The 57671-nt window shown below is 36.9% G+C and carries 43 protein-coding genes (2 of these 43 cut by a window edge); 12 read left to right on the forward strand and 31 right to left on the reverse strand.

Translation table 11 applies throughout. The annotated features are described in order from the left end of the window. A protein-coding gene (locus tag AC13DP_RS07260) for an aromatic amino acid hydroxylase (RefSeq protein WP_483067480.1) crosses the window boundary here: on the forward strand, positions 1 to 668 show its end. It extends 1102 nt beyond the left edge of the window; 668 of the gene's 1770 nt are visible here — the last part of the coding sequence; the start codon falls outside the window, past its left edge; its stop codon occupies positions 666 to 668. A gap of 88 nt (positions 669 to 756) precedes the next feature. Here AC13DP_RS07260 and AC13DP_RS07265 read toward each other — a convergent pair whose 3' ends face one another. The 3 genes from AC13DP_RS07265 to alaS all read right to left on the reverse strand — a co-directional run bounded on the left by AC13DP_RS07265 (position 757) and on the right by alaS (position 5332). Next, on the reverse strand, positions 757 to 1371 hold the full coding sequence (locus tag AC13DP_RS07265; RefSeq protein WP_483067481.1) for a DUF4230 domain-containing protein: 615 nt from the start codon (positions 1369 to 1371) through the stop codon (positions 757 to 759). A 291-nt stretch (positions 1372 to 1662) separates the two neighbouring features. After that, positions 1663 to 2625 (reverse strand): GSCFA domain-containing protein, encoded by a 963-nt coding sequence (locus tag AC13DP_RS07270; RefSeq protein ID WP_483067482.1) that lies wholly within the window; start codon positions 2623 to 2625, stop codon positions 1663 to 1665. A 97-nt stretch (positions 2626 to 2722) separates the two neighbouring features. Next, positions 2723 to 5332: an alanine--tRNA ligase gene (alaS, locus tag AC13DP_RS07275; protein WP_483067483.1), complete on the reverse strand. Its 2610-nt coding sequence runs from the start codon at positions 5330 to 5332 to the stop codon at positions 2723 to 2725. A 130-nt stretch (positions 5333 to 5462) separates the two neighbouring features. Between alaS and AC13DP_RS07280 the strand changes: the two genes are divergently transcribed. The 5 genes from AC13DP_RS07280 to AC13DP_RS07300 are packed head-to-tail and all read left to right on the forward strand — an operon-like array spanning position 5463 to position 8639. After that, positions 5463 to 6440: a M23 family metallopeptidase gene (locus AC13DP_RS07280; RefSeq protein WP_272959192.1), complete on the forward strand. Its 978-nt coding sequence runs from the start codon at positions 5463 to 5465 to the stop codon at positions 6438 to 6440. After that, entirely contained in the window at positions 6440 to 6769 is a 330-nt protein-coding gene (locus tag AC13DP_RS07285; RefSeq protein WP_013070287.1) for a MerR family transcriptional regulator, read from the forward strand. Before AC13DP_RS07280 ends, AC13DP_RS07285 begins: the two co-directional genes overlap by 1 nt. Position 6770: 1 nt before the next feature. Next, on the forward strand, positions 6771 to 7370 hold the full coding sequence (locus AC13DP_RS07290; RefSeq protein ID WP_041578656.1) for a LemA family protein: 600 nt from the start codon (positions 6771 to 6773) through the stop codon (positions 7368 to 7370). Positions 7371 to 7391: 21 nt separating this feature from the next. Continuing rightward, positions 7392 to 7832: a TPM domain-containing protein gene (locus tag AC13DP_RS07295; RefSeq protein ID WP_013070285.1), complete on the forward strand. Its 441-nt coding sequence runs from the start codon at positions 7392 to 7394 to the stop codon at positions 7830 to 7832. Further along, the gene (locus AC13DP_RS07300) at positions 7833 to 8639 is read left to right on the forward strand and encodes a TPM domain-containing protein (RefSeq protein ID WP_272959191.1); all 807 of its coding nucleotides are present in this window, start codon (positions 7833 to 7835) and stop codon (positions 8637 to 8639) included. It abuts the gene before it with no gap. A 116-nt stretch (positions 8640 to 8755) separates the two neighbouring features. Here AC13DP_RS07300 and AC13DP_RS07305 read toward each other — a convergent pair whose 3' ends face one another. The 4 genes from AC13DP_RS07305 to era all read right to left on the reverse strand — a co-directional run bounded on the left by AC13DP_RS07305 (position 8756) and on the right by era (position 15326). Further along, positions 8756 to 11506 carry an outer membrane beta-barrel protein gene (locus tag AC13DP_RS07305; protein ID WP_483067484.1) on the reverse strand — a complete coding sequence of 917 codons (2751 nt, stop codon included), beginning with the start codon at positions 11504 to 11506 and terminating at the stop codon, positions 8756 to 8758. Positions 11507 to 11697: 191 nt separating this feature from the next. Further along, positions 11698 to 13002: a ribosome biogenesis GTPase Der gene (gene der, locus AC13DP_RS07310; RefSeq protein WP_013070282.1), complete on the reverse strand. Its 1305-nt coding sequence runs from the start codon at positions 13000 to 13002 to the stop codon at positions 11698 to 11700. Between the two features lie 77 nt (positions 13003 to 13079). Further along, the gene (locus AC13DP_RS07315; RefSeq protein WP_013070281.1) at positions 13080 to 14339 is read right to left on the reverse strand and encodes a cation:proton antiporter; all 1260 of its coding nucleotides are present in this window, start codon (positions 14337 to 14339) and stop codon (positions 13080 to 13082) included. 102 nt (positions 14340 to 14441) lie between these two features. Continuing rightward, positions 14442 to 15326, reverse strand: coding sequence for a GTPase Era (era, locus tag AC13DP_RS07320; RefSeq protein ID WP_013070280.1), 885 nt, complete (start codon positions 15324 to 15326; stop codon positions 14442 to 14444). Between the two features lie 266 nt (positions 15327 to 15592). Here era and AC13DP_RS07325 point away from each other — a divergent pair, with 266 nt between their 5' ends. After that, positions 15593 to 17134, forward strand: coding sequence for a SulP family inorganic anion transporter (locus tag AC13DP_RS07325; RefSeq protein ID WP_013070279.1), 1542 nt, complete (start codon positions 15593 to 15595; stop codon positions 17132 to 17134). Positions 17135 to 17302: 168 nt separating this feature from the next. Here AC13DP_RS07325 and AC13DP_RS07330 read toward each other — a convergent pair whose 3' ends face one another. Next, positions 17303 to 18814: a carboxypeptidase-like regulatory domain-containing protein gene (locus AC13DP_RS07330; protein ID WP_013070278.1), complete on the reverse strand. Its 1512-nt coding sequence runs from the start codon at positions 18812 to 18814 to the stop codon at positions 17303 to 17305. A 212-nt stretch (positions 18815 to 19026) separates the two neighbouring features. On the opposite strand from AC13DP_RS07330, the gene AC13DP_RS07335 reads away from it, so the two are divergent. Further along, entirely contained in the window at positions 19027 to 20460 is a 1434-nt protein-coding gene (locus AC13DP_RS07335; protein WP_228251921.1) for a TonB-dependent receptor, read from the forward strand. Between the two features lie 105 nt (positions 20461 to 20565). Here the strand turns inward: AC13DP_RS07335 and AC13DP_RS07340 are convergent, their stop codons facing one another. The 8 genes from AC13DP_RS07340 to AC13DP_RS07375 all read right to left on the reverse strand — a co-directional run bounded on the left by AC13DP_RS07340 (position 20566) and on the right by AC13DP_RS07375 (position 29072). Then, positions 20566 to 22515, reverse strand: coding sequence for a M1 family metallopeptidase (locus AC13DP_RS07340; protein ID WP_013070276.1), 1950 nt, complete (start codon positions 22513 to 22515; stop codon positions 20566 to 20568). A gap of 161 nt (positions 22516 to 22676) precedes the next feature. After that, positions 22677 to 23129, reverse strand: a complete 453-nt coding sequence (locus AC13DP_RS07345; protein ID WP_483067485.1) for an RNA methyltransferase — start codon at positions 23127 to 23129, stop codon at positions 22677 to 22679. Between the two features lie 99 nt (positions 23130 to 23228). After that, complete coding sequence (locus AC13DP_RS07350; RefSeq protein WP_013070274.1) at positions 23229 to 23669, reverse strand: MarR family winged helix-turn-helix transcriptional regulator; 441 nt, start codon at positions 23667 to 23669, stop codon at positions 23229 to 23231. Between the two features lie 6 nt (positions 23670 to 23675). Continuing rightward, positions 23676 to 24152 carry a glutathione peroxidase gene (locus AC13DP_RS07355; protein WP_013070273.1) on the reverse strand — a complete coding sequence of 159 codons (477 nt, stop codon included), beginning with the start codon at positions 24150 to 24152 and terminating at the stop codon, positions 23676 to 23678. Between the two features lie 213 nt (positions 24153 to 24365). Further along, complete coding sequence (locus AC13DP_RS07360) at positions 24366 to 25151, reverse strand: hypothetical protein (protein WP_013070271.1); 786 nt, start codon at positions 25149 to 25151, stop codon at positions 24366 to 24368. A gap of 7 nt (positions 25152 to 25158) precedes the next feature. Next, positions 25159 to 25899, reverse strand: coding sequence for an MIP/aquaporin family protein (locus AC13DP_RS07365; protein WP_013070270.1), 741 nt, complete (start codon positions 25897 to 25899; stop codon positions 25159 to 25161). An 11-nt stretch (positions 25900 to 25910) separates the two neighbouring features. Next, positions 25911 to 27404: a glycerol kinase GlpK gene (gene glpK / locus AC13DP_RS07370; protein ID WP_013070269.1), complete on the reverse strand. Its 1494-nt coding sequence runs from the start codon at positions 27402 to 27404 to the stop codon at positions 25911 to 25913. Positions 27405 to 27497: 93 nt separating this feature from the next. Then, on the reverse strand, positions 27498 to 29072 hold the full coding sequence (locus tag AC13DP_RS07375; protein WP_483067486.1) for a glycerol-3-phosphate dehydrogenase/oxidase: 1575 nt from the start codon (positions 29070 to 29072) through the stop codon (positions 27498 to 27500). 212 nt (positions 29073 to 29284) lie between these two features. On the opposite strand from AC13DP_RS07375, the gene AC13DP_RS07380 reads away from it, so the two are divergent. From AC13DP_RS07380 to AC13DP_RS07390, 3 genes are all read left to right on the forward strand, one after another. After that, on the forward strand, positions 29285 to 30037 hold the full coding sequence (locus AC13DP_RS07380; protein ID WP_483067487.1) for a DeoR/GlpR family DNA-binding transcription regulator: 753 nt from the start codon (positions 29285 to 29287) through the stop codon (positions 30035 to 30037). A 240-nt stretch (positions 30038 to 30277) separates the two neighbouring features. Next, entirely contained in the window at positions 30278 to 32185 is a 1908-nt protein-coding gene (glgB, locus tag AC13DP_RS07385) for a 1,4-alpha-glucan branching protein GlgB (protein WP_013070266.1), read from the forward strand. 36 nt (positions 32186 to 32221) lie between these two features. Beyond that, entirely contained in the window at positions 32222 to 34624 is a 2403-nt protein-coding gene (locus AC13DP_RS07390) for a glycoside hydrolase family 31 protein (protein ID WP_228251916.1), read from the forward strand. A gap of 229 nt (positions 34625 to 34853) precedes the next feature. Here the strand turns inward: AC13DP_RS07390 and AC13DP_RS07395 are convergent, their stop codons facing one another. After that, positions 34854 to 35210 carry a hypothetical protein gene (locus AC13DP_RS07395; RefSeq protein ID WP_272957223.1) on the reverse strand — a complete coding sequence of 119 codons (357 nt, stop codon included), beginning with the start codon at positions 35208 to 35210 and terminating at the stop codon, positions 34854 to 34856. Between the two features lie 171 nt (positions 35211 to 35381). On the opposite strand from AC13DP_RS07395, the gene AC13DP_RS07400 reads away from it, so the two are divergent. After that, positions 35382 to 36101 (forward strand): NUDIX hydrolase, encoded by a 720-nt coding sequence (locus tag AC13DP_RS07400; RefSeq protein ID WP_228251914.1) that lies wholly within the window; start codon positions 35382 to 35384, stop codon positions 36099 to 36101. Between the two features lie 27 nt (positions 36102 to 36128). Here the strand turns inward: AC13DP_RS07400 and AC13DP_RS07405 are convergent, their stop codons facing one another. From AC13DP_RS07405 to AC13DP_RS07470, 14 genes are all read right to left on the reverse strand, one after another. Further along, on the reverse strand, positions 36129 to 36659 hold the full coding sequence (locus tag AC13DP_RS07405) for a hypothetical protein (protein ID WP_347407066.1): 531 nt from the start codon (positions 36657 to 36659) through the stop codon (positions 36129 to 36131). Positions 36660 to 36670: 11 nt separating this feature from the next. Then, positions 36671 to 37276: a DUF4403 family protein gene (locus AC13DP_RS07410; RefSeq protein WP_347407065.1), complete on the reverse strand. Its 606-nt coding sequence runs from the start codon at positions 37274 to 37276 to the stop codon at positions 36671 to 36673. Between the two features lie 91 nt (positions 37277 to 37367). Then, on the reverse strand, positions 37368 to 38420 hold the full coding sequence (arsB, locus tag AC13DP_RS07415) for an ACR3 family arsenite efflux transporter (protein ID WP_347407064.1): 1053 nt from the start codon (positions 38418 to 38420) through the stop codon (positions 37368 to 37370). A 3-nt stretch (positions 38421 to 38423) separates the two neighbouring features. Continuing rightward, positions 38424 to 39044, reverse strand: a complete 621-nt coding sequence (locus AC13DP_RS07420) for a low molecular weight phosphatase family protein (protein ID WP_483067488.1) — start codon at positions 39042 to 39044, stop codon at positions 38424 to 38426. A 17-nt stretch (positions 39045 to 39061) separates the two neighbouring features. Continuing rightward, positions 39062 to 39547, reverse strand: a complete 486-nt coding sequence (locus AC13DP_RS07425) for a DUF6428 family protein (RefSeq protein WP_483067489.1) — start codon at positions 39545 to 39547, stop codon at positions 39062 to 39064. Positions 39548 to 39688: 141 nt separating this feature from the next. Continuing rightward, on the reverse strand, positions 39689 to 40474 hold the full coding sequence (locus AC13DP_RS07430; protein ID WP_013070258.1) for a M90 family metallopeptidase: 786 nt from the start codon (positions 40472 to 40474) through the stop codon (positions 39689 to 39691). 61 nt (positions 40475 to 40535) lie between these two features. After that, positions 40536 to 44606, reverse strand: a complete 4071-nt coding sequence (locus AC13DP_RS07435; protein WP_483067490.1) for a hybrid sensor histidine kinase/response regulator transcription factor — start codon at positions 44604 to 44606, stop codon at positions 40536 to 40538. A 272-nt stretch (positions 44607 to 44878) separates the two neighbouring features. Next, positions 44879 to 46039, reverse strand: coding sequence for an endo-1,4-beta-xylanase (locus AC13DP_RS07440; RefSeq protein WP_483067491.1), 1161 nt, complete (start codon positions 46037 to 46039; stop codon positions 44879 to 44881). A gap of 139 nt (positions 46040 to 46178) precedes the next feature. Further along, positions 46179 to 47873: an endo-1,4-beta-xylanase gene (locus AC13DP_RS07445; protein ID WP_483067492.1), complete on the reverse strand. Its 1695-nt coding sequence runs from the start codon at positions 47871 to 47873 to the stop codon at positions 46179 to 46181. Between the two features lie 25 nt (positions 47874 to 47898). Beyond that, positions 47899 to 48933, reverse strand: coding sequence for a DUF5627 domain-containing protein (locus AC13DP_RS07450; RefSeq protein WP_228251906.1), 1035 nt, complete (start codon positions 48931 to 48933; stop codon positions 47899 to 47901). Between the two features lie 28 nt (positions 48934 to 48961). Next, positions 48962 to 50704, reverse strand: coding sequence for a RagB/SusD family nutrient uptake outer membrane protein (locus tag AC13DP_RS07455; RefSeq protein WP_228251905.1), 1743 nt, complete (start codon positions 50702 to 50704; stop codon positions 48962 to 48964). 24 nt (positions 50705 to 50728) lie between these two features. Then, positions 50729 to 53773: a SusC/RagA family TonB-linked outer membrane protein gene (locus AC13DP_RS07460; RefSeq protein WP_483067493.1), complete on the reverse strand. Its 3045-nt coding sequence runs from the start codon at positions 53771 to 53773 to the stop codon at positions 50729 to 50731. A gap of 55 nt (positions 53774 to 53828) precedes the next feature. Continuing rightward, positions 53829 to 55721 carry a RagB/SusD family nutrient uptake outer membrane protein gene (locus AC13DP_RS07465; RefSeq protein WP_041578652.1) on the reverse strand — a complete coding sequence of 631 codons (1893 nt, stop codon included), beginning with the start codon at positions 55719 to 55721 and terminating at the stop codon, positions 53829 to 53831. 11 nt (positions 55722 to 55732) lie between these two features. Further along, positions 55733 to 57671, reverse strand: partial view of a SusC/RagA family TonB-linked outer membrane protein gene (locus AC13DP_RS07470; protein WP_347407055.1) — the 3' portion only. 1223 nt of this gene lie beyond the right edge of the window; the window shows 1939 of its 3162 coding nt (coding positions 1224-3162); its start codon lies off the right edge, out of view; the stop codon is at positions 55733 to 55735.

Consider the following 57671-nt stretch of genomic DNA (forward strand, 5'->3'; position numbering starts at 1 on the left):
CAGGTTTTGGATCTCCTATAGGAAAATTAAAAGGCATCAATCTAGCAATCGAAGATATGAGTCCGCGTGACTTAAAAGCATATAACATCTATGAGGGTGAATATACTGAACTAGAATTTGAAGGCGGTATCATTATAAATGGAGAAATTATTACCGGCACGCGCAATCCGCAAGGAAAAATTATTCTTATAAGCTTTAAAAACTGTAGCGTTAAATATTTCGATCAGGTGTTATTTCAACCGGAATGGGGACGTTACGATATGGCGGTAGGTAAAGAGATCGTTTCGGCTTTTGCCGGGCCGGCAGATCATCATTCTTTTAATTTGGTTACGCATAAAACAAGTTCGAAAACCATCAAAACCCAAAAAACTAAAAAAAGAAAAGAATTAGAAGATTTATATGAAGCAGTTCGCAATTTTAGGGAAGGTAAAAATACCAAATATAGTATTCAGGCGGTCTTTGATATTCTGAGAAAAGATCATCAGGAAGATTGGCTGTTAACCACTGAAATTTATGAGCTTGCTTTAGAACATGATCCTAAATTGGCCAAAATCAATAAGGAATATTTAGAAAAACTTCAGCAGAAAAGGCCCAAAATTGCTCATCTCATCGAAGACGGAATTTTAATGGCAGAAACGAAAAGAATCACCGAAACATCAAAACCCTGAAGTCCGTCTCACAAGCTTTTAAAAAGAAAGCTTTTCGCAAATTAGATGTATCCGGATAGGTATAGAGAATAAAAATCCTCAAGAAAGATTAAAGCTTAATATCGCTAAAATCATTTTGAGAGTTTACCGGCATGTCATTATATTCCAATGTCCATCCCATGCTATTGGTAAGAATATAGATTTTGGAAAGCTCACTAATTAAGCGGTTTTGTGCATTCGATTTAATACTGGATGCTTCTACTTTTTTCTTTATAGAAGCCGTAACTTTCTTTTTTATGGTATTATAATCTGACGCTTCAAATTGATTAAGGTAATCTTGTGTAACATCGTAATATTGAATGTCGGGATAAATATTAAGTTCTTCCTTTGGAATACTTTTAATGATAACCCGCTTATTTTCCTTGTCGATTTCAGTCTCTAACTTACTAAGATCATAACTTACCGTCACTTTCGCATTCACGACGATAAGCGCTTTTTTTCTTGCTGAAAAAACATCCAGATAAAACTTTTTAGAATCTTTATACGACCAAACCTGAGAAAAATTACCTTCAGTAACTACCAACTTCCCCACATTTTTGATCTGTTCCTGGATAAGCTGAGAATTTTGTGCTAATTGTTCGCGTTCACTTTGTCGATTTTCACAATATCGCACTCCAAAAACAGTTAACAAAACTACAGCAGCACCCAGCAGGAACCTTTTCATGTTATAAGGATTAAAAGTTGATTTTTAAAGATAAGGATTTAAAAATAGGAAAGTGTTATAAAAAACTTATGGACGGCCCCACCCGTCCATAAGATTAAAATTTCTAAAATCTACCCCAAACAAATTTTAGAAAAGAAAGTTTAATTAATCATTGTATTCATAAGGCGAATACTTCAATCAATAAATTAGAATTAATTTACACTGTGAATTTACAAATATTTTACAATATTCAAAATAATTATCATACTTTTTTAATGGTAACCAATTAGTAAGCCTTTTTAAATGATAAATTCAAAATTTTACAGAAGGGATTTTCACTTGTAATTTTTCAATTCTAAGACTTAACTTCTCAAGAAATTCGCGGTGTTGTGGGCTATCTTCATTAAATGGTCGATGCTCTAATCCTTTCTGGATGCTATTCACCTCTTTCATTATCGAGAAAACTTCAGGCGCTATCCAACTTTCTTTAAACCTTCCCCAAATATAATCTATGCCAATTTCTGAAAGATGAATCATATCCTTATCATAAAACCGATAATCTCTAAGCTCGTCCATTACAATTTCATAGCTGGGAAAATATTTTGTTTTTTTATCGAATTTCAACTTTAATTCTTTTCGGTATTCGTGTAAAGCCGTGATAAGATTTGCCTTACTTAACTGATTTTCTACAAAACCGTCTTTTAAATGTCGTACCGGCGAAACCGTAAAGATAATTTTAACGTCCTTATTAAGCTTCCAGATGATATTGCATATTTCAGCAAGACTTTTCTTAATCTCTTCTGAAGAAAAAATCTTTTTAGTAAAATTAGATTGCACGACTTTATGGCAATTCGCTACCAAACGCTCATCCTGATTTAAAATATATCCCCATGCCGTTCCCAATGTGATGATTACATGAGAACTTTCCTGCAAAAATGAACGCGTTGTCTCTAAGGAATTATTTAACCTACTAATCATTAATGCTCGATCTGGATGATTCATTTGCGAATGGACATCAAAACACGAATACAAGTCGTTTAATTGAAAAACATCCCGCTCGGAATATATATAATTTTCATCAATTCTCTGAAAGAGATTTCGTAGGGCAACAGGGTGAAAGATAATCCCAAAGGGATTTTGCAACGCATTAAACTTAAAATACTGCAGTTTATCCCCTATATTTTCCACAAAGCACGACCCAAAAAGTGCGATATTAGCATCGTAGTTGATTTTTGGGGATTGATTGCTAACCGGGACGATTGTTCTAAAATCCATAGCGAAGAAATAAAAAGGCGCATAGAACTATTTCTTCCATACACCCACATTTTCATAATAGAAAGATACTAAATTTATAACCTTCTCTAATAAATATTTATTCGATATATTTTTTAGCTTCCTTTAAAGCCTCTGGGATTCCTGCCGGATTTTTACCCCCTGCAGTCGCGAAGAATGGCTGGCCACCGCCACCTCCCTGGATATATTTACCCAGCTCACGAACTATGGTACCTGCATTTAAATCCTTAGTTTCTACCAGTTCTTTAGAGATATAGCAGGAAAGTAAAGCTTTTCCTTTTTGTTCGGTTCCAAAAAGAAGGAATAAATCATCGATTTCGCCTCCTAATTGAAAAGCCAAATCTTTGATTCCGCCAGCGTCTAAATCTACCTTTTTTGCTAAAAACTGAATTCCGTTAATTTCCTGAATTTCATTTTTGATCTCAGATTTCAGGTTTTTGGTTTTGTCTTTTAATAAAGCTTCTACCTGCTTTTTTAGATCAGCATTTTCGTCCTGTAATCCTGAAATTGCTTTTACCGGATCTTTGGCATTTTTCAACAAACCTTGCACTTCTTCTAAAAGTTCGGTTTGCTTCGTAAAATATTCTTTTACCGCATCACCGGTAATCGCTTCGATTCTGCGAATCCCTGAAGCAACTGCACTTTCCCCGGTAATTTTAAAATACCAGATATCGGCAGTGTTTTTAACATGTGTACCCCCACAAAGTTCCATGGATTCCCCAAAACGGATGGCACGCACGCTATCCCCATACTTTTCACCAAAAAGTGCAATAGCACCCTGATCTAAAGCATGCTGATAGGCAATATTTCGTTGTTCTTCTAATTGTAAACCTTCCTGAATCCTGTCATTTACAAACTGCTCTACTTTTTCTATTTCTTCAGAAGAAAGCTTACTAAAATGACTAAAATCGAATCGCATATAATTAGGCTGCACCATAGAACCCTTTTGCTCTACATGCGTTCCTAAAATATGCCGTAATGCCTGATGCAACAAATGCGTAGCCGTATGATTAGCCGCTGTTTTTGTTCGTGCTGAAGCGTCTACCACCGCAGTAAAGCTGCCAGAAATATTTTGTGGTAATTTCTTTGCAAAATGGATAATCTGGTTGCTTTCCTTTTTAGTATCGATAATACTAATTTTCTCTTCTCCAGATGTTAAATACCCCTTATCACCTACCTGTCCGCCACCTTCCGGATAAAAAGGAGTTTTAGTAAAAACGATCTGATAAAGTGTTCCTTGTTTTTTTGTTTTTACCTTACGGTATTTAGCAATTTTAACCTGGGTTTCTAATTGATCGTAACCTACAAAAGCATCTTCATCAACCTCATTAATTTCTTCCCAATCACCAGAGCTTACCTGTGTAGCTGCCCTGGAACGTTCTTTTTGCTTTTTAAGTTCAGCTTCAAATTCAGCAATATTTAGGCTATAGCCTTTTTCTTTTAAAATAAGCGCAGTTAGATCGATAGGAAAACCAAAAGTATCATATAGTTCAAATGCTTTTACGCCAGAAATCTCTTTATCTTTAGATTGGGTCACTATATTTTCTAACATCACCAATCCCTGCTCTAAAGTTCGAAGAAACGAAAGCTCTTCTTCTTTAATTACATTTTCGATAAGCTGCTGTTGTTTTACCAACTCTGGAAAAGCTTCTCCCATTTGAGACTTCGTACAATCTACTAATTTATAGATAAAAGGCTCTTTGGTATTTAAAAAAGTAAAACCATATCGTATAGCGCGACGTAAAATTCTACGAATTACGTAACCCGCACCCGTATTACTTGGTAATTGCCCATCTGCAATACTAAAGGCAACTGCCCGAACATGATCTGCAATTACCCGAATGGCAATATTGGTTTCTTCAGAGGTACCATAAGATGAGTTGGTAATTTTTTCAATTTCAGCAATAAGCGGTGTAAAAACATCGGTATCATAATTGGATTGTTTACCCTGCATTACCATACATAAACGTTCAAACCCCATTCCGGTATCAATATGCTTGGCCGGTAATTCTTCTAAGGAGCCATCTGCTTTACGGTTAAATTGCATAAAAACCAGATTCCAGATCTCTACTACCTGAGGATGATCTGCATTGACCAGTTCTTTTCCAGGCTTTTCCGCTTTTTCTTCGGGAGAACGGATGTCTACATGAATTTCTGAACAAGGCCCACAGGGTCCCTGATCACCCATTTCCCAAAAGTTATCTTTTTTATTTCCGTAGATAATTCGATCTTCAGGAACAATCTTTTTCCAAATTTCTAAAGCTTCGGTATCTAAACCTACGCCATCTTCCTCGCTCCCTTCAAAAACCGAAACATAAAGACTATCCTTATTGATTTTAAACTTGTGTGTCAATAATTCCCAGGCCCAGTTAATGGCCTCTTCTTTAAAATAGTCACCAAAACTCCAGTTTCCTAACATCTCAAACATCGTATGATGATAGGTGTCGTGCCCCACTTCTTCTAAATCATTATGTTTTCCACTAACGCGAAGACATTTTTGAGAATCGGTTACCCTGGTATTTTTGGGTACAGAATTCCCCAGAAAAAACTCTTTAAACTGCACCATTCCTGCATTAGTAAACATCAGGCTTGGATCGTCCTTAAGAACCATTGGCGCCGATGGTACAATGCTGTGTGATTTTCCTTGAAAAAATTCTAAAAAACTTTTACGAATTTCCTGAGATTTCATGTACTATATTTTCTTGTAAATATTATTAAATTATGCAGGCTATAAAACAATTGCTATCTTTGTTCGTTACCGTATAAACTTGCACGCTTTTTGTGCAATTACGGGAACAAAAATAGCATAAATTTAACTCATGTCGAAGGTTAAATATTATTACGATAGCGAGACGCTTTCTTACAAAAAAATCGAACGAAAAAAAGGTCGAAGATTTGGTATTGTATTGTTTAGCATCTTCGGAAGTTTTCTTGCCGGTTTCCTTTTACTGGTTGTTTATCTTAACATTCCACAGATCGAAACCCCCAAAGAAAAGGCTCTTAAACGAGAACTGCAAAATATGCAATTGCAATATGGCCTGCTCAATAAAAAAATGAACCAGATACAGAATGTACTGGGAAATATCGAAGATCGCGATAACAATATTTACCGCTTATATTTTGAAGCCAACCCCATCCCGGAAGAAACACGCAAAGCCGGATTTGGTGGGATAAACCGCTATAAAGACCTGGAAGGTTTTGACAATTCTAAATTGATTATTGAAACCAGTAAAAGAATGGATATTCTTACCAAACAATTGGTGGTACAGTCCAAATCTTTAGATGAAATTGCCGAACTAGCTAAAGAAAAAGAAGATCTTTTAGCGGCCATTCCGGCCATTCAGCCTGTAAAAAACGAAGACCTTACACGTATTGCCTCGGGTTATGGTTGGAGAACCGATCCCTTTACAAAAGTTCGAAAATTCCATTTTGGAATGGACTTTACCGCACCCAGAGGTACCCCGGTATATGCCAGCGGTGACGGGCAGGTCACCAGAGCTGATAATCACAGTACTGGTTATGGAAATCACATACGCATAGACCATGGTTACGGCTATGTAAGTCTTTATGCCCATTTATATAAGTACAACGTAAGAAAAGGACAAAAAGTAAAACGCGGTGATATTATTGGTTTTGTAGGAAGCACAGGCAGATCTGAAGCCCCCCATTTACACTATGAAATCTTTAAAGACGATGAGCATATAAATCCTATTAATTTTTATTACGGAAATCTTTCTCCGGAAGAATTTGACGAAGTGCTTAAAAAAGCACAACAAGAAAACCAATCTTTGGATTAATGCAAGTTGAACTGCCCGAAAAAAGATACTACAGCATTGGCGAAGTCGCCAAAGCCTTCAAGGTAAACACTTCTTTAATTAGATTTTGGGAGAAAGAATTTGATGTAATCAAACCGAAGAAAAACGCCAAAGGAAACCGTAAATTCACCCCAGAAGATATTAAAAATTTAGAGCTTATTTATCATCTGGTGAAAGAACGTGGTTTTACCCTGGAGGGTGCTAAGACCCATCTTAAAGAAGAAAAGCAAAAAACACTGAGCAATTTTGATATTGTTCGTAAATTAGAGAAAATAAAAACAAGCCTAATCAACATCAAAAATCAATTATAGAATGAAAAAGTGGTTAATCCCAGTTATAGTAATCGTAGTCCTAGGAATAATAGTTTATAGCATGACTGCCGGAGTAAACAATACCGGAGTAGAATTAGAAGAAAATGCAAAAGAAGCATGGTCTAATGTAGAAAGTTCCTATCAACGAAGAAATGATCTTATTGGCAACCTGGTACAAACGGTTCAGGGTGCAGCCGATTTTGAGCGTGGAACTTTGACAGATGTGATTGAGGCTCGTGCCAAAGCGACTTCCGTAAATGTTGATGCTTCTAATTTAAGTGCCTCTCAAATTCAACAATTTCAACAGGCACAAACAGGATTATCTTCAGCTTTATCCAAATTACTGGTAAGTGTTGAGCGTTATCCAGATATCAAGGCAAATCAAAATTTCTTACAATTACAGTCCCAAATTGAAGGAACCGAAAATAGAATTAATGTTGCCAGAGATCGTTATAACGCAGCAGTAACTGATTTTAACACTTATATTCGAAAATTTCCAAACAATATTTTTGCAGGGATGTTTGGCTTTGAGCGCATGGAGAGATATCAAGCCGATGCCGGTGCAGAACAGGCTCCTGATGTAGAATTCGATTTTAAATAAGCCACTTTCAAAATAACCAATATGAGCCGTAAAGACTTTTCTTTAAAGACTAAGGATGAAAATGAAATCGTAGAAGCCATAAGAACTGCTGAAAAAAGCACCTCTGGAGAAATTCGCGTTCATCTTGAAAAATCTTCAGGATCACAGGATATTTTTGAACGTGCCATGGAGGTTTTCCATCAATTAAAAATGGATAACACCAAAGAAGAAAACGGTGTCTTAATTTATGTGGCTATGGAAGATCGCAACTTTGTAATTTATGGCGATAAAGGCATCAACGATAAAGTAGAAGATGATTTCTGGGAAAGCACAAAGGATGTTATTCTAAATCATTTTAAAAAAGGAAACTTTAAACAGGGACTTGTCGACGGAATTTTAATGGCCGGTGAGCAGTTAAAAAGACATTTTCCCTGGCAGGAAGACGACGAGAACGAACTTTCAGATCAAATTTCAAAAGGATAAATGCTACAATTCAACAAAAAGATTAGCGGCTTAAGTCTATTATTATTACTTATTAGTTTTGTGGGATATGCCCAAAGGGATATTCCGCCAAAACCAAGTAAAGAAACAGCAGTTTACGACGGAGCGAATCTTTTAACTTCTTCGGAAGAACAACGCCTTACCCAAAAGCTAATTAATTACGCCGATACCACCTCTACCCAAATTGTAATTGCTACAATTAAATCGTTACAGGGAGAGTATGCAGGAACCTATGCAACGCACTGGGCTGAAGAATGGGGCATAGGAATGGACGGAAAGGACAATGGTCTTTTCATACTTGTTGCCGAAAAGGAACGTAAAATCCAGATACAAACTGGTTATGGTTTAGAGCCTTACATGACCGACGCCTATACTTATCAAATCATCAATAATATTATTTTACCTGAATTTAAAAAGGGTGATTACTATACTGGTTTAGATAATGGCACTACAGCAGTTTTTGAGGTTTTGGCCGGTACTTTTAAAGGCGTACCCCAACCACGTGGAGGTTCAGGAAATTCTGCCAAGCCTATTGCTATTTTTATTGTCGTTTTTATCATTATAATCATTTCACTTATTGGTAAAAGTCGCGGTGGCGGCAGGGGCGGTGGTCGTCGTGGTCGTAGCACCCTTATGGATGCCATTATTTTAAGTTCTCTTGGTCGTGGCAGCTTTGGCGGCGGCGGATTTGGAGGTAGCTCTGGCGGTGGTTTCGGCGGAGGCGGCGGATTTGGAGGCGGCTTCGGCGGTGGTGGATTTGGTGGTGGTGGAGCCGGTGGAAGCTGGTAATTTAGCACTACACATATCAACCAAATTTTATAAAAAACTATTAGTAAAAAATAACAACTAAAATGCCCAATCTTAGATCTAAGATTGGGCATTTTTTAATCCAATTATTTTATCGACTATCTTCCTGGCCGTGGTGGCGGTCTTCTACCTCCTCTTCCTCCAAAGCTTTGTCCACCAAAATTCTTTAGATTGTAGGTAAAACTTAACATCGCATACTGTGTAAGCACTAAATTATTAGTATCCTGGATATAATCATCACCAATTTGTCTTCTTGTATTGATCACCTGGTCTAAAACATCATAAACCTTCAATTTGATATTGGCTTTCTCCTCCCAAAACTGGTAACCTAAACTAGTGATCCATAAGATCGAGGTATTGTCAAATTCAGAAGAAACATTTCCAAATTTATTATAAGAAATATCATTTCCAAAAACTATATTCTTAGGCCAGTAGGTAGTTACTTCCAATCCGGCACGCTGATTGACAAATTCTTGCTCGTTAAGTGTACTTATGCTATAATGTGAATTATTATAATCAATACCAATACTTGGATTAAGCTCAATAATATCATCTATAGCATACGTAAGCATTACTGACGGACTAACACTTATATTTTCTGAATCGAACTGCACCCCATTCGAAAATCCTACATTCTTGTTATAATTTGCATTTAATGATAATCGATATCTAAACTCTTTGTTTTCGTTTTTCTTCTGTTTATTATAAAAAATACCAAGCGAAGCCGACATCACACCATCCACGTTAGTATAAGTGGTGGTTCTGGAAAGGTCTGTTGTATCTGTAATTGTTCTTGCTACAACACTCTTTTCCGTAAAATTCATATTGAAATAACTAAATATTCCGCTACGCTTAGAGAAATCGAAATTACGGTAACCAGCTCTAATATTATGGCTGTAAGAAGGCCTTAAGTTAGGATTACCCGTAATAATATTGTTAGGGTTGGTACGATCTACCACAGGTTGCAACTGCCTTAATGAAGGCACATTAGCATCTGTAGAGTAATCTATGGATAGACTTTTAGATCGTTCTACTTCATATCGCACTCGTGCTCTCACGTACAAATTATTAAATGTATTATTAAAAGATGTTTCAGATAGGAAATTATTGTTCTCTAAAGTTGTATTTAACAGCCCTATATTAGTATCTATTCTCCATACATCTCCTTCAAAATTAATTCCTGCGTTTGGCCTATGTTGCCTGCTTTTCACTTCAAAATCACTACTTAAGGTATCATTGATCACCGTATAATTTCCGTTATCATCAGCCTCGTAAACAAAACGCTGATTCTCGTCATGATTAGAAGAAAAGTTGTAAGAAAGATCTAAAAATAAATCTTCTGATAATACACTACGTTGGGATACTCCAAAAGAGTAATTCTCACTATTTGCATCTTCATCGATGTATTGATCCTGAATTCTGGCAATTTCTTCTCCGTCTCGATAATCGAAACTTTCTGAATAAAAATAATTATCATTTTCCTGAGTATCGTAAGCGTTACGGAACTCTAATTGAAGATAAGCTCCACGGGCTCCAAATCGCTTCACAAAATCGATATTATTACTAAAGCTATTACTAAAAATATCTTCAGATTCTGATGTTAATGAATTATTTACCAACTCCCCATCTTCGCTTAATCGTTCTGAGGAACTTCCTCTTTCAGAAAATCCTGTATTTGCTGTAAATCTTGGAGAAATGGAAAGTTGCGTTAGGGTATCGAATTCTATTTCGAACCTTGCATTTGCACGATGGTTATCGTTTACAAGATCACTAAAGCTCTCAGAATTAAGGAAGAATGTACGGTCTGGTAGAATATTTTGCCTTTGGATAGATGTTTCTTGCCTGGTATCATTTCTTCCGAAAAAATAGTCTCCATTAAGTTCATATTTATCATTCCACTCATTCGTATAATTTGCTCCGGCAGTTTCAGCTTTGGTAATACCACCACCTCCGCCTCCACCAAAAACAGAACGCGCTCCAGATCCTCCCATCATTCCGTAAACTTCATCAAAACTAAACCCAGAACTATTGATGTTGTTAGAACTTGCAAGAATACTAAGACGCATATCATCTTTAAAAATATTCCCGATACCACTAAGCTCATATCTACCATCTGTACCACCCCCGGCAGTCCCTCTGGCAAAATAGCCTTTATTCTTATCCTCTTTAAGGGTAATATTTATGGTTTTATTGTCTGGGTCTCCTGCTTTTCCGGTAAATTCTTCAGACCTGGTTTTTTGATTCGACACCTGAATTTTTTCTATGATCTCTTTGGGAAGATTTTTTGTCGCGATCTGCGGATCGTCACCAAAGAATTCTTTGCCATTCACCTTAATGCTCGATACCGGTTTCCCGTTAATTGTAATTGCACCATCTGAATTCACTTCTACTCCAGGAAGTTTCTCCAGTAATTCTTCCAGGTTTGCATTTTGCCTGGTTTTAAAACTATCAGCATTAAACTCTAAGGTATCTTTCTTTAAAGTTAAAGGTGGGCGGGCAGCAACAACCGTTACTTCCCCTAATTGATTATCCTGAAGTTCTAATTTAAGTTCCCCAACATTTTGAGTTCCTTCTTTAACTTCTACAACTTTTTTAAATGGTTTAAAACCGGCATATGATACCAACAGGTTTAATTGCTTTTCTTTAGAACTTCCTGAAAGTGTAAAGTTTCCTTTTGATTCTGAAATAGTATAAGTTACTAAAGTGCTATCCGAGGGCTTCTCTACATACACAGTTGCAGATTCAAGCGGATTCCCTTCTGGGTCCAAAACTTTCCCAGTCATTTCAAACTCCTGAGAAGAGCTTATCGCGGTAATAAAAAGAAACGCGATAAAAAGATAAAATTTCATTGATTGATGTTTTTTAAATTTTCGGTTAAAGTTTAGTCCAATTACTGTGGTGTGAGTTTGTAAAGATTTAGACTTTATAAACCGAAAAACGTTTAATAAAACATCAAAATATTTTAAAATTTAACTAAAAAAGGATTCTCAATGCTATTAAGACATTAAAAATCCTTCACTTATTTAAGAGTATATTATTTTTATTTTTTCCGAAAATAAACGGTGATCGGTACGCCCTTAAAATCAAATTCCTCCCTTAACTTGTTCTCTATAAATCGTTTATAAGGATCTTTAACATATTGCGGCAGATTACAGAAAAATGCAAATTGTGGCTGTGGTGTGGGCAATTGCGTACAAAATTTTACTTTTACATACTTCCCTTTAATTGCCGGTGGTGGATTATTTTCTATTATTGGAAGCATTACATCATTAAGTTCTCTGGTCTTAATTTTTTTGCTTCGGTTTTCGAAAACCTTAACAGCGGTTTCTATCGCTTTAAAAATTCGTTGTTTGTTTAAGACGGAAATAAAGATAACGGGCACATCTGTAAAAGGTTCGATTTCCCTTCGAATCATTTGCTCGTAAGATTTCATGGTATTGGTTTCTTTCTCTACCAAATCCCATTTATTAACCAAAATTACAATGCCCTTACGGTTACGTTGTGCAAGCCAAAAAATATTTTGAACCTGCCCATCAAAGCCCCGGGTAGCATCTAAAACCAATAAACATACATCGGCATTTTCAATAGCTCTTACAGATCGCATTACCGAATAAAACTCTAAATCTTCCTTTACTTTAGATTTTCTACGAATCCCGGCGGTATCTACCAGGTTAAATTCGAATCCAAATCGATTATATTTGGTATCTATAGAATCACGGGTTGTACCGGCAATATCAGTAACTATATAACGATCTTCGCCAATTAATGCATTTATAAAAGACGATTTTCCTGCATTTGGCCTTCCAACTACGGCAAATCGAGGTAATTCACTTTCTTCTTTATAAGTTTCTTCTGGTAAGGATTCGATAACAGCATCTAACAAATCTCCCGTTCCACTACCATTGGTACTGGCTATGGGAAAATATTCCCCTAAACCTAAAGCATAAAATTCTACGGCATTCTCCAGACGTTTATTGTTGTCTACCTTATTAACAGCCAAAAACACTGGTTTATTTACCTTGCGTAGCAAAATAGCAACATCTTCATCCATGGGTGTAATCCCAGACTCGACATCCACCATAAAAATAATTGCATCGGCCTCACCTATGGCCAATTCAACCTGCTTATCGATTTCAGCTTCGAATACATCATCACTACCAATAACATAACCGCCAGTATCGATTAATGAAAAATTACGACCATTCCAGTCTGATTTTCCATAATGTCGATCGCGGGTTACACCGCTCACCGAGTCTACAATCGCCTCACGACGTTGAATTAAACGATTAAAAAAGGTAGATTTCCCAACATTAGGCCTTCCTACAATAGCAACAATACCACTCATATCTAAAAATTATTGGCAAAGGTAGTATTTAACAACCGAACTTTAAACAATAAACTTTCAGGAATTTAAAAGTTGATTTATTCTACAGTCTGGGTATTCTGAGTTTTCTTGATAAGATTTCCAACCGTTAACCCCTGAACTAAAATGGAAAAAATAACGATTACATAAGTCATCACCAAAAACAAATCACGTTCCATATCCTGGGTAAGACCAAGACACAAGGCAATAGAGATCCCGCCACGTAATCCTCCCCAGGTCATTATAAGATTGGTTTTAGGCACAAATTGTAATCGATTTTTAAAAAACTCTATAGGCAATAATAAAGAAAGGTAACGGCAAATTAAAACAATAGGTATTGCCGTTAAGCCGGCAAAAATATATTCAAGATCAAAAGTGAGAACTAAAATTTCCATTCCTATCAATACAAATAATACGGTATTTAAAAGAATATCGATAAGCTCCCAGAATTTATCAACGTAGGTCTCGGTCATTTCAGACATAGTAGATTGCCTAACGGTATCATTCCCTACCAACAATCCGGCCGTGACCATTGCTAATGGTGCTGAAAAATGGAGTTTCTGGGCCAATGCAGTACCTACCATTACTGTTGCCAGTGTTATGATTACCTCTGTATCATAATCGTCTATAGAGCGCATTAAAAGGTAAGTTATATATCCTATAGCCAACCCCAAACTTATCCCTCCAATAACTTCGGCTCCAAAAAGTTCCATAATATGCAAAAAGCCAGTACTTTCTTCACTTCCGCCAGATGCTGCAATATTAAATATGGTTAAAAATACAACCACCCCAACGCCATCATTAAATAAAGATTCTCCTACTATTTTAGTTTCTAACTTTTTTGGTGCTCCGGCTTGCTTTAAAATCCCCAGTACCGCAATAGGATCTGTTGGAGAGATTAAAGCTCCAAATAATAGACAATGAATATAGCTTACCTGCAATCCGAATAATGGAATTATATAAAAAACGGCGGTGCCTACCAGAAAAGTAGAGGCCAAAACACCCAAAGTGGCAAAAACGATCACAGGCCAACGTTGCACCCTTAATTGCTCAAAATTTGTATGTAGCGCTCCTGCAAATAGCAAAAAACTTAACATCACATCTAAAAGAAGCGTTCTAAAATCTAGTTTGGTAATGATATATTCCTCTATATCCAATAAGGTATCGTCATAAAAACTAATTCCAAAAATGGCCAGGCTAAAAACAATGGTAATTAGCATTAAGCCAATGGTGGTTGGTAATTTTAAAAAACGAACATTAACGTAGCCAAACAATGCGGCCAGAAAAATGATAATCGTAAGAATAATAAAGGGGGTCATATTTTTGCTGAAGTATAGTTCAGTTTAAATATAAAAGAATATCCTAGGGAACGCCCTGATTTAGCGGGGTTTTAACGAAAGATTAAAAACGAGCAGGTTGGACTAGTCTTTAGAGTATCCAAAACGCTTTAGTTGCCTATCGTTGCTTCTCCAGTTTTTATTCACTTTTACATACAATTCTAAATGCACCTGTTTACCGAAGAATTTTTCCAAATCTGCACGCGCCTCTACTCCTACTCTTTTTAGAGCGTTCCCCTTATGCCCAATAATGATTCCTTTTTGGGTATCACGCTCTACCATTATAATACTGCGCATTCTTATAATTTTTTCTTCCTCAAAGAACTCTTCAGTATCTATTTCTACAGCATAAGGAATCTCCTTTTTGTAATGCAGCAGTATTTTTTCACGAATAATTTCATTTACAAAAAATCGCTCTGGCTTATCAGTAAGACTATCTTTTGGGTAGAAAGCCGGACTTTCTGGTAATAATTCCAAAATTCGGCTAAAAACTTCAGATACATTAAAGCCTTCCAGTGCAGATATAGGATAAATTTCTGCATTAGGCACTTTTTCTTTCCACAAACCTACCTGCTCTTCCAGTTGTTCCTGGTTAGATTTATCGATTTTATTCAGCAGTAATAACACGGGGATTTCAGCATGGACAATTTTTCGGAAAAAGGCCTCATCTTTTAATTCTCGCTCGCCAATTTCTACCATATACACCAGAATATCGGCGTCCTCAAAAGCAGATTTCACAAAATCCATCATCGATTCCTGCAGCTCGTAAGCAGGCTTAATAATTCCAGGCGTATCACTTAAAATCACCTGAAAATCTTCTCCGTTCACAATCCCTAAAATCCGATGTCTGGTCGTTTGCGCTTTTGAGGTGATAATCGACAAACGCTCTCCAACAAAAGCGTTCATTAAAGTTGATTTCCCTACGTTTGGATTCCCTATAATATTTACAAAACCTGCCTTATGTGCCATACTGATTTTTTTACAAAGGTATTTTATTTAATTACTGCATCCTAAAACCAAAGTATAAATTGAAAAAACAAAAGAATTATATTCTAAAATTGTAAATTTTGGATGCGAATCACATAATTCCCAGTGTTTTATATTACGATATAATTAAAATTTGAATGCTTTGAAGCCCTATCCTTTCTTATTAAATTTAATTCTATAATTTTGCGGCTTCCAAAATTTAATCCTAAGCGTTTAAATATCAGGATTAAGACACAAAAAAATTCATAATGAAACAAGTTTTCAATCTATTTGATTTCTCACAAAAAGTTAATTATAAAACCGAGATTTTGGCCGGATTAACCGTGGCAATGACAATGATCCCCGAGTCATTATCTTTTGCCATCCTGGCAGATTTCCCTCCTTTAGTAGGATTATATGCGGCTTTTATCATGGGACTTATCACCGCTATTTTTGGTGGACGCCCAGGATTGGTTTCTGGAGGTGCCGGTGCAACTGTAGTGGTTTTGATCGCTTTAATGAACTCACATGGCTTAGAATATGTTTTTGCGGCGGTAGCCATGGCAGGAATTATTCAAATTGGCGTTGGTGTTTTTAGACTTGGTAAATTTATAAGACTGGTACCGCAACCTGTAATGTTTGGTTTTGTAAATGGTCTTGCTGTTATCATCTTTTCTGCACAGCTAGAACAATTTAAAGTAATGGTAAACGGACAGGTTGAATGGTTAACCGGTAGCCCACTTTTAATTATGGTGGCATTAGTTGCTTTAACCATCGCTATTATCCTGATTTTCCCTAAAATCACTAAAGCAGTGCCACCATCTCTAGTAGCCATTATTGTGGTTTTTGCCATTGTTTATTTCTTTGGTATTGACACCAAGCAGGTTAAAGATATTGCTTCGGTTAGCGGAAGTTTACCCCCGTTCCATATCCCAGAGATTCCTTTTACTTTAGAAACGCTGAAAATTATTTTTCCATACGGACTCATCATGGCAGCGGTTGGTTTAACCGAAGGTTTACTTACCTTAAACCTTGTAGACGAAATTACCGGAACCCGAGGCCGTAGTAACAAAGAATGTGTAGCCCAGGGAACCGCTAATATTGCCAACGGATTTTTCTACGGAATGGGCGGTTGCCCTATGCTGGCACAAACCTTGGTTAATTTATCTTCTGGATCTCGCGCAAGACTTTCAGGAATTATTGCTGCAATAACTATCCTTGTTATTATCCTTGTTGGTGCCCCGGTCATCGAATTATTACCCATGGCGGCGCTAACCGGTGTAATGATCATGGTTGCTTTTGGGACTTTTGAATGGGCAAGTTTTAAAACGCTTAATAAGATGCCCAAGCACGATATCTTTGTAATGGTTGTGGTTACTTTGATCACGATTTTACTTCACAATTTAGCTCTTGCCGTACTTATTGGGGTTATTATTTCTGCATTGGTATTTGCATGGGATAACGCCAAAAGAATTAGAGCCCGTAAAAGAATAGATGAAAATGGTATAAAACATTATGAAATTTACGGCCCGCTTTTCTTTGGATCTACCACTGCTTTTAATGAAAAGTTTGATGTTTTAAATGATCCCGAAGAAGTAATTGTAGATTTCTCTGAAAGCCGAATTGCGGACATGTCTGGTATTGAAGCCGTAAATAAACTGACTAATCGTTATGCTAAACAGGGTAAGAAATTACATTTAAGGCACCTTAGTCAGGATTGCCGACGCTTACTGAACAACGCCGATGCCATTATCGAAGTTAACATTATAGAGGATCCCACATACCACGTGGTTACTGATAAGGTAAAATAGTCTACTCGTTACAATAAATAAGAAGGCTTAAAACTTATCGATTTTCGATGGTTTTAAGCCTTTTATTTATAGAAAAAAACCTCATGGCAGCTCCATTACGTTCTTATAAAATATTATTCATTTAGCGGCAGCTTCAAAATATTTAATCTAGATTATTGAGGAAAATTCCTATTCGGTTTCTTCTGAATCATCTAAAGAACTAAAAGATTTAATGGCCTGGTTGGGCTCCATGATATTGTAGCCATCCCAAAAATCAGGATTATATTTTTTAAATTTCTGATAATCAAAATTAGTATTGGTTTCTACTGCAACAAAGGCATCTTTGGTTAATTCTTCTTCATCATAAACAATCCATTGAAACTTCGAAACATTACTGGCAATAATATCCATTTCCAGGTCTAATTCTTTAAGCCGTTTATTCCATAACCAACTGCCTTTTTTAACCAGTAAGGTTAAAGGACGATCTACACCAAAAGTATTACCGGCACTTTTCTCGATGTATTTAGGGTTATACTTTCCTTTTTGATCTTTTTCGAAAATCATAATCCCATTATACACATCTTCTTTGTTACTCACCCCAAAGATCTTAAACTTCTTTAGTGGCTTTACATTCTCGTAATCCAGCCGATAAAGTCCAAAATCTTCAGTACTCACGTACATTTTTCCTTTAAAATCGGCGCGCCGTTTTGGTTGAAAATTGATCACGTAAGCAATATCATTTCCTATTTGTGTATATCCTGCGACATCGAATTCATATTTTCTGGATTTTTGAAAAATATCCAGTGTAATGTCTTCTTTCCAGAACATTCCCTTTAAATTCGAATTAATTCGGCTTTTAAGACCGTTAGCGATATTTTCGTATCGCTTTATACTATCCTGAGCTTTTTCCTCAGCTGTTTTCTCCTTAGGTCTAGGTGCTTCCAAATCTTCCAGAAATTCTTCGCTGTCCATTTTCACGCCCAAAATGCCAGATTTAATTTTCACATAGGTGTCCTGGCCAAGATTATCCCTGATTATTTGCTCCATTCGCTCCCCCAATTCTTCTACGCCTTGCTCGTTGGTAGGATTATAAAGATTAGCGATTTTGATGAGTTGAATTTTTTGTTCATCATAATTTCCATAAAAGTCACCAAGATATTCCATATAACTGTCTACGTACCGAGGGATTTGTTGTAGTGCGTTGTCTACAAATTTCTGGTCGATTTCAGGAATGGTACTTTCTTCAACTTCCATATCCAGCCGACTAATATTATTAAAAAACGAACTTCGATAAAAAAAGCGCTTCTTAGAAAAACTAAAATTATAATTAGAGTCTATCCTGGCGAGAACGCGTTCTAATATTTCTTCGCCGGTAAGGTTTTTATCAGAAAGAAAAACTTCAGATAATGCTATGGAAGAAGGTTTAATAAAGAGGGTGTCTTTTAATTCTGAAACAGTTAATTCGGTTTCCTCATAGCCCAATGAAGATACTTTAATTTTAGTTTCTGGCAAAGTTCCTTCGGGAAGTACAAAAACACCTTCGTCGTTAGTCACTACACCGTTGTTTTTACCATATTGAATAGTTGCAAAGGGAATAGTTTGTTTGGTTTGAGCATCGACCAGTACAGCAGAAGTTTGGAGTTGCTGTCCAAAAATACTGGACGAGATGAGCAAAAGTGCTTTAATAAGTAATGTTCGCATTTTGATGATGGTTAGATTAAGACTATCTAAAAGACGTTTTTAGCTACAAACTGTTACACGAATTTTAGTATTTTAATAGATGTTATAGATTGAGTTTAATTACTTAACGTAAAGCTATCAATAAATATTATAAAATATCTAACATTGCTTTAGTCCCCACTATTAAGAATAATCGTATTTTTAAGGCAAATGAATGACTAAAGGTACAATCTATGCCAATTAACGTTCAGGGTGATAAGGAGTTTGACAGTGTAACTTCTATTCAGAATAAAGCCCTTCGTATTAACCTTAATGAGAATATCTACGGCACTTTTGCTGAAATTGGAGCCGGGCAGGAAACGGTGAGAAACTTTTTTAGGGCTCCAAATCCTACCGGAACTATTGCTAAAACGATGAGTGCTTATGACAAGGATTTTAGCGATGCTATTTATGGAGCCGAGCCTGCAAAAAGATACGTAACTGAACCACGGCTAAAAGCCATGATGGCCTACGAGACCGGGCTAATAGAAAAACGAATTTCACGGCTTAAACATCCCAATAAACTCTTCTTTAGTTTTGCAAATACGGTTGCGACTATAGATTGGGCTAAAAAATATAAAGGGCATGGATGGATTGGGATTCGTTACCAGACTACTCCAAAAGAAGAATACAACGAGATTATAATGCATGTGCAGCTTCACGAAAACAAAGCGGCACAGCAGCAAATAAGTCTTGGGATTATGGGGGTAAACCTTATTTATGCCGCATATTATCATCACGACGATCCCAAAACTTTGCTAAAACATTTATATGATCATTTAAGTCCTGACAAAATTGAAATCGATACGATTAATTTTACCGGGCCTGCTTTTAAAGATGTAGATAACCGTTTAATGAGTTTACAACTGGTAAGAAACGGAATGACCAATGCGGTGATGTTTGCGCCATCTGGTAACAATGTGCTACCAGCAAATGTGTTATACAAAAAGAATATCCTTACCCTTCGCGGTAGTTTTAGACCGGTAACCAATGTAAACATTAGCATGTACGAAAAATCATTGCAAATGTTTATGGACGAGCATAAAGTGGAGCGAGCTGCTACTGAAGTTATTTTTGAAATGACCCTTTTCAACCTGAAAGCTGAGGGAGATGAAATCGATGAAAAAGACTTTTTAAATAGAGCAGATTTACTTTGTGCTTTAGGTCATACGGTAATGATCTCTAACTTTCAACAGTATTACAAAGTAGTAGATTATTTTGCCCAGTTTACTTCAGAACCAATAGGGCTTACTATGGGTGTTACTACATTAATCGATATTTTTGATGATAAATATTATAAAGAACTAAGTGGAGGAATTTTAGAAGCTTTCGGAATTTTATTTGCCAGAAACGTAAATATTTATCTTTACCCCGCTAAAGACGAAGAAACAGGAGAAATCCTTTCTACCAAAAACCTAAGGGTTAATAATAATACGCGTGGTTTATATAATTTCTTTAAACAAAACGATCGCATTATCGATATTACCGATTTTGAAGAACAATCTTTAAATATCAATTCCAGAAAAATTCATGAAATGATACACGAAGGGAAAAGCGGTTGGGAAAAAATGCTTCCTGAAACAGTAACCAAACTCATTAAAGAAAACCAGATGTTTAGGAAAAAATAATCTATTTCTTTTCTGAAAAAGAGCCTGAACATTAAATTTGCCAGTAATAGTACAAACATAAAAAATCCCGGTATTACCGGGATTTTTTATGTTTGTACTGAAAATCTAGTTTTGATAGAATGACTCTGCCGGCCAGCTATCATTAGAATAATCTACATCTGGTAAAATTTTATCAGGATCGATTTCTATGCTCTTTGGAGCTTTATCAGTTTCCACTAAATGACTCCAGCTATCACCACGTTGCCAGATTTCTACGGGAAGTGTTAACTCTTCTGTAGATCCATCCTGGTAAGTGATCTTCAATTTAACCGGCATTGGCACTTCTCCTTTATTCGCTAAATTGATAATAAATCCGCTTCCTTCTCTATTACCCTGCACGCCATCAATCGCCAGATCGATATTTCCCGTGCCGTAAAACCAGTTCCCAAAAAACCAGGATAAGTTCTCTCCACCTACATTTTCCATATGATTAAAGAAATCTTTGGGTTGAGGGTGCTTATATGCCCATGTTTTAATGTATGATTTAAAAGCATTATCAAACCTTTCGTGACCTAAAATATATTCCCTTAACATATATAATCCAACGGCTGGCTTATAGTAGGCTACCATCCCAAGGTTTCTAAGATTTGCAACATCTGGATACGTATCGATCCCCTCACGGGTTTCTGATTTAAACCAACCTGTCATATTTCTTGTTTTATTAAGGCTTGTGGGATACTCCCCAAACTCTTGCGTACTGTAATAGTTTATAAAAGTATTGAAACCTTCGTCCATCCATGCGTACCTTCTTTCGTTAGATCCAACGATCATTGGAAACCAGTTATGTCCAAATTCATGATCTGTAACTCCCCAAAGAGAGGCTCCTTTACTTTTCCAACTGCAAAAGTTAAGACCAGGATATTCCATTCCTCCAATTTCAGCAGCTACGTTAGTTGCTACCGGCCAGGGAAATTCAAACCACTTGTTTGAATAATTTTCGATAGAATGTTTGCTATATTCTGTAGATCTACCCCAGGCATCGGTACCCGCACTTTCTTTAGGATAAACAGATTGTGCTAAGATATCCTTCCCACTTGGCAAATCGATTTTTGCAGCATCCCAGATAAATGCTTTTGAAGAAGCAAAAGCAACATCATGCGAATTTTCCATTTTAAAACGCCAGGTAAGCGTACCTTCCTGTTTCGCTCTTAAAGAAGCATCTGTAATTTCATTTTCTCCAACGATAAACACAGTTTCATCACTTTTTCTGGCTTTATCCAGGCGATCTCTCATTTTAGAGGAAAGTACCTGACGTTCGTTTACTAATTCTCCAGAACCTACCACTATGTGATTCCACGGTGCTGTAATTTCATAATCAAAATCACCATACTCTAAATAGAATTCTCCGGCGCCAAGATATGGCTCCACATTCCAGCCTTCGATATCATCATAGACTGCCGGACGGGGATACCATTGTGCCATTGCGTAGATCGTACCGTCTTCTACATCTAATCTTCCCATACGATCCATTCCTTTTACCGGAATTTTGTATTTAAAATTCATCGAAATAGTTGCACTACCCCCATTCGCTTTAATTGGTTCTTCAAACCAAATCTGCATTCTGGTATCGTTAATGATATGTTTAGAAGAAGTACTTCTTCCAGTTTTAGCACTTAGATTAGAAATCTCGTATCCACCATCTACATCTCCGTTATATCGGTTACCACCAATTGGCGTGGTTAGATTACCTCGAGAGTTTTCTGTAAAACGGTTCTGTTCTAAATATAACCAAATAAAAGGTAATTCATCTGGACTATTATTGGTATACGACAGGGTAATTTCTCCACTTAAAGTATGTGCCTGATCATCTAAAGTTGCTTTAATTTTGTAATCGGCTTCATTTTGCCAATAATCTGGTCCTGGTACTCCAGAAGCCGACCGGTATCGATTACCGCTACGATCCATAAATTCATCAAAATCCTGCTGATTGCTCCCTACTACTTCCTGAGCCTGAGACAAAAAGCTAAAAGCTCCTGTGAAAGCTAAGGCCAGTACAGCCTTTGAAAAATATTTCATTTTTTAAATTTTTTATATAACTGCCGCTAATTTAAAGAAACTATTAAGAAAATTTTACTAAAACCTCAACTAAAATCAACAGGTAAATCGATTAACTTATTGATGCCAAAATTTGTTTTTTTGATGATCATCTTTCTATGGAATAAAAATTAGGAATTCAATTATTGTTTTGCGCTGCGATCGTACATGATAATGCTACCGGCTACAGAGACATTTAAACTTAAAGTAGATTTGAATTTTACCAAAAAATGTGACTTTTCAATGGCTTGTTTAGAGAGTCCATGATCTTCAGCTCCTAAAAGATATACACAACGGCGCGGATGCTTAAAAGTTTCCAAAGGCTCCGCTTTCTCGTTTAATTCAACGCCAACTAACATCGCACCTTTAGGTAAATGTGCATAGAAATCATCAAAAGTGTCATAGTGAAAATACGGCATGGCACCAACCGCTTTATGAGTATCACAAGCTTGCTTTGCATAGCGATTCCCTATGGTAAAAATAAAACTTGCACCCATATTTTGGGCAGAACGCCATAGTACTCCTAAATTTTCCGGAGTTTTCCCATTCTGAATTCCAATACCGAAAAAGCCCTGCTCTAAGTTATCCACTTTCATGGTCGCAAGGTATCATTTTACAATTAATCTTGAAATTCTAAAATATTTGGTCGCAAACCTTATAATTTCAATAATGATACTAAACGAAATTATCGAATATTACTTCTTCTTTTCGAAACGATTTAAAAAGTTTTTAATAAGTAACTGCATACTTCCAAGTTCTTCCACAGGAGTATTAAGTACTCTCGATAATGAGAAAGGAATCCTTTTGGCCCTTGTTTTTAACGCTTTTCCTGTTTTAGTAATGTGTATCTTAGTCTCTAATGCATCTGGGGTTTGCTCCTTGATACTAATAAAATCTTTTTGCTGAAGCGAATTCAAAATAGGCATAAGACTTTCCTTATTCAAATAAAGTTGTCGGCGAATTTGCCCAATATTAACTTCCCTATTTTCCCATAACGTCAACATTACAAGGTATTCTGGATAACTTAATTGAAGTTTTGCCAATACAGGTTGGTAAAGTCTTGATATAATTCGAGTTGAACCGTAAACAGGAAAGCAAAGTTGCTCGTTTAAGGTAAGAGTAGATTTAGCTGTCATTTTATGCTATTTTAAAAGTTGTTGGATATCCTTTTCTATTTTCTCTGGTGAAGTTGTTGGTGCGTACCTTTTGTATGGCTCTCCATTAGGACCGATTAGGAATTTAGTAAAATTCCACTTAATTCTTTTCCCAAGTGTCCCAGGTAATCGTTGCTTTAAATACTTAAATAAAGGATGTGTTTCCTTACCGTTTACATTAATCTTTTGGGTTAATGTAAAGGTTACTCCGTGATTAAGCTTACAGGTTTCTGCCATGGTATCGTTAGATTCTGGCTCCTGCCCTGCAAATTGATTACATGGGAAGCCAAGTACTACCAAACCATCGTCCTTATATTGCTGATGTAACTTTTCAAGCCCTTCAAATTGTGGTGCAAGACCACATTTTGTAGCGGTGTTCACCACCAAAACCGGTCGATTTTTAAACTCTTTTAAATCAAGAGTTTTTCCATTGGCAGTACTTACTTCGAAATCATAAATTTTCATAGCAAAAACTTTCCCATTTTTCTTTTTCGAAATCAAATTTCCTTAATTTCAGCAGTAAAATACAAGAATCCTCATAAAATAAATTTATGAGGATATTATGCTTTTCTTCAATCAAATTTCCGAAAAAAAATTGATTAAATGTGAAAGAATTCAAATTAAATATCATTTTTAAAATTCAACCTAAAAAACTAATATTCAAAACAATAACTCTCCCTAAAATAAATTAAAAGCTACCTGAATCGCTCCATAGTCCTGCACCGTATTCCAGCTCGCTGTAGCAGAAACGGGAAGCGTAAATTTATCGAATAAATTAAGTTGCCTGTTATAGATTACGCCTATATTGGTGACTCCTGCTTCGTCTCCATAAAAATGGGCATCTTGTGGTGCAAAAGACCAAGAACCTCCCACTAATCCAGATAATGACCAGTTAGTCTCATTAAATATCACATAGCTGGCTTCCACATAATTAGAATAAGCATTTCTTAATTGTCCATTATCATTAATAAAAGTATCCCTACCCTGAACAATTGTACTCCAGGATAATTTTAAGGGTACATTCTGAAATTGATAAGCAAGTATAACGTCGATAAAATGTGAAGTAGTACTTCGATCATAGTCAAAGATTTTAGCATCTGGGTAATCACTGTAATTATTAATATCCCAAATAGAGAGGGACCAACCTTTATGCATAAAACTCACATAATAATCAAATTCGGTATAATCACCGTTAAATCCTCTACCACCCCAAAGTCCAGCCTTAAAAAAACCATTTTTTGAAGTATAATTAATATCGGCTGCCGTCATTGGCGCATCGGTAACATGCAAACCTTTCCAAAGGTGCATATTTTTAAGCTGTAGATTGAAATGAAATAATTTTGTATCGTCTTCAACTTCAGCTTCATTACGTTCTTCAATAATATTCTCCTCACTTACCTGAGCCTGAGAAATATTGCCTGCCAGCATCATAGCCAGCAGGCCTAGATAATGTATATTTTTCATTGACTTTTTACTTTCCTAAGATTAAAAACAATACCGCAGCAATGGCAGCCCCTATAATTGGGCCTACCACGGGGATCCATGCATACCCCCAACCATTGTCTGTTTTCCCCTTTATTGGTAAAAGGGCATGTACTATTCTGGGACCAAGATCACGAGCCGGGTTTATAGCATATCCTGTGGTTCCTCCAAGAGAAAGTCCTATGCCCCATACAATAAAAGAAACGGGAATTGCTCCAATAGCCCCCAGACCTACTTTAGTTGTTGCTCCTGACTGAGTTTCAAAAGATGCATCCGCAAAATAGAACACAGCGATAATCAAAACGAATGTTCCCAAAATCTCACTTATAAGATTCCTGAAAGTATTGGGTATTGCTGGAGCGGTACAAAAAACCGCCCGTTTTGCACCACCGTCCTCGGTAGCATCAAAGTGACTCTTGTACATTTGATAGACCAAGAACGATCCTATCATGGCTCCAATAAATTCGCCGGCTATATATATGGGTACATCTGCCCACGGAAACAAGCCTCCAATGGCAAGGCCTATTGTTACTGCAGGATTTAAATGTGCCCCACTGTAAGGACCTGCTACAACAACTCCTGCAAAAACAGCTAATCCCCATGCTGTAGTGATCACAATCCAATCACTACCCTGACCAATAGTTTTATTCAAGTTGACATTCGCAACTACCCCTCCCCCTAAAAGAATGAGTAGTGCAGTTCCTAAAATCTCTGCTATGAATGGTGTCATTACTTTTTAGATTAAAGTTTTGTCCATTGTTCTAAAGCCTTTACCGCCTTGTACCATCCTTTGATACCATCTTTAACGTCATCTTGATTTTCTGTGGGCTGAAATTCTTTTTCTACTTTCCAGATTTCTTCAATTTCTTCCATACTATCCCAATATCCTACGGCCAGACCAGCAAGATATGCAGCTCCCAGTGCGGTAGTCTCTGTAATTTCAGGACGTACGGTCTCTGTATTCAAAACATCACTTTGAAATTGCATAAGCATATCATTTACAGATGCTCCGCCATCTACCCTAAGTTGTTTTATATCAATACCACTATCGGCCTGCATTGCTTTTAAAATATCCATGGTCTGGTATGCTATTGCCTCTAAAGAAGCTCTTGCGATGTGAGCATCTGTGGTACCCCTGGTGATACCGAACATGGTTCCTTGTGCTTTTTGGTTCCAATGTGGAGCACCCAATCCTGAAAATGCCGGAATAAAATAAACCCCCTCAGTAGAATCTACAGAAGCTGCTAAATTTTCAACATCTGATGATCTTTTAATAATCCCCAGTCCATCGCGCAACCATTGTACAACTGCACCGGCGATAAAAATAGATCCCTCTAAACAATATTCAGTTTTTCCATTAATTCTCCAGGCTACAGAAGTTAAAAGGTTATTTTCTGAAACTATCGGTTCTTCCCCTATATTCATTAACATAAAGCATCCGGTGCCATAGGTGTTTTTAACCATTCCTTTTTTAGTACACATCTGACCAAATAAAGCGGCCATCTGATCACCAGCTATTCCGGCAATAGGGATTTTTGAGGCAAAAACGGTGGTTTTGGTATGCCCGTAAACTTCGCTGGAATCTTTAACTTCTGGTAACATACTTTTTGGCACATCAAAAATTTCCAAAAGTTCGTCGTCCCATTCCATTGTATTAATATTAAAGAACAGTGTACGGCAAGCATTCGTAACATCGGTAACGTGTAATTCTCCTTTTGTAAAATTCCAGATTAGCCAGGTATCAATAGTTCCCATAATCAGGTCGCCAGCTTCTGCTTTTTCACGAGCTCCTTCCACATTGTCCAAAATCCATTTTACTTTGGTTCCAGAAAAGTAAGAATCGATTACCAGTCCCGTTTTTTTCTTAATTAGCTCGGCTTTACCATTTTCCTTTAATTCATCACAATACTCCGAGGTTCTTTTATCCTGCCATACAATAGCATTATACACAGGATCCCCAGTATTTTTATCCCAAACTACAACGGTTTCGCGTTGATTTGTAATACCAATTCCTGCAATATTTTTTCCATTCATCCCATGCTTTGTGGTGGCCTCTGCGGCTACCCCGGCCTGTGTAGACCAAATTTCACTTGGGTCGTGCTCTACCCATCCCGGTTTTGGAAAATGCTGTGTAAATTCTTTTTGGGCCACCGAAACAATACTTCCCTTTTTGTCGAAAAGGATTGCGCGGGAGCTCGTAGTGCCCTGATCCAGAGCTAACATATACTGATCCATAACTACATGTATTTTAAGGATTTATAAAAAAATAAAATCTCTGGCTCCCGCATAAGCGAGAGCTATTTTGGTTAATAAATTGGTTACTATTATTTAAATGGTGTAATGCTTGGCTATCTCTTTAAAATCGGCTACTTGTTTCTCTTTCCATGCTTCATCCTTTCCAAGCTCTTTTGCTAATAAAGCAGCAACTTCTGGAGCAGATTCTATTGCGGCTTTAGCGTCCATAAACAACATTCTTACTCTTCTCGCCAACACATCGTCTACTGTTCTGGCTAACTCGTGCCTTGCTGCAAATACGACTTCCGCTTTTAGAAAATCTAACCTGGGGTGAAGTTTTTCTCCGAGGGAAGAATCCTCATTAATTAAATTTTGAATTTCTGGCTGGTCACTTCCGTAAATATACAAGTGATTTGAAAGATCGGGGTTTTCTTTAGCACCATGTATTTTAAGATCTGCAGTTTTACATTCTTTCTTTGGTAGTTTACCAAGTGAAATGGCTTTATTTACGGTGTCCTGAGCCATTCTTCTAAAAGTGGTCCATTTTCCACCTGTAATTGTAATCAAACCTGTTTCTGACACTAGTATTTTATGACTTCTTGAAATCTCTTTTGATTTTTCTGAACCATCTTTTGGTGCTGCTAACGGTCTTAAACCGGCGTATATACTGCGAACATCAGCCCTAGTTACTTTTTTCTCTAGATAATTATTGAAGGTTTCTAAAATAAATTCTATTTCCTTTTCTAGTGCTGAAGGTTCCAGACTATGTTCGTCTAACTGCGTATCTGTCGTTCCTACAATCACTTTATCATGCCACGGCACTGCAAAAAGCACACGACCATCTTCGGTTTTTGGAATCATAATAGCATCTTCGCCCGGCAGAAAAGATTTATCGAAAACAAGGTGTACACCCTGGCTAGGTTTAACCATGTTGCGGGCATTGGGATTTTCCATTTTTAGGATATCATCTGTGAATACACCGGTTGCATTAATTATAGCATCACCAAAAAATTGATAATCCTCACCAGTCTCCATATCCTTGGCAGATACTCCCTTAATTGCCTTATCTTCGATTATAAGGTTGTTTACTTTAAAATAATTTAGAACAGATGCACCGTGCTCAACACAAGTTTGAGCAACATTTACAGCCAAACGTGAATCATCAAACTGTCCATCCTGATAGACCACTCCGCCTCTTAATTTATCCTGGCGAATGGTTTTCACTCTTTTTAAAGTTTCTCCTTTATTAATATGGGTAGATTTCCCTAAACTAAGTTTACCAGCAAGAAAATCATAAGCTTTAAGCCCTATAGTGTAATAAATACCTTCGTACCACCTGTAATTAGGAATAACAAAGCTTTGGTTTTTGACTAAGTGTGGTGCATTTTTACTAAGCAGACCGCGTTCATATAAAGCTTCTTTAACAAGATCTATATTTCCCTGCGCTAAATATCTTACCCCTCCATGTACCAGTTTTGTACTACGACTGGAAGTTCCCTTTGCAAAATCTACCTGCTCCAGTAGTAATGTTTTATAACCTCTGGTAACACTATCTAAAGCAACACCTAAACCTGTTGCTCCTCCTCCAATTACAATAACATCCCATTTTTCAACAGATTTTACTGAATCGACTAGAGATTTTCTTGAGTATATATTTTTAGCAGCCATAATTTAGAATCTTCTAATTTTATGCTAAAATAATAAAATTTTATTAAAACGAAACATTTCGAAACAAAAAATTTACTTAAAGAAATCAAACGAAAGTGTTAACGAAACCTAAATATATATTTAAAGAGAGTTTTATTACGCTTACTTTCGTTTTTAAATTATAAATGAAAATATCAAATTTTATACATTTGTAAAGTCCATTATACTTGATCATGAAAAGACATCAGCTAATTTTAGATAAATTAAATCACGAACATCATGTAGAGGTTTCAGACCTTTGTGAGGAACTTAAAGTTTCAGCAGTTACTATTCGAAAAGATCTAAAACTACTAGAGGACAAAGGCTTATTATATAGGATCCATGGAGGAGCTTCTTTAGAAAATCCTTACATAAACGACAGACCTATAAATGAAAAAGAAAAAATTTCGGTTTCAGAGAAATCTGATATTTCTAAAAAGGCAGCAGAATTAATAAAAGATAATGATTCAATAATGATTGCTTCAGGAACAACTGTTCAGCAATTAGCAAGATCCATTACCAACAAAGGTTCGTTAAATGTTATTACTTCTTCTCTAAACGTGGCTTTAGAACTATTACACCATCAAAACATACAGGTTATTCAACTTGGCGGAAATCTAAGACATTCCTCTTCTTCTGTAACTGGACATTATGCGCAACATATTTTAGAACATATCTCTTGCAGCCTATTATTTCTAGGTGTAGACGGAATCGATTTAGATTACGGTTGCACGACTACTAGTCTAGAAGAAGCCTTACTTAATCAAAAAATGATGGAAGCTTCACAACGAACAATAATCCTAGCAGATTCTTCTAAATTCGGTAAGAAAAGTTTCGGTCGTATTTGTGGCTTAGAACAAGTAGATCAAGTTATAACGGATAGTGGAATTTCACCTAACCTTGCTAAAAAAATCAAGGATTTAGGCGTAAAACTTAGTATTGTATAATCATTTTATAAAACAAATTTTACTTTCAAAAGAAGTTTCAAACTTTCATTCTTTCTATCTTTTCATTTAGCATTCTTCTAGCTTTAATTAAAAGCTAATATTCCTTTAAAAACTTCAAGGTCTGGAATTAAAACACTAATTTAATGCCAAGATTGTGAAGTAACCATCTTATAGATTTTAAGATAATTAATCTAAGTTGAGGTTAACCGCCTTCACTAACACTAACCAATTAATACCCTTATGAAGCAGGAAGTACAGCTTTATTCTTTATTTTCAGATTTCGACATTTCTCTATTTAAAGCAGGTAAACATTTCAGAATTTATGAAAAACTAGGATCACATATCCTTGAAATTAATGGCCAAAAAGGAACCTATTTTGCTGTTTGGGCGCCCTCTGCAAAAGAAGTCTCTGTAGTAGGGGACTTTAACTATTGGACCGATAATGAACATCAATTGTTTGTTCGCTGGGATAGTAGTGGTATCTGGGAAGGATTTATTCCTGGTGTTGGTAAAGGCTCCAGATACAAATATAAAATCACTAGTGCTATTGATAATATTAAGACTGAAAAAGCTGATCCTTATGCCCGAAAATGTGAACACCCACCGGCAACAGCTTCTATTGTTTGGGAAGATGATTATTCCTGGAAAGACAAAAAATGGCTAAACAGTAGGAAAACTAAAAATGCCTTGGATCAACCAATTTCTGTTTACGAAGTCCATTTAGCCAGTTGGAAACGAAAAAACGAAGAAAATAGATATCTTTCATATGTAGAGATGGCAGACGAACTGGTAAATTATGTAAAAGAAATGGGATATACCCATGTAGAATTTATGCCAGTAATGGAGTATCCTTATGATCCCTCCTGGGGCTATCAGGTAACAGGATATTACGCTCCTACATCAAGATTTGGCACCCCAGATGAATTTAAGTATTTGGTCGACGCTTTTCATCGTAAAAATATTGCGGTCATTATGGATTGGGTACCTTCTCACTTTCCCGAAGATGATCACGGTTTAGGTCGTTTTGACGGATCTCATCTATACGAACATCCCGATCATCGAAAAGGCTATCATCCAGATTGGAAAAGTCTTATTTTTAATTATGGACGTAACGAAGTACGTTCTTTTTTAATAAGTAATGCTATTTTTTGGATAGATCAATATCATATCGATGGATTACGGGTAGATGCCGTCGCATCAATGTTATATCTGGACTATTCTAGAGAAGAAGGGGAATGGGAACCAAATATTTTCGGCGGAAATGAAAATTTAGAAGCCATCTCTTTCCTGAAAGATCTAAATATGGAAATTTATCAAAGTTTTGAAGGGGTGCAAACCATCGCCGAAGAATCTACGGCTTATCACGGAGTTTCGAAACCTATTTATCTAGGAGGACTTGGTTTTGGTATGAAATGGATGATGGGTTGGATGCATGATACCTTAGAATATTTTAAAAAAGACAGTATTTACCGTCAATATCACCAAAATGATATTAGTTTTAGTCTAACCTATGCATTTAGTGAAAATTTTACGCTACCCTTAAGTCATGACGAAGTGGTTTATGGAAAAAAATCACTTTTAGGAAGAATGCCAGGTGACGAATGGCAGCGCTTTGCTAACCTTAGATTAATGTACGCCTACATGTACTCCCATCCCGGCAATAAATTGCTTTTTATGGGTGCTGACATTGGACAATACGAGGAATGGAATTACAATGGTAGTTTAGACTGGAATTTACTGGATTATCCTGTCCATAGCGGACTTAATAAGCTAGTAAAAGATCTTAATAGCATTTACAAAAAATATCCTGCTTTATACGAAAAGCAATTTAGCCCAGATGGTTTTGAGTGGATTTCTTACGACGATTCCCAAAATGCTATTCTATGCTATCTAAGAAAAGGCAGGGAATCAAAAAATGACCTTGTCATTATCTGTAATTTTACGCCAACTGTTTTAAATGATTACAGAATTGGTGTTCCGCGTGGAGGAAAATTAAAGGAGATATTAAACACCGATCATTCTAAATATGAAGGCTCTGGTGTTAGAAACAACAAATTAACTATACAAAATCAGGCATTCCACGGTAGAGATTATTCCGTCGCTTTAAGGCTACCGCCATTAGGCGCTGTTTTTTTTAGCATAGAATAGAATAATCCCCTTAGCAATGTACTTAATACCTAGAATATGATTACAAATACAGAATTAGAAAAGAAAGGAAACCTATTCCCCACTAAACTGGTTTCTTATGAACAAAACGGAGATTCTATTTGTTTTACTTCTGAAAACGCTGTACAACTAATAATCACCGTAGTACGGGATAGCATGCTAAGGTTTAGATATGCTACAGACGGAATTTTTGAAAAAGATTTCTCTTATGCAATCGACGAAGATCAACCCCATGGCTACTCGGTGATGGATATTACAGAAGATGACGAATTTATTTGGATCATTACCGAACAAATAAAATGTAGAATTACCAGAAAAGATATGAGAACCGCCTTGTTTGACATTGAGGATCAACTTATCTTACAGGACGAACTTGGTTTTCACTGGGAAGAAAGCTTTGAGTTTGGCGGCAACTATGTAAAAATGAGTAAAACTACCGTAGATGGTGAAAACTTTTACGGCCTTGGCGATAAACCTACAAGTTTTAATCTTAAAGGAAAAAGAATAAGTAACTGGAACACCGACCAGTACGCTTTTAGCAAAGACCTTGACGAATTATACAAAGCCATTCCTTTTTATATTGGTCTTCATAGCGCCAAAGCCTACGGAATTTTCTTTGATAATACTTTTAAAACGCATTTTGACTTTTGCCATGAGCGAAGGCATGTAACCAGTTTTTGGGCAGATGGGGGTGAAATGAATTATTATTTTATCTATGGACCAAAAATCGCCGATGTCGTTACCAAATATACCAATCTTACCGGAAGACCAGAGCTACCACCAATGTGGGCGCTTGGATATCATCAAAGTAAGTGGAGCTATTATCCTGAAGCCAAAGTAAAAGAACTGGCTGCTAATTTTAGGGATAATAAATTTCCATGTGATGCTTTGTATTTAGATATTGATTACATGGATGGATTCCGATGTTTCACCTGGAATAAAGACTATTTTCCAGAACCTAAAAGAATGGTGGAAGAACTGGAGCGGGACGGGTTTAAAACAGTTGCCATTATCGATCCAGGGATCAAAATTGACAATAAATACGAAATTTTTAAAGACGGCCTGGAAAAGGATTATTTCTGTAGACGCGCCGACGGCCCTTACATGCAAGGAAAAGTATGGCCGGGAAATTGCGTATTTCCCGATTTTACAAATCCTAAAGCAAGAGAATGGTGGGCAGATCACTATAAAACTTTAATTGCAGAAATTGGTATTAAAGGCATATGGAATGATATGAATGAACCAGCCGTCATGGAAGTACCAGGAAAAACATTTCCCTTAGACGTAAGGCACGATTACGATGGCAATAGATGCAGCCACCGTAAAGCGCATAATGTATACGGAATGCAAATGGCCAGAGCTACTTATGAAGGGGTCAAAAAATATATTTTCCCTAAACGACCATTCACCATTACCAGGGCAAGTTATTCTGGCGGGCAACGCTTTAGCTCTACATGGACGGGAGATAATCTGGCGAGTTGGGAACATTTATGGCTTGCTAACATTCAAATTCAGCGATTAGGAATGAGCGGATTTAGTTTTGCCGGTACCGATATTGGTGGTTTTGCAGATCAGCCTACGGGCGAATTATTTACAAGGTGGATACAACTCGGCGTTTTTCATCCGTTTTGTCGTGTACACTCATCAGGCGATCACGGGGAACAGGAACCCTGGTATTTTGGAGAAGAAGTACTGGAGATTACTCGTAAATTTGTAGAATTACGCTATCAGCTACTTCCGTATTTATATACTGCATTTTATCAATACTGTAAAGATAACATCCCTATTCTTAAGCCTTTAGTGTATTTCGATCAGGCAGATATCCAAACGCATTACAGATCAGATGAATTTATCTTTGGTGAACATTTCCTGGTTTGTCCAATACAAGAACCTAATGTACAGGGAAGAAGGATGTACATTCCACGAGGAAATTGGTACAACTTCTGGAACGACACTGTTATAGAAGGTGGCAAAGAACTTTGGGTAGATGCACCTTTAGAAAGTATGCCCATATTCGTAAAAGAAGGAGCGATAATTCCTAAATATCCATTGCAGCAGTATGTAGACGAATTAGAGATCGAAGAACTGAGATTAGATGTTTATTATAAAAACGGAAAACAAAATTCTATTTACTACGAAGATGATCATGATGGTTATGATTATAAAATGGGACTTTTTAATTTAAGAACCTTCAAACTTACTGGGAAAACAAAAGAGATTATTGTTCAGCAACACGTTGCCGGCACCTACGAATCGAATCTTAAAACCATGAAAATTAAATTTCACGGATTACCTTTCGAAATTACATCGGCCAGCGTAAATAATGAGAATGTAAGCCTGGAAAGCATTGGCTACGATAAAGAAAGTAACACCATTATTTTACAGGAAAATTTCACCGATTTACACTTAATTAGCGAATAATAATTTTGGAGAGCTTTGTAAAAAGATCTCCAAAACAAAAACAAAAAAACGGATTGGCTTGACCTCGTCCCCACCAATCCGTTTTTTTAGTGTAAATCAATCATCTAGAGACAGCCTCAAAAGGTATCTGACGAAAACAGATTAAACGATTTGAGACCAGCCTCGGGAAATTAAAACCTCAGTGAGGGATTAAACTCTCTTTTTTAAGGGGCAAAAAAGTGTGTTTTCGTTAATTCTCTATCAAATAATGATACTGTAATTCATAGGGTGTGTGGCTCATTAATTCAATAAAGAAAATCTGCTTATTATGATAGTTATCCAGGGTAAATTTCTCTATCGATTTACTACATAAACAAAGCGCATTTGCCATCGTTATCTCTCCCGCTCTTCTCGCTTCTTTATCGATATAAGCTTTAACGATTTTATGATGGTAAATAATCCCCGGAGTCTTTTCCGGGTCTTTAGCCCTGGCATAAATTTCTTGCATATTTTCAGCATCACAACAGTTTACAAACTGCTCTTTGCTATAAACTTCGATTGTCACATCAATCAATTTGCCGTTTGTATTTTCAATTGTAACGTTCATTTTGATCATTTTTGATAGTCTAAAATTAAATACAAAAAGCAGCAAAATCCGAAGATTTCGATGGATATACTCTTATCTATCGACTAATGGAAATTCTAAAAAGTTGGATTGACTTATTTTTAGGCGGCTTTTTGATTGAAATTCTTATTTTTACCATCAAATTTTTACAAGATGTCCAAAGGCTTTATCGCAGAAGGCGAAAAATATATTCAGGAAGAAAACTTTATTGAAGCAGTCACTATAGATTGTGTGGTATTTGGATTTAATGAAGGGAAAATGGAAGTACTCCTGGTAAAACATGCTGAAGGAATTAGTAAGGATAAATGGGGATTACCCGGAGGATGGATTACCGAAAAGGAATCTATAGACGATTCTGCCAAACGTGTGTTAAGGGATCTAACCGGACTCGACAATATTTTTCTGGAACAATTACAGGCTTTTGGTGAACCTAATCGTTTTCCTGCCAGCCGCGTAATTACTATTGGGTATTACGCACTGGTGAAAAGTGAAGATTACGAAATTGCTGCCGGTTTTACTGCATCTGAAGCTAAATGGTTTTTGGTTGAAGAATTACCAGAGCTTATTTATGACCATAAAATGATTTTTGAAGCGGCACAGGAAAAACTTAGAAACCGCGTGCGCCAGGCACCCATTGGTTTTAATTTACTACCCGAAAAATTTACGCTTCTTGAATTAATGCATCTATATGAAGAAATCCTGGATGTAAAAATGGATAAACCAAACTTTCGCAGAAAATTTTTAAAAATGAAACTATTGGTAGACATTGGTGAAAAGCAAAAAGATGTATCGCACCGTGCGGCAAAACTTTACAGCTTTGACGAAGAGGTTTATCAAAAACTAACTAAAAAAGGTTTTACTTTCGAATTTTAGAATGAACTTAAGGCTTAGTTTTTTGATTTAATCATTGAGTGCTTCAGAAATCTTTTTACTGTAGAAATCTAATTCTTTTAGAAAGGTTTCTTCAATATCTATTGAATGATCTTCAAAACGGTTATGCCCTAAACTTATATGATCGATTAAGCAATTATCATTAAATATATAAGTACCAATAAAACCTCCATCAAAATTTTGATCATCAAATTTATTCAATTCTTTATCATAATCAAATTGTTTAAATTTATCCATTACCAGAACAAGTTTTTCATTCTTTAAATAAAAAGAATAACGCTGAATTCCGTAGGATAGGAATAAAGTAATCGAAATTTTCTTGATTTCCTGAGTAGTATTATTATAAAACCCAATTACCTCTCCTCCTCCATCTAAAGAATCATCAGTAAAATCATCATTTTCGAGAATTACCGGTTGTAAGGATTCATTGTTATCTATGGATTTTTTGATTTCAAAGACCTCAGGATATCGTTCTAAGATATTTTGAGCTTTTAAGGAAACCATGATGAAAAGAAATGGAGCTACTAAATATCGTTTCATTTTTATTCTAACTATTCCGGGATTTTTGTTACCTCCATTACGGCCTCACCGGTAAGACTTAAGTAAATATAAAGTTCTTGCGGTGCGAATTCAAAATGATATATATTAAGCTGGTCGAGTTGAGCCTCTACCAGTAAGCCTTCCGCCGGTTGATCATTCTCTCTAAGCTTGGTATTGATTTTATCTAGTTCCTGCTTTAATTTTTCTGAAAGGTTTTGCCGGGATTTCTGTAATACTTTTTTCTGAAGAAATTTATTCAAAATTACCTGAACAATCTTATTCGTTATTCTATTCTGATTCTCACCTACAGCTTCGTAATCTTCAAGCGAAAATTGATTGGTTACCGGATCAAAATTAAACTTAAGGTGAATTTTAAGCTCTAATTCTTTATTTTTAAATAAAAATGTTTTAGCCTTTAATCGTAAACCCAGCGTGATATCGTAATCAACTTCAGGATTTTTTTCTAACCAGGCAAATTTCACCTCGGCATATTCTGCCATTCCATTTTCCTCCCCATCATCTTCCTGTAATTTCTCTTCGATCACCTTTTCTAAAACAGCATAAGGTAATTTTACAGGAATATTCAGGATTAATCCTTTTTGGTAATCTTCATTCATAACTTTCTGGCTTTATTTTAAAGGTATAAAAGAAAAAATACCGTCAATCTAATATTAGGTTAAAATTGAATCAAAATTCCTCTAATATCGACTAATAATGTCTTGATGGCTTAGCGTAAAATTTCGTACGAAGCCAAAAAGAGACTCTTACTAAAAGGATAAGTGCCGGCACCTCTATTAATGGTCCTACGATCCCCACAAAAGCCTGCCCAGAGTTTAATCCAAATACTGCTATAGCTACTGCTATGGCAAGCTCAAAATTATTCCCTGCTGCAGTAAAAGAAATTGCCGCATTTTCATCATATTTTGCTCCTGCCCACTTACTGGCTATAAATCCGATTAAAAACATTAAAGCAAAATAAATCACCAAAGGAATAGCAATAAATACAACGTCTTTAGGTATTTCTACAATTAAATTTCCTTTTAAACTAAACATCACCATAATGGTAAGAAGTAGGGCGATTAATGTGATTTTGGATATTTTGGGAATAAATTTTTCTGTATACCATTTTTCCCCTTTCAGTTTCACGAAAAGTAACCTACTTGCAATTCCCATTAAAAAAGGAATACCCAAATAAATCGCCACACTCTCTGCAATAGTTGCTATAGAAATATCGACTATGCTTCCCTGATACCCAAAGTACGGCGGAAGTTTTGTAATAAATAACCAGGCATAAAAAGAATAGCCAAAAACCTGAAATATACTGTTTAGTGCTACCAGTCCTGCTCCATATTCCTTACTTCCCCCGGCAAGATCGTTCCACACTAAAACCATGGCGATACAACGTGCAAGACCTATCAAAATTAGGCCGGTCATATATTCAGGATGATCTCCCAAAAATAAAAGTGCCAGGAAAAACATTAGAATGGGACCAATAATCCAGTTTAAAACCACAGATATGCTTAGCACCTTTACATTATGAAACACCGTGGGAAGCATTTTATAATCTACTTTGGCTAATGGAGGGTACATCATTAAAATTAGTCCTATAGCAATAGGAATATTAGTAGATCCAGAGCTGTAGGAATTTATAAATTTGGGCACAGCAGGAAAATAATACCCCAAGCCTACCCCTACTGCCATGGCAATAAAAATCCATAGTGTAAGATAACTGTCCAGGAAACTCAGTTTCTTTTTCATCATTTATTACTTTGAAAGTTCTTTTGCTTTGCTGAATACATAAAGAAGGTCTGTAGCGATTTCTTTACTTTTCTCCTGATATTTCTCTAGTTCCCGTGATGTACCATCACTTATTTTAGGGTCTTCAAACGTAAAAGAGATTCGGGCTTCAGCTCCGGGAACAAAGGGACAGGCTTCATTGGCCTGCGAGCAGGTCATTACCGCTGCAAAATTGGTCGTTGGATTAAAGGGATGATCGTAAACCTTAGAAAAACATACAATCGGCGGAGCATCGTTTGCATACTTTAAAAATGATACTGGGTTTTCATTCTCTGAAAGCCGCCCTAAAGAAAAACATACACTTTGAAAAGCTTTTAATACGGAAGGATATACCGCTGTAGCCTCAGTTCCGCCAGAATACGATTTAATAGTTTTAATCCCTAAAAATTCGGCTATGGTTTGAGCCCATATCTGCGAAAAATGACTTCTCCTGGAATTATGTGTACAGATAAAATTAAGGTTAACCGTTTCTTTACTTTTAAGCTTTTGAGCAATAAAACCAATAAAATCTTCTAAGTTTATTTTACGATCTTCACTAATTTTAGTGATGTCTAAATTTTCAATAAATTGTTGAATAGAACGATACATCTCTTAGTAAATTAAATTTAACAACATCCAGATCCAGGCGTACAAGAATTATTTGCGCTAGCGGTAAGGCTTTTTAAACTCTTTTTAGTTTTTACTGAAGTATTTTGTGGAATCCCGCATTGATCCTGGGCAAGACAGGTTGTAAACTTATTAATCAGTAAAAAATGATCTCCATCAAATGCAAGATCATACTTCTCTACCGTACTTCCCTGATATTCCACCTCTATTTCTGAGTCTTTATCTAAATGCAAAACTTTTTCTGAAAGCTCTATAATCGAAAGTAATTTCTCTGGATGTAAACGGTGATCGTAATCATTAGCTTCCCACAATTGAAAGCTTGCCTTAGACTCGTATCTAAGCGTACCCCCGCAATCAATAAATTTCTTTTCTATCCCACCTATTTCAGTGACGTGAAAATGGGAAGGCACTAAACGACCATCAGGCAACTCAAAAACTATCGTTTCCTTTTCCTTTAGAATCTGTTTTATTTCAGACAATTTCATCAATAATAATTTTATATCGCAATATTACGATTAATTTTATTGCAATATTACGATAATATAGTTGATTTTAAAAAAATAGGTGTTAAGACATCTAATTAATAGATGTCGTCAATTCTCACTAATCTCTTCGCAACTGATTTCTTAAATTTTTTCATCGGGAAAAAAGCAATCGTGTAGCATCTTATACAGATCGGGATGCTTACGTTGCATAAGACCAGGATTTTCGAAGAAATACTCACTTGCCGTCGCCAGAAATTCTGCTTCATTAGTACCACCATAATTCCGAATATCTGATTTGTGTGCATTGATGGCTTCCATTTCCTTATGTACCATTTTAAGCCACGGAATGATATAAGCCTGTTTTAGCAATCGTTCTGGTACACCATCCGTTACTCCATCAACTTTATCTATTAAGTGAACAAATTCATGAATCCCGGTATTTAAAAGATCATTATGCCTATCAAAACCTTCATGTAAGGCACGTCGAGAAAGAATCATTTGATGCTCAAACCTACCATTACCTACAAGTCCCATCACAATTTTATCTTCACCACTATTTTCGAAAATAAGATTTTTATCAAAATGATCCGGATACAAAATTACCGTGCTTAGATTGGAGTATCGCCAGTTTTTAAAACCGAAAACCGGAATAACAGCACTTGAAGCGACCAATAAGCGATCCAGATCTTCTAATTGAAAAGATACACTCTCGATGTAAACTTCACTTAGAAATAGCATGATACGCTGCTGAAATCTTTTTTGTTCCTCCGCATTCAATTCAGCATAAAACTTTACATGGTCTACAAGTAACAGATGCCAGTTTGCCGGAAATGGATCGATTTTCTTTTTCTTCTTCTTTATGATCATAAAGATTACCACACCTGCAATGACTAACAAAACCAGGACACCTTGCAAAAGTTTATTCATCGTCTATTTAAATTTGAAAAAATTCTGCTTAAAAATATCGAAAAATAATGCTATACCTTCTCTAAACCTGTAAATGTTTTTTACGATAATTACTTGGTGTCATTCCATACAAATCCTTAAACTTTGTCGAGAATTTTGATGTACTGGTAAAACCTACAGCGTAAGCAACCTCAGAAATATTTGTGGTACTTGAGATGATTAAATTTGCCGCCTGCTTAAGTCTGATATTTGTAATCAATTCGCCGGCTGACTGGTTAGTGAGTTGTTTTAATTTTCGGTATAAATGAACACGGCTAATCCCTAGCTCTCCAGCCAGCATTTCGACATTTAACTCTGAATTACTTATGTTTTTATTCACTACCTCCATAAATTTTTCTAAGAGCACCTGATCTCCAGATTTCAATTCTATTTTCTTAATCTTATCTTCCTGTAATTGATTTCCGGTATATGTATTTTTTAGTAAAACCCTGTTTTTAATTAGATTTCTTACTGTTTTCCTTAGAATCTCGATGTTAAAAGGCTTATTGATATACGCATCTACACCAATTTCCAAACCTTCGATATTGGTTTCTCTATCAGTTTTACCGGTTAAAAGGATAACAGGAACATGATTTATATAAATATTTTTTTTGATTTTTCTAGTAAAGGAAATACCGTCCATTTCTGGCATTACCACATCACTAATTATTAAATCTGGTGGATTTTTAGCTACTTCAGGAAAAGCCGTTTTCGCACTGGAGAATGTTTTAATATTATATGAGATTTTTAATTCGGAAGCAATATAATTCCTGATCTCTGCATCATCATCGACAATAAAAATGGTAGGGATTTCTTTTTTAGAAGTTGCATCTTCTATGTTTTCTTCAGGGGCGATATATGAAACACTTTCTCTATAAGAAACATTTTCTATACTAATTTCTGATTCTGAAAAAATATTGTCTTCATTTAAATGATCTTTCCCCAGCGGAGCAGTAATTACAAAAGTACAACCAGACTGATCTGAATTATTTTTTGCGCTTACCGTACCATGATGAAGTTCTGCTATAGATTTTGTGAGATGCAAGCCTATACCCGTACCTTCAAACTGCCTTTGATTATCTCCTGAACTTCGATAGAATCGATTAAAAATGTTTTTGATGTCTTTTTCTTTTATACCAATACCATTATCTTTAATCGAAATTTCAAAACGATTCCATTGTTCATTCGTGCAAATCTTCACCTGTATACTACCACCATGTGGACTAAACTTTATGGCATTAGAAACAAGATTTTGAATAACCTTATCAAAATGTCTTGGATCGATATAAGCGTATAGTTCTTCTTCACTATGAAGGATTTCAAAATCAATACGCCTGCTCTCTATCTGATCTTCAAATAGAGCTACAATATTTTTAATAAAACTAATAATCTCGGTTTTCCTGAATTTCAATACAATTTTTCCCTGATCAAATTTACGAGCATTAATAAGCTGATTTAAAAGATGGAGCATTCTTTCTGAATTTCGCTCCATTACCTTATATAATTTTTGCCGATCTTCACTTAAATCGGTTTTAATCAACCTGTTTAACGGATTAATAATTAAAGTAATTGGCGTTTTTAAATCATGTGAAATGTTGGTTAAAAATTGCAGTTTTGCTTCATTAATTTGCTCAGAATGCTTGTGCTCCAACAACTTTTTCTTCGTACTTTGTCTATTCTTAATGATTTGAATAACTACATAAGTAAGCCCCATAAATAATAGAAAATAACCAATTTTTGCCCAGCTGGAGAGATACCATGGCGAATGAATAATTATCGTTAATTCTTTTTCACCCGAGTAATCGTCAATATCTTTTGCCTTTACTCTAAAAGTATAATTACCCGGCTCTAAATTATTAAAGGTAACGGTATTTATGCCGGGCCGTAACTTTATCCATCTTTCCGAATTTAAAGCATAAGCGTAGGTGATCCATTCCTGGTGGCGGAAAGTAAAAGAAGAAAATTCAATACTAAAATCATTATCCCGATAATTCAGCTCAATAGTATCTGCTTCAATTATCGGTTTATCTATAATCGAGAATTTACCAGATTTCATTCCCTTTTTTATAGGTTGATCCTGAATATAAAATCCGGTAATCCTCAAATCGAGTTCGCTGCCCGATGCTTTTATTTCTGAAGGTTGAAAATAAGTAACACCATTGGTATTGCCGAAGTATAATTTCCCTTCCTCGTCAAAAAATGATGCACTCTTATTAAACTCATTCCCCTGAAGCCCATCTCTAAAATAATAGTTTTTAAATTCTCCCGTATTTTTTTCGAGCTTCGCTATTCCGTGATTCGTACTTATCCATAAGTTTTTATCCAAATCTTGTTCTATAGCGCAAATTACGTTGCTGGGCAAACCATCTGTAGTATGGTAAACTTTTGTAATTGTATCATTTTTGGGTTTAAAATATAAGCCTTCAGAAGTACCTATCCACAAATTATCACTTTCATCCTCAAAAAGATTATAAATGATTTTGTTTCGTAAAATATGATCTTCTCCTTCTTTATTTTTAAAGGTATTTTTTTGGATATCTAAAGTAGTTAGTCCATCGTAAGTTCCTATATACAGCTTTTTAGTATTAGAATATAAAAGACAATTAATCCATCTATTTTGAATCCTTTCTGATTGTTGATTATCTAAAACGTTATAGTCTTCAAATATTCTTTTATCAAGATTGTATTTAAAAAGGCCGTAGCCTAAAGAAGCTATCCAGATGTTTTGTTCTTCGTCTTCAATAATGTCATAAATACGCGCGATACTATTGCCTTCCTCATCTTTAAAATCATTTATAAAATCGAGTTTGTTTGTTTTTCGATTTAGTTTTGCGAGACCTTTTAGATATGTACCTACCCATACCTGATTGTTAGAGTCTTCAAACAAACTCATCACACTAACCGAACCTTGTTTTCTTTCCGTTGCAATATGATGTGTTTGTTCTTTATCTTTATTAATGCCATACAATCCATCTCCATCTGTTCCTACCCATAACACACCTTCATTATCCCTAATGATCGAAGTGATACTATTAGATCCTATTATATTGTTTTTGACAGACTGGTAACCAATATAATCAAAGTTATTAGCCTTATCAGGAACCAGTAAAGCCCCTTTCTGATAAATACCTAACCAAAAATTGTTAGCATCATCCTGAATTATAGAGTGAATCTTGGTTTTTGTAAAATCAAAATTGGCAATGCTAAAATCATTTTCCCGTATCTTATTTGTCGCTGGATCGTATAACCAAAGTCCTTTTCCATCAGTTCCCACCATCACCTCTGCCTTAGCATTTACAGACAAGGATTTTACAGGAAGCTTTTGGGAGTCTCCTATCTGTATAAATGTATCTTGTTTACGGTTATACTTAAAGAGTCCTTGAGTTAAACTTCCTACATATAGATCATTGTTTTCACCCTCTTCAATAGAGGATAAAGAGGTTTCAAGATCGCCATTTTTAAAATATGTTTTTATCTGATTATTACTATTAATCTTATACAATCCATGTGATTGATTTAATACCCATAGATCACCATTAGCATCTTCAAAAATCTTTTCGAAATATTGATCTGGCAATAGATTAGGAAGTTGTATGGCTGCCAGACCTTCTCCATCCTTTTCAATTTTAAGAATTCCCTGCCCAGAGGTAGTTAGGAGAATATCACCATTCTGCCTTTGTACAAATGAGGTAACATGAGATCGATATAAATAATGATCTCCAATATAAATAGGAATATAATGAAACTCCTCAGTAGCGTAATCGTAATACTGCAGTCCGTTAAAAAAACCGAAATACAGTCTACCGGCTTTATCCTGAAATATACTTTTTACATAGTTATTTAAAATTGATGTAGAGTCTCTCTCATTTTGCTTATAAATAGTAACCTTGGCACCATCGTATCTATTTAATCCATCCTCAGTAGCTATCCACAAATAACCTTTATTGTCCTGGTAAATTTGATTAATCAGACTACTGGAGATTTCTGAATCTGTTGTAAAAAGCTTACCTACCTGTGCCTCCCCGGCAAAATGAGTGAAGTAAACAAGTAAAAGAATTAAAAATTCTCTTATGAAAGAAAATAACTGGATAATGGGTTTGTCATACAACCTCATTTTAAAAAAGTTTGAAACTAAAAAATCACCTTAAAAACCGAAAACAACTCATAGTTGTAGTTTCATCGACTACAAGTTAATAAAATTTAATTATACTTCAATATTTTTATTTAGAATAAACAATTTAGCAAATAAATAAACTGTCATTTATTAAATTACCAAAAACCAAGAGTTATAAAAAAAATACTATTAAGAAGACAACCGGACCATTATGAGTAAATAATATAAACTAAAAATGATTTACCCTAAGGATCCGAATTGTCTGGAGGAAATTATTGTGTAGCTAAATCTACAAGATGATTAACTATTGGTTTAGGCCTGTTTTTACGATCAAATAATAACGGATAGTCGGTACGTCCGCCTACAGGCCAGTTGTTTCTCCAGGAATTACCATCATTAACGCCCCACATCGTGATCTTCTCCAATTTATCCTGGTGCTTTAAAAAAAGTTTAAAAAAATCGAGGCATCTCGCGTTAAAAGCAGTATTTACCGAATCGGGAAGTTTATCAGGATAGGGATTCATTTGTTCCTTATATTCAAAATTTGCTGAAATTTCTGCCCCCTGATTTTCCCAGGGTGAAGGCAGCACCGTAATATCAAATTCGGTTACCGCTACTTTTAATCCAAGAGTCGAAAAAGCTTCAATCGTCTTTTCAAATTCTTCCAGTTCTGGATAGTCCAAGCCTACATGCCCCTGCATTCCTACACCATGAATAGGTACACCCTGTGCCTGTAGCTTTTTAATCATCCGTACGATGCCTTCTCGTTTTTTAGGAATAGAAGTTGAATAATCGTTATAATAAAGTTCAGCATCCGGATCTGCCTTATGAGCTGTTTCAAAGGCTATTTTTATAAAATCTTCGCCCAGTAAATTGTAGAACTTGCTTTTACGTAAAGAGCCATCATCCAGGACTGCTTCGTTGACTACATCCCAGGTTTTTATGCGCCCTTTATAACGGTTTACCACCGTGTTGATATGATCTTTGATACGCCTGCTAAGTTCTTCCTTATCGATTTCATTACCTGCTTTATCTTTAAAGAACCAGTGTGGGGTTTGAGAATGCCATACCAGGGTATGCCCATGAATCACCATATTATTATCTTCTCCAAACTTTACAAACTTATCTGCAGTATCAAAATTATAATGATCTTTTTGAGGCACAAGACGCCCACTTTTCATGCAGTTTTCTGCAACAATGGAATTAAAATGCGTTTTCACAATCTCCATTTCGGCTGGATTAAAACCTTCTATTTGGCGCACATTAAGAGCAGTGCCCATTAAAAATTTGCCATTTAAAGCATCTTTAAGCTTTCGAGGTTTTTCAGTTTCAAATGTTGCGGTATCAGACATTGCGGTATCAGATTGCGTCCGATTTGGCTTGCAGCTCCAAAAAAACAATAGGATAGCAAAAAAGTAAAATAGGTTTTTCATTAATTCAGTATTAAAAGCATATGTGGACGATAGAATCACGAGTTGATTTTATGAAAGGTCCAAGTTTAAGAGGTAATTCAAATAAAAAAGAGCCCAATGTAATGTGCCCATTAGGCTCTTTGTGATCTAACACAAACAATTAATTTATATCTATTCCCCCCAATCCTTCTACCACTCCGCGATAGGCAGGTTTACGGGTAAATCCTTCTGTCCATAAACCTATGGGCTCTCCTGCTCTCCAGGATGAAGAAGCCGGACTATCGGTAGGACTCCAGATGGTTATCCCGTACTGTTGAGCTTTAGGAACCAGGCTGAAATACTGATCCATTACAAACTTGTACATTTCTTCTTGAGCTACATATAGTTCTTCATTTGCCTCAGTGGTTTTCACACCTACGCCAATATCAAGTTCAGAAACTTTAATCATTTTACCGGTAGCTGCAAGCAGCTGAAACATTTCGGTAATCTTTGCTTTATCAGAATCTATATTAATATGCATCTGGGTTCCTATACCATCCACACGAGCTCCCCGCTCTTCTATATAGTTTACATATTCGATAATGCCTTTACACTTATCCAGGTTATACTCCAGATTGTAATCGTTTATAAAAAGTAAATCATCAGGATTGCTGTACATTTCTGCCAATTTAAAAGCAGTAACTGCATAGTCCTTACCTAAATAATCCTGCCAGTAAAATTCATCTTCAGCCAAATCGGTTTTGCCTACCCCCGTTTTAAGCTCGTAAGGATTAGCATCATCCATGGGCTCATTAACCACATCCCAGGCATGAGTATTCGATTTTGAAGCAGTCATTATACCTTCGATCCATTTCTCTAGATGAGCGCTAAGTGTATCTTTTTTTTCTTCAGGTGTTCGTTCTTCATATGTCACTCCTTTCGAGTTATACCAGCTTACCACTATATTATCAAAATAATAGGTCGTGGCGTTAGCTCCAAGATTAAATGCGATAGTATTACAGCCAGAAGTATTCGCATCAATAGTAGTTTCCACATTGATGTGCTTCCATTCTGGAGTGGAGCTTATACTACCAAAGAAGTTCCAGTATTTATACCCCCCCGGTGCAGTATGTGCCTGGGTTGGAAAAGAAGCAGCTATCTCTGTACGTACATCCATCTCCAAACGATATTTTTGACCTACTTCTGTAACTTTAGGAAAAGTCACAAATAACTGAGACCCCCAATCATTAGCCCTTACCTCTGCATTCACAATTTTTAAAGCGCGTCCAACCCCATTATATCCCTCTCCTTCGGCGGTAAATGCTATTGGCGCGTTAGGACCATTCGTTTGATACCCCGTAGCATCATCGGTCTCAAAAGATTGATCCAATAAAACCATCCAGCCCGGCCCATCCGGAAGCGGTATTTCTTTAGGCGCTATTGCACTCTTTAAATAAGAAGCATTTTGATTGGCATGCCACATTAGGGTATGCCCATAAATAGTAACGCCTTGCTCTGTGGTATTTTCAACAAATTCATTAACTGATGTTAAGTTAAGGGAACCATCATCGTTTACAATGGCACCGTGCTTCATACCATAACCTGCTGTAACTTCTTGAAAATTCTCATTCGTTAGGGAAAACATCGCCCCCTGTGCATTATATGCACTCATACTAACTCCTGCTCCCAGTTTAAAGCGAGAATCATCGGATGTATAAGTTTTTAGTTCTTCTAAACTATTTAATTCTTCTTGTTTTTTGATGCTCAAAGGTTTTTCAACATCAAATTCCACGGGATCCATATCTGCACATCCTAAAACTCCCAGCGATATCAAAATCCATAAAAATCCCTTTGCAGTACTTTTTTTAATCATCATTTTTGATTGTTTTAAGGATTTAATACTATTCTAAAACGGGTTTAAAGGTCTCCATCGCCACCCCTCGATTACGCATCACTAAAGTATCCTGAGTAGTAATGTTCAGCTCATCCGTTTCTATTTCATAGGAAAGATAGAGTGCATCCCTATCTTCTGACCCCCAACTATTTTCCTCTCCATCTTTTATAAAGCTGCCACTACCGGTCACGGTGTATTGGGAAGGATTGGAAGAACTAATATTTACATTTCCTTCCTGATCAAAATTGAGTAATAAAACGATGTTCAGATCATTTCCTTCAATATCCTGAATCGATAAAGGTAAATTCACCTGCCATCTGGATTGAGTATCCAGCATAACCACTTCATCATCCACCACGTAATCTTCACGTCTTACTTCGGTACGATCCAATACTGTATTTCCATTTTTTCCAGTGATTACATCCTCGCCACGACGCAGGTAGAAACCTTCCCATGGATTGATATACTTCACTGCATAAAAAATAAAATCTTTGGGTAGCACTGCCCAGTCGGTTTCCACACCGCGTCTTGGTGTAGCCACTTGTGGCTCTCCAGATAAAATAGAGTCTACCACCGTTGCATTTAACATACGTAACGGAATTACATAATTGTTTTCTAAAGATTTAGGATCATCAAAAAAAGCATCGGTAAGCTGCACCTCTACCCCACCGGAAAGCTCTCCGTTTGGGATCACGATATTATCAGACGCCAGCGTATAATGTGATGATGGAAGCGCAAGAACTTCATTTCCTGCACCTTCAAAAACAAGCCCATCAACCAGAGAATTGTCTACCTCAACATCTATAGTTACATTTTGCTTGTTTTCATAAAGCCCACCCATAGTGGCCATAATCATGCATTTACCTTCATTATCTAAGGTAGTATCAAAAATGTCTTCTCCAAGTGTAATGGTACGTACCGGGTATTGATACGCAAAATAGACCACCTGATATTCGTAGTCGGGAAAATCCCAGTCTCCATTTTCACAAGAACTGAAAAGGACTACGCTAAGGAATAGAAATATAAGAATATTATTTTTCATTGCTATTTAATTATTTTTTCGGGGAGGTTTACCAACCTCTGTTTTGTTTAAGAGCTTCAAATTTTAAAAGTTCATTATAGGGCACCGGACCATATTGCATATAATCCTGATAATTACGTTGTTCTACAGTGATCACCTCTGGATCACTATTTTCTATAGCCATCCCTCTGGCGGGCTCGTTAAGATCAAGCCCCCAGCGACGCAAATCCCAAAAACGGAAGCCTTCAAAACACAACTCTAGACGACGCTCATTGCGTATAAGTTCGCGCATTGCGCTTTTATCATTGCGTATAGACTCTAAATAAGCATCTGGCTGAGTAATACCTGCACGCTCCCGTATAGCAGCAATCACATCATAGGCAGAAAACCCATAAGAACCGCTACTGGTAGGTCCCCAGGCTTCATTTGCTGCTTCAGCATAAATTAAATAAAGTTCTGTATAACGTATACGCGGTTTGTAATGCAATTGTTCTGTAGTGGTGGTGGTACTCAAATTAACATCCTGACGCAATAATTTTTTTAAATAATATCCAGTACGGGTAGAAGTCGCTTCCCTGTTAATGGCATCATTGGTGGTACCGTCTACAGCGGTGACGATCGTGCTGCTATTTACCCCTGCTGTAGCGCCATTTACCAAAACATACGTTTGTAATCGCGGGTCTCGATTAGCGTACGGATCATCTGGATTATAACTACTGGCTGCATTTGAAATAGGATATCCATTAGCCGCAGGAAAAGCATCCACCAAATTTTGTGTAGGATTTAGCCTTCCGTTTCCATTAAGGGTGGGTGGAAAATGATCCTGTTCCAGATTGTTACTGTTAGCAACATCACCTCTCCATAAAATTTCAGGAGGGTTAACACCTCCTCCTAAATCTGCAATCTGTGCAGTATTCGTATACCAGGTATGTCCATTTGGTGCCAAACCTGCTAAACCACCATTTAACGCCAATACCTCTCCCGCAAAATTTGCAGCTTGAAGCCAGGTATTCCCACTTGCCTCGCTATAAGCGGGACTTGCGGCTAAAAGTGCTGCTTGTGCCTTAATTGCTTTAACGATACGACCGCTTAAACGCTGTCTCCCCCGCTCTCCAAAAACGCGATTAAAATCATTAGTATTCGTGATACCACTTGGAAGCAAGCTAGGATCATCAATATCTTCAAAATCAAGCGCCAACATCTCATCGGCTTTTTCAAGATCATTAAGTAATTGTTCCATACAATTGGCAAAAGTCGCCCGCGGAACATTAAATTCTGATTGTGGATCTTCTGGTTCAAGAATAATAGGTACTCCCAATAATTCGCCATCTGCAAAACCACCATGTGCTTGCAACAGGTAATACATGTGCAGCCCTCGAAGGCCATAAGCCTCCCCTTTTAAACGTCTGTTGTAGAGTTCATTTATATTCTCATCTGTAGACCATTCTACGTTATCGGCTTCAGAGAGAAAAATGTTAAGATACTGAATCGCTGATCTCGAACTTTGCCATTGCGTAAAAGGATTGAAGTTTGACGCCCACTGCCCAGTGGCTGCTCTTCGGTAATTATTGTCAATATCATTACTCACTGCATCGTCTGTAGCCACATCATTGAAGCTCCAGTTAAGAGTGGGTATTCTTAAGTAGCCGTTAAGCAGCAGTCCTTCTGCGTAAGTGGCTTCTCCGTAAGCATCTTCCAGGTCGCGGTTATTTTCTATTGCGGGCTCAAAAAGGTCGTCGCAACTTGTAAGCGACAAGACTGCTATTAAAAGAACTATTAATTTATTATTCATGCTATTTGAATACATATAGATTATTTAAAACAGAGCTTTTACTCCCAGGTTATAAAATCGGGTTCGTGGTGCATCACCTATGTTCAATTCCATTAATTCGGGTTCTGAAGATATGGTTAACAGATTAGCACCGCTTATATAAATGTTGAAGTTTTTGAAAAGTCCATCCCCAAGTATACTTGAAGGCAAATCGTAACTGAGTTGTACTTTAGCCAAATCAATACGATCTGTACTATACAACCAGTAATCTGAAGCTCTGTAATTATTAGAAGCATTTTGGGTTGTAAGCCTTGGGAACGTGGCTGTATTTGCATTTTCGGGGGTCCATCGATCTCTTACTGTTATTGAATATTTATCTTCCCCGTCAATCCAGAAATACGAATTATCTTTCATTGCCTGCGCTCCAGCCTGACCTGTAGCCAGAGCAAAAAAGGTGAAATTCTTCCAGGTGGCGCTTACGTGTAATCCCGCTGAAAACGGTGCCCCATTCCATCCTGCTTTGCCCAGATAAACCTGATCCTGATCATTAATAATACCATCCCCGTTTTGATCAATATATCTAATATCACCGGGAGCAACATCACCTAAAGCTTCCTGACTGGGCGCATTGGCAATTTCCTCTTCATTGGCAAAAAGGCCATTACTACGAAGCCCCCACATTCCATCCAGCGGAGTTCCTTCGCGATACTGATAGTCATTTTCAAACATCTCGGCACGCCTTGCTGCCTCGGTATCATAGTAAATACCGGCCACACCTATGGCAAAATCAATATTACCTACTTTATTTTTATAGGTTACATCAAAATCAATTCCTACCCGATCATCATTATTATAGTTGATATAGGGAATAAACGAACTATTAGGATATCCCGTTGAAAAATAACTTGGGTATAAAACAGATGCCTGTATAATATTACCTTTCATTCTATTTAGGAAGAAAGCCGTCTGAATATCCAGGGTATTATTGAACAACGAACCTTTAAGCTCTACATTAATTTCCTTTCTTTTCGCAAAAGTTAAATCTGGATTCCCTCCCTGTCTGGAATCGGTAGATCGTGTAAGCGCTCCATCTCTCCAGCTAAACCAGGCCCCATCTGTTTGGGTATAGACATTTTGATATAAATAATATTCATTAATATCTAATCCCATATCGGTACTCAATATTCCGGCAGACACTGAAAGTTCTAAATCATCAACAATCGAAGAATTGGCTAAAAAAGCTTCACGACCTAGCTTCCATGCAACTGTAGCGGTAGGAGAATACCCTGTGCGCTCTCCTTCTGCAAATCTTGCAGAATGCACAATGCCCTGATTAAACAGGAAGTAATATTTGCTTTTATAATCGTACGAAAGCTGAAGTCCAAGATTTGCACTACTCAACCGGTGATATTCCCCTGAAAATGTTTGCTGCCAGCCTCCTGCCACCAACATTGCCGAGAAATGTTGATCTTTATCAAACTTCGTCTTATAATTTAGCTGACTGGAAAAAGACAGGGTTTGCTGATAGGCACTGTTGCTAATGTTTTGAATCCCGTTCGTGGCGTCCTGACCGTATCTGGTTAAGCTACCAATCTCATCCCTTCCGTTTGTATTTACCCAATTAGCCTGGTACACCGCATACTGATTATTATAGGATTGGTTGTATGAGGTGGAATAATCAACACCAAACATTGCATTAAAGGTTAATCCCTTAATTGCACGTTCCAGATCTGCATCTACCGAAGTATTGAATTGAAATTCCCTGCTGGTATAGGTATTGTACCCTCCTGCATAAATCGCTGCGAAAGAGTTGGTTTGATCAAGCTGTGTACCACCCAGTAAAAATCTGCCGTCCACAATATTAGAACTGTTTTGTGCGAGCACTTGTGCAGCAGTATTATTGGCTGAAATTTGATCTATGGGAATAAGTGGCGAAAAGCGATTGGGTCTTGTAGTTGCCGCACTCTCCCAATAATTCTGATCATTGGCATTATTTACTCCGCGCCCATTGTAGTAGATTGCATTTGCTCCTAAAGAGGCCTTTATCCAGTCATTAATTTTTAAGTCTACATTTCCGCGTATATTAAAACGCTCGGTTTTGTTGTTTTTGGCCTCACCAAAATCAATCTGATTGCCGATTCTATAGAAACCTACATCGGTATAATAACGTGCATTTTCATTACCTCCAGAAATTTGTAAGGTGGCGTCATAGCGTTCATAAGCCTTTTTTAAATATTCATCGCTATAAAAATTGATATTTGGATATCTAAATGTATTATTCCCAGAGGCGTGATTGAATATAGTTTCCTCAGAATATAAAGGTGACAAGCCATCATTTTCACGGGCCTCGTTATAAAGCGTCATATATTCTGCGGAACCTAAATACTTGGGATAGCGCTTAGGAACAAACAAACCGGCATCAACGCGTACATCAATTTGTTGCTTTCCTATTGTTCCTTTTTTCGTGGTAATATAGATCACCCCTTGCGCTGCCCGGCTACCGTATAAAGCCGTTGCGGTAATTCCTTTTAAAAAGCTTATTTGCTCTATTTCAACCGGCAAAGCACTGTCCGGATTTCTGGGCACTCCATCAATAAGAACGAGATAATCACTCATCCCCCAAATATTACCTCCATTAAAACCTCCAATAAAAGCATTGATCCCATCCAAACTATAGGTGGTATAATTCTTCTCAAGAATTTCTGGTAGATTAACAAATGAAGTCCCTCCGGCTATAATATCTTCTTCATCTACTTTACGATAAGCAGTTTGTACGTTCCCGTCACCAGATTTAATAAGTATAATCTCATTTTGGTACTCTTCTGCTGTTATGGTTGTTGTTACAAAACCATCTGCCGAGATTTTTAAAAGTGCTCCTGGGCTCACATCAATTGAGAATTCACCGGTTTCATTAGTAATTGCAAAAGTACCGTCCTGCTCACTTTGAACCAAAACACCTTCAAGAGGTTCTCTATTTTCATTCAAAATATGAGCCTCCAAAGCTATTTGCTCTTCGGTCTGAGCGCTTAGCTCGAGTCCAATAAGAACAATTAAAGCAAACAAGACAATTTTTGTATGTAAGTATTTCATTTAATTCTGCGTTTGGATTATAAATTAAAATGCTGCCTAAAATAGATTGGAGAAATTACCAACCCGGATTTTGAGGGAATTCTACATACATATTGGTATCTGCATTTTTAAGAGGCAACCAGTAATGTTTAGTAGAAAAATCTCTCTCTAGGATAATCTCTTCTCTTAAGTTAAGTACCCGGTTTTCGGTAGGATCTTCAGTATTAAAATCGCCAGCCCGGTCAAATTCTAAAGATGTTTTTAAGGTATAAGGTCGTTCAATAAGCAATAACCATCTTCTTAAATCATTAAAACGATGTCCTTCAAACGACAATTCTACGGCACGCTCACGACGCACTTCACTCATAAAACCATCAAGACCAGCGGCTACAGCACCCTCTCCTATAGAAACATGCCCTGCACCTGCACGATCTCGTATCACATTAACTGCCTCTATTGCTGTTTTGGAATAGTTTGACGATTTCCCTTCTGGACTGCCATACCCGATAGCTGCCGCCTCTGCGTACATTAAATACACATCGGCCAAACGCATCCAGGGCAAATGAAGGTTTAAGTTTGCACCGTAGTTAAAGCCATCATCATAACGGTTAGCAGTAATAGGTATAAACTTATAATTAAGAAATCCAGATCGGCTACCGGTACTAACATCCCGGTAGCTACCTCCCGTATAAAGATTTGCATATCTATGCTGCTCCACATCGGCGGGCATGGCTCCCTGAACTACCTGTACTCCATCATAAATAATATCATGATAAAATCTTGGATCCCTATCTTTCCAGGGATATTGTGGATCGTACCCAGAAGCAGGGTCTGGCTTAGTTATATCTTCAATAGGTAATCCATTTGCCATCCCATAATAGCTCACGTAGTTTGCCGTTGGCATAAAGTTACTTCCATCCTGAATTATTGCAGGCTGATATTGTTTACTAGTTCCCCAGTTTGAACCATTCGCCCCAAAATACGGGCCTCTAAAAATGGCTTCAGTCCCACCGGGGATACGCCACCCCTGGCCTGTAGTATAGAAGTTAACACTATAGTTTTCAAAAGGAACCAGAGAATACGGTGCCTCACCACTTTCGCAAAGCGCTAATAATTCACCAAAAACATCTGCAGCTTTTTTAGCGTAATCTGAATTATATTCTCGAGAACCTGTTGACTCCAAATTCATCAACGGACTTGCAGCCCACAGATAGTTTTTACCTAAATATCCCAGAGCCATGATCTTATTGATTCTAAGGTCATTTTTTCCTCTGGTAGCTGCTCCCGGCTGCGTATCATCCCAGTTTACAGGAAGCAAGTCTGCAGCTTCCCTTAGGTCGGCAGCCGCACGATCTGCGCATTCATGGTAACTAAGTCTTGCCAGTCTTAAAGGCTCATCACTGGGTAATACATAATCGATATAAGGCATGCCGCCAAAATATTGAATCATCTGAAAGTGAAACCAGCCTCTAAAGAATAATAGCTGCCCCTCAATAAAATCACGCTCAGCCGGAGTAGCATCAACTAAAAGATCTAGATTCTCAAGACCAAGGTTAACTTTACGTAATCCGTACCATCCATTTTTCCATAAGTCTTTTTGCATACGATCATCGTTACGTGAAGCGTCTGCCTGGTTTAACCAGGAAGCTCCCCAACCGTCATGTTCTGTTTGCCACCCCCAGAAGTTACCATTATCAAACTTGTGGATCACGTGAAAATTCATGTCGGCAGAGGTGATTTCATCATCTCCCCAGTTCCACGAATTGGTCCAATAGGCATTGGAAAAGTCAGGAATACAGTGATATAACTCTTCCGTAAAACCCTGAAAGTTGGTAAAATTTTTAAATGCTTCTTCTTCAGAGATGATTGATTCAGGTTCTTTATCCAGGTATTCCTCGCAAGAAGAGAATACCAGGGTAGCTACAATCACCAGACAAAATCTATTTAAGTTTCTAGAATAAATTTTCATAATAATAATTTTTAAAAGGTGATATTCAATCCGAAGTTGAATCGTTTTACAGTAGGATAAGCTCCTTGTGATGCCCAACCGGTACCTGCAAAATTTGATTCTCTATCATCAGGCATTTTAGTCCAGATATACAAGTTGTTTCCATTTAAAAATAGGCGAAGGCTTTCAAAACCGAAGCTTGTCAAGATCTTAGACTCAGCAGGAAATGTATAAGCAATTTCAGCATTCTTTAAGCGCACATAAGAGCCATCGTAGAAAAACCGTGAACCGTTAGCCGCGCCATTGGTAGTAGTCACCCATCTTGGCACCGGAGCATCTGCGTTGGTATTATCTTTGCTCCAATATGATCCTTCATCATAAACGATATTGTTTTGATTTCCCAGGCTATTAAAAACAACCTGCCTGGTTACATTATTAGCTCCAAAAAATTGTACAAATCCGCTTAAGCCTTTCCAATCAAATCCTACAGTCGCGTTATAGGTATTTTGAGGTGCTCCGGCAAAAGCATAAGGTACATTATCAAAACCATCTATAATCCCATCTGCATTAAAGTCTACAATTTGATATCCACCAGGGATTTTTTGGGAGTCGTCTGTATTAAAAGGTGTAGTCCCATATAGCTCGTCCCAGGTATTATAAAATCCATTATCTATATAAGAATAGGCCTGACCAATTGCTTTATTGTTATTTTTTTGATATTCAGGTAACAATTCTGGGTTATCACCTTCAATCACCTTATTTTGTGCGTGGGTCATATTTAAATCTGCCCAAAGACGCAGGTTCTCTCCAAAATAATGATTTAAGTTAAGTACTATTTCATAACCCTGGTTCTGCACAGTTCCAAGATTGGCTACCGGTGCCGTTGTTCCATAATATTCTGGGATTGCCCGCTGGTTTCCTGAAATCAATACATCTACACGTTCATCGCGAAAGAAATCCACACTACCACTGATCGAATTATTAAAAAAACCGTAATCGAGACCAATATTTGATTTTTTCACTTTTTCCCAGCTTATATCGGGATTTCCTACGGCAGATTCTGTATACCATACATATGGACTTTGTTCTGCCTGCTCTCCTACGGTACCTAATCGGGCCTGGCCACCATAAGACCATTGTGTTAAGTATAAATATCTTCCGTTCACATTATCATCTCCAATCTCCCCATAAGAAGCTCTTAACTTAAGGTTGTTTATAAAGTCTACTTCTTTCATAAAAGCTTCGTTGGAGATATTCCACCCTAATCCTCCTGATGAAAAGAATGCAAAACGATTACCTGCTGCAAAACGCTCAGAACCATTATAGGCGCCGTTATATTCGATAAGGTACCGGTTATCATATCCATAAGTAGTTCTAAACACCCAATCCTCACGATAAAAAGGCAATACACTACCGGTTGCAAACTCATTTCGATTAAAAAGCCCCATTGCTGTAACATCGTGCTTTCCGGCAAAGTTTTTTGCGTAGTTGAGTTGGGTCTGGTAAAATAACCTACGATACGTAGCATCATTGTTTACATCACCTGAAGAAGAGGACCATTTTATGCCCTGTTGATAATCAAATCCGGTATTAGCATCATAAGTCCTACGATAAGTTACGATCCCCGTTTCTGGATCAATATACTTTTCTTGCGGATCATTATAAAGATCATTAACTCCTCGATTTGCCTCCACAAAGGTATTATCCAAGGCAATAGTACCTGTAAACTTTAACCCATCAAGAATTACATCCAAATCCTGCTCGAGTGTAAAGTTGGTTTGAAGCTGTGTATTTGTTACGAATTGTACTCCGCTTATTGCAAGGTTCCTGATCGCATTCCCCTCGCCTCCACCTGAAGGTGCATCATACCCCCATGAACCATCAGAGTATTGAGGTAAGTAAATATCTGGCGGAGTAGAGTAGGCAGCAATCCAATACCCATAATCTCCTCCACCAAACCCCCACGGTGTT

It is taken from the genome of Zunongwangia sp. L-65 (assembly GCF_056859415.1).

Bases quoted from the DNA above. Each gene is read 5' to 3' on its own strand.
- AC13DP_RS07440 (WP_483067491.1), bottom strand. From the start codon at position 46,039: ATGAAAAACCTATTTTACTTTTTTGCTATCCTATTGTTTTTTTGGAGC.
- AC13DP_RS07340 (WP_013070276.1), bottom strand. From the start codon at position 22,515: ATGAAATATTTTTCAAAGGCTGTACTGGCCTTAGCTTTCACAGGAGCT.
- AC13DP_RS07450 (WP_228251906.1), bottom strand. From the start codon at position 48,933: ATGAAAAATAATATTCTTATATTTCTATTCCTTAGCGTAGTCCTTTTC.
- AC13DP_RS07420 (WP_483067488.1), bottom strand. From the start codon at position 39,044: ATGTATCGTTCTATTCAACAATTTATTGAAAATTTAGACATCACTAAA.
- AC13DP_RS07400 (WP_228251914.1), top strand. From the start codon at position 35,382: ATGTCCAAAGGCTTTATCGCAGAAGGCGAAAAATATATTCAGGAAGAA.
- AC13DP_RS07375 (WP_483067486.1), bottom strand. From the start codon at position 29,072: ATGGCTGCTAAAAATATATACTCAAGAAAATCTCTAGTCGATTCAGTA.
- AC13DP_RS07305 (WP_483067484.1), bottom strand. From the start codon at position 11,506: ATGAAATTTTATCTTTTTATCGCGTTTCTTTTTATTACCGCGATAAGC.
- AC13DP_RS07295 (WP_013070285.1), top strand. From the start codon at position 7,392: ATGAGCCGTAAAGACTTTTCTTTAAAGACTAAGGATGAAAATGAAATC.
- AC13DP_RS07360 (WP_013070271.1), bottom strand. From the start codon at position 25,151: ATGAAAAATATACATTATCTAGGCCTGCTGGCTATGATGCTGGCAGGC.
- AC13DP_RS07270 (WP_483067482.1), bottom strand. From the start codon at position 2,625: ATGGATTTTAGAACAATCGTCCCGGTTAGCAATCAATCCCCAAAAATC.
- AC13DP_RS07355 (WP_013070273.1), bottom strand. From the start codon at position 24,152: ATGAAAATTTATGATTTCGAAGTAAGTACTGCCAATGGAAAAACTCTT.
- AC13DP_RS07455 (WP_228251905.1), bottom strand. From the start codon at position 50,704: ATGAATAATAAATTAATAGTTCTTTTAATAGCAGTCTTGTCGCTTACA.
- AC13DP_RS07445 (WP_483067492.1), bottom strand. From the start codon at position 47,873: ATGATGATTAAAAAAAGTACTGCAAAGGGATTTTTATGGATTTTGATA.
- AC13DP_RS07410 (WP_347407065.1), bottom strand. From the start codon at position 37,276: ATGAATGAAGATTACCAAAAAGGATTAATCCTGAATATTCCTGTAAAA.
- AC13DP_RS07345 (WP_483067485.1), bottom strand. From the start codon at position 23,129: ATGAAAGTGGATAACTTAGAGCAGGGCTTTTTCGGTATTGGAATTCAG.
- era (WP_013070280.1), bottom strand. From the start codon at position 15,326: ATGGCACATAAGGCAGGTTTTGTAAATATTATAGGGAATCCAAACGTA.
- AC13DP_RS07335 (WP_228251921.1), top strand. From the start codon at position 19,027: ATGCCAATTAACGTTCAGGGTGATAAGGAGTTTGACAGTGTAACTTCT.
- AC13DP_RS07330 (WP_013070278.1), bottom strand. From the start codon at position 18,814: ATGCGAACATTACTTATTAAAGCACTTTTGCTCATCTCGTCCAGTATT.
- AC13DP_RS07395 (WP_272957223.1), bottom strand. From the start codon at position 35,210: ATGAACGTTACAATTGAAAATACAAACGGCAAATTGATTGATGTGACA.
- AC13DP_RS07290 (WP_041578656.1), top strand. From the start codon at position 6,771: ATGAAAAAGTGGTTAATCCCAGTTATAGTAATCGTAGTCCTAGGAATA.
- AC13DP_RS07380 (WP_483067487.1), top strand. From the start codon at position 29,285: ATGAAAAGACATCAGCTAATTTTAGATAAATTAAATCACGAACATCAT.
- AC13DP_RS07430 (WP_013070258.1), bottom strand. From the start codon at position 40,474: ATGAATAAACTTTTGCAAGGTGTCCTGGTTTTGTTAGTCATTGCAGGT.
- AC13DP_RS07390 (WP_228251916.1), top strand. From the start codon at position 32,222: ATGATTACAAATACAGAATTAGAAAAGAAAGGAAACCTATTCCCCACT.
- AC13DP_RS07350 (WP_013070274.1), bottom strand. From the start codon at position 23,669: ATGACAGCTAAATCTACTCTTACCTTAAACGAGCAACTTTGCTTTCCT.
- AC13DP_RS07435 (WP_483067490.1), bottom strand. From the start codon at position 44,606: ATGAGGTTGTATGACAAACCCATTATCCAGTTATTTTCTTTCATAAGA.
- AC13DP_RS07285 (WP_013070287.1), top strand. From the start codon at position 6,440: ATGCAAGTTGAACTGCCCGAAAAAAGATACTACAGCATTGGCGAAGTC.
- AC13DP_RS07425 (WP_483067489.1), bottom strand. From the start codon at position 39,547: ATGAAATTGTCTGAAATAAAACAGATTCTAAAGGAAAAGGAAACGATA.
- arsB (WP_347407064.1), bottom strand. From the start codon at position 38,420: ATGATGAAAAAGAAACTGAGTTTCCTGGACAGTTATCTTACACTATGG.
- AC13DP_RS07300 (WP_272959191.1), top strand. From the start codon at position 7,833: ATGCTACAATTCAACAAAAAGATTAGCGGCTTAAGTCTATTATTATTA.
- AC13DP_RS07280 (WP_272959192.1), top strand. From the start codon at position 5,463: ATGTCGAAGGTTAAATATTATTACGATAGCGAGACGCTTTCTTACAAA.
- glpK (WP_013070269.1), bottom strand. From the start codon at position 27,404: ATGGATCAGTATATGTTAGCTCTGGATCAGGGCACTACGAGCTCCCGC.
- glgB (WP_013070266.1), top strand. From the start codon at position 30,278: ATGAAGCAGGAAGTACAGCTTTATTCTTTATTTTCAGATTTCGACATT.
- AC13DP_RS07405 (WP_347407066.1), bottom strand. From the start codon at position 36,659: ATGAAACGATATTTAGTAGCTCCATTTCTTTTCATCATGGTTTCCTTA.
- AC13DP_RS07460 (WP_483067493.1), bottom strand. From the start codon at position 53,773: ATGAAATACTTACATACAAAAATTGTCTTGTTTGCTTTAATTGTTCTT.
- der (WP_013070282.1), bottom strand. From the start codon at position 13,002: ATGAGTGGTATTGTTGCTATTGTAGGAAGGCCTAATGTTGGGAAATCT.
- AC13DP_RS07315 (WP_013070281.1), bottom strand. From the start codon at position 14,339: ATGACCCCCTTTATTATTCTTACGATTATCATTTTTCTGGCCGCATTG.
- AC13DP_RS07265 (WP_483067481.1), bottom strand. From the start codon at position 1,371: ATGAAAAGGTTCCTGCTGGGTGCTGCTGTAGTTTTGTTAACTGTTTTT.
- AC13DP_RS07465 (WP_041578652.1), bottom strand. From the start codon at position 55,721: ATGAAAATTTATTCTAGAAACTTAAATAGATTTTGTCTGGTGATTGTA.
- alaS (WP_483067483.1), bottom strand. From the start codon at position 5,332: ATGAAATCTCAGGAAATTCGTAAAAGTTTTTTAGAATTTTTTCAAGGA.
- AC13DP_RS07365 (WP_013070270.1), bottom strand. From the start codon at position 25,899: ATGACACCATTCATAGCAGAGATTTTAGGAACTGCACTACTCATTCTT.
- AC13DP_RS07325 (WP_013070279.1), top strand. From the start codon at position 15,593: ATGAAACAAGTTTTCAATCTATTTGATTTCTCACAAAAAGTTAATTAT.